The 47584-nt window shown below is 74.1% G+C and carries 39 protein-coding genes; 17 read left to right on the forward strand and 22 right to left on the reverse strand.

All coding sequences use genetic code 11. The annotated features are described in order from the left end of the window. Positions 1–159: 159 nt before the first annotated feature. On the forward strand, positions 160–1515 hold the full coding sequence (locus PV341_RS12455) for a hypothetical protein (RefSeq protein WP_500357751.1): 1356 nt from the start codon (positions 160–162) through the stop codon (positions 1513–1515). A 265-nt stretch (positions 1516–1780) separates the two neighbouring features. Here the strand turns inward: PV341_RS12455 and PV341_RS12460 are convergent, their stop codons facing one another. Then, positions 1781–3442: an IucA/IucC family protein gene (locus tag PV341_RS12460; protein ID WP_500328953.1), complete on the reverse strand. Its 1662-nt coding sequence runs from the start codon at positions 3440–3442 to the stop codon at positions 1781–1783. Positions 3443–3516: 74 nt separating this feature from the next. On the opposite strand from PV341_RS12460, the gene PV341_RS12465 reads away from it, so the two are divergent. Further along, positions 3517–5118, forward strand: a complete 1602-nt coding sequence (locus PV341_RS12465; RefSeq protein ID WP_500357753.1) for an IucA/IucC family protein — start codon at positions 3517–3519, stop codon at positions 5116–5118. On the opposite strand, the gene PV341_RS12470 is transcribed toward PV341_RS12465, so the two are convergent. From PV341_RS12470 to PV341_RS12485, 4 genes are all read right to left on the reverse strand, one after another. Beyond that, positions 5067–5837, reverse strand: coding sequence for a peptidoglycan-binding domain-containing protein (locus PV341_RS12470; RefSeq protein ID WP_500357754.1), 771 nt, complete (start codon positions 5835–5837; stop codon positions 5067–5069). The genes PV341_RS12465 and PV341_RS12470 overlap by 52 nt on opposite strands. Further along, a complete protein-coding gene (locus tag PV341_RS12475; RefSeq protein ID WP_500357755.1) occupies positions 5834–6787 on the reverse strand; it encodes a hypothetical protein in 954 nt (317 codons plus the stop codon). Before PV341_RS12475 ends, PV341_RS12470 begins: the two co-directional genes overlap by 4 nt. A 76-nt stretch (positions 6788–6863) precedes the next feature. Further along, positions 6864–8342, reverse strand: a complete 1479-nt coding sequence (locus PV341_RS12480; protein WP_500357756.1) for a dihydrolipoyl dehydrogenase family protein — start codon at positions 8340–8342, stop codon at positions 6864–6866. Positions 8343–8600: 258 nt separating this feature from the next. Then, complete coding sequence (locus tag PV341_RS12485) at positions 8601–11135, reverse strand: SpoIIE family protein phosphatase (protein ID WP_500328958.1); 2535 nt, start codon at positions 11133–11135, stop codon at positions 8601–8603. A 229-nt stretch (positions 11136–11364) separates the two neighbouring features. On the opposite strand from PV341_RS12485, the gene PV341_RS12490 reads away from it, so the two are divergent. Both PV341_RS12490 and PV341_RS12495 read left to right on the forward strand, forming a co-directional pair. After that, on the forward strand, positions 11365–11805 hold the full coding sequence (locus PV341_RS12490; RefSeq protein WP_499512309.1) for an OsmC family protein: 441 nt from the start codon (positions 11365–11367) through the stop codon (positions 11803–11805). 133 nt (positions 11806–11938) lie between these two features. Continuing rightward, positions 11939–12580: a TetR/AcrR family transcriptional regulator gene (locus PV341_RS12495; RefSeq protein ID WP_500328959.1), complete on the forward strand. Its 642-nt coding sequence runs from the start codon at positions 11939–11941 to the stop codon at positions 12578–12580. Between the two features lie 94 nt (positions 12581–12674). Here the strand turns inward: PV341_RS12495 and PV341_RS12500 are convergent, their stop codons facing one another. Beyond that, positions 12675–12983 carry a GNAT family N-acetyltransferase gene (locus PV341_RS12500; RefSeq protein ID WP_500328960.1) on the reverse strand — a complete coding sequence of 103 codons (309 nt, stop codon included), beginning with the start codon at positions 12981–12983 and terminating at the stop codon, positions 12675–12677. Continuing rightward, the gene (locus PV341_RS12505) at positions 12980–13249 is read right to left on the reverse strand and encodes a DUF2630 family protein (RefSeq protein WP_500328961.1); all 270 of its coding nucleotides are present in this window, start codon (positions 13247–13249) and stop codon (positions 12980–12982) included. Before PV341_RS12505 ends, PV341_RS12500 begins: the two co-directional genes overlap by 4 nt. A 186-nt stretch (positions 13250–13435) precedes the next feature. On the opposite strand from PV341_RS12505, the gene PV341_RS12510 reads away from it, so the two are divergent. From PV341_RS12510 to PV341_RS12520, 3 genes are all read left to right on the forward strand, one after another. Beyond that, on the forward strand, positions 13436–14959 hold the full coding sequence (locus tag PV341_RS12510; protein WP_500328962.1) for an MFS transporter: 1524 nt from the start codon (positions 13436–13438) through the stop codon (positions 14957–14959). A 274-nt stretch (positions 14960–15233) separates the two neighbouring features. Next, positions 15234–16430, forward strand: coding sequence for a MarP family serine protease (locus PV341_RS12515; RefSeq protein WP_500328963.1), 1197 nt, complete (start codon positions 15234–15236; stop codon positions 16428–16430). Between the two features lie 205 nt (positions 16431–16635). After that, positions 16636–17541 carry a DMT family transporter gene (locus PV341_RS12520; protein ID WP_500328964.1) on the forward strand — a complete coding sequence of 302 codons (906 nt, stop codon included), beginning with the start codon at positions 16636–16638 and terminating at the stop codon, positions 17539–17541. A gap of 67 nt (positions 17542–17608) precedes the next feature. On the opposite strand, the gene PV341_RS12525 is transcribed toward PV341_RS12520, so the two are convergent. From PV341_RS12525 to PV341_RS12540, 4 genes are all read right to left on the reverse strand, one after another. Next, complete coding sequence (locus tag PV341_RS12525; RefSeq protein ID WP_500328965.1) at positions 17609–18682, reverse strand: glycerophosphodiester phosphodiesterase family protein; 1074 nt, start codon at positions 18680–18682, stop codon at positions 17609–17611. Between the two features lie 139 nt (positions 18683–18821). Beyond that, entirely contained in the window at positions 18822–19472 is a 651-nt protein-coding gene (locus PV341_RS12530; protein ID WP_500328966.1) for an HAD family acid phosphatase, read from the reverse strand. 60 nt (positions 19473–19532) lie between these two features. Next, positions 19533–19727 (reverse strand): DUF397 domain-containing protein, encoded by a 195-nt coding sequence (locus tag PV341_RS12535; RefSeq protein ID WP_500328967.1) that lies wholly within the window; start codon positions 19725–19727, stop codon positions 19533–19535. Next, complete coding sequence (locus PV341_RS12540; RefSeq protein ID WP_500328968.1) at positions 19724–20536, reverse strand: helix-turn-helix domain-containing protein; 813 nt, start codon at positions 20534–20536, stop codon at positions 19724–19726. Before PV341_RS12540 ends, PV341_RS12535 begins: the two co-directional genes overlap by 4 nt. 179 nt (positions 20537–20715) lie before the next feature. On the opposite strand from PV341_RS12540, the gene PV341_RS12545 reads away from it, so the two are divergent. After that, positions 20716–20931: a DUF4287 domain-containing protein gene (locus PV341_RS12545; protein WP_499512298.1), complete on the forward strand. Its 216-nt coding sequence runs from the start codon at positions 20716–20718 to the stop codon at positions 20929–20931. Positions 20932–20939: 8 nt separating this feature from the next. Here the strand turns inward: PV341_RS12545 and PV341_RS12550 are convergent, their stop codons facing one another. The 3 genes from PV341_RS12550 to PV341_RS12560 all read right to left on the reverse strand — a co-directional run bounded on the left by PV341_RS12550 (position 20940) and on the right by PV341_RS12560 (position 24636). Beyond that, a complete protein-coding gene (locus PV341_RS12550) occupies positions 20940–21764 on the reverse strand; it encodes an arylamine N-acetyltransferase family protein (protein WP_500328969.1) in 825 nt (274 codons plus the stop codon). Between the two features lie 50 nt (positions 21765–21814). After that, positions 21815–23848 carry an MDR family MFS transporter gene (locus PV341_RS12555; RefSeq protein WP_500328970.1) on the reverse strand — a complete coding sequence of 678 codons (2034 nt, stop codon included), beginning with the start codon at positions 23846–23848 and terminating at the stop codon, positions 21815–21817. 71 nt (positions 23849–23919) lie between these two features. Next, complete coding sequence (locus PV341_RS12560) at positions 23920–24636, reverse strand: MerR family transcriptional regulator (protein WP_500328971.1); 717 nt, start codon at positions 24634–24636, stop codon at positions 23920–23922. A 139-nt stretch (positions 24637–24775) separates the two neighbouring features. On the opposite strand from PV341_RS12560, the gene PV341_RS12565 reads away from it, so the two are divergent. From PV341_RS12565 to PV341_RS12580, 4 genes are all read left to right on the forward strand, one after another. Then, positions 24776–26287 carry a flavin-containing monooxygenase gene (locus PV341_RS12565; protein WP_500328972.1) on the forward strand — a complete coding sequence of 504 codons (1512 nt, stop codon included), beginning with the start codon at positions 24776–24778 and terminating at the stop codon, positions 26285–26287. Further along, complete coding sequence (locus PV341_RS12570) at positions 26284–27216, forward strand: alpha/beta fold hydrolase (protein ID WP_500328973.1); 933 nt, start codon at positions 26284–26286, stop codon at positions 27214–27216. The genes PV341_RS12565 and PV341_RS12570 overlap by 4 nt, the downstream gene beginning before the upstream one ends. Further along, the gene (locus PV341_RS12575) at positions 27213–28106 is read left to right on the forward strand and encodes an SDR family oxidoreductase (protein WP_500328974.1); all 894 of its coding nucleotides are present in this window, start codon (positions 27213–27215) and stop codon (positions 28104–28106) included. Before PV341_RS12570 ends, PV341_RS12575 begins: the two co-directional genes overlap by 4 nt. Before the next feature lie 98 nt (positions 28107–28204). Then, entirely contained in the window at positions 28205–28465 is a 261-nt protein-coding gene (locus tag PV341_RS12580; RefSeq protein ID WP_500328975.1) for a hypothetical protein, read from the forward strand. An 81-nt stretch (positions 28466–28546) separates the two neighbouring features. On the opposite strand, the gene PV341_RS12585 is transcribed toward PV341_RS12580, so the two are convergent. The 3 genes from PV341_RS12585 to PV341_RS12595 form a co-directional block, all read right to left on the reverse strand. Beyond that, entirely contained in the window at positions 28547–31915 is a 3369-nt protein-coding gene (locus tag PV341_RS12585; RefSeq protein WP_500328976.1) for a S41 family peptidase, read from the reverse strand. Between the two features lie 50 nt (positions 31916–31965). Then, on the reverse strand, positions 31966–33165 hold the full coding sequence (locus PV341_RS12590) for a serine hydrolase domain-containing protein (RefSeq protein WP_500357759.1): 1200 nt from the start codon (positions 33163–33165) through the stop codon (positions 31966–31968). A 101-nt stretch (positions 33166–33266) separates the two neighbouring features. After that, entirely contained in the window at positions 33267–34922 is a 1656-nt protein-coding gene (locus PV341_RS12595) for an FAD-binding dehydrogenase (protein ID WP_499512289.1), read from the reverse strand. A gap of 109 nt (positions 34923–35031) precedes the next feature. On the opposite strand from PV341_RS12595, the gene PV341_RS12600 reads away from it, so the two are divergent. After that, positions 35032–35811 carry an SDR family NAD(P)-dependent oxidoreductase gene (locus tag PV341_RS12600; RefSeq protein WP_500357761.1) on the forward strand — a complete coding sequence of 260 codons (780 nt, stop codon included), beginning with the start codon at positions 35032–35034 and terminating at the stop codon, positions 35809–35811. A gap of 207 nt (positions 35812–36018) precedes the next feature. Here the strand turns inward: PV341_RS12600 and PV341_RS12605 are convergent, their stop codons facing one another. From PV341_RS12605 to PV341_RS12625, 5 genes are all read right to left on the reverse strand, one after another. Then, complete coding sequence (locus PV341_RS12605) at positions 36019–36861, reverse strand: EamA family transporter (RefSeq protein ID WP_500328979.1); 843 nt, start codon at positions 36859–36861, stop codon at positions 36019–36021. Continuing rightward, positions 36858–37343, reverse strand: coding sequence for a YbaK/EbsC family protein (locus PV341_RS12610; protein WP_500328980.1), 486 nt, complete (start codon positions 37341–37343; stop codon positions 36858–36860). Before PV341_RS12610 ends, PV341_RS12605 begins: the two co-directional genes overlap by 4 nt. Positions 37344–37397: 54 nt before the next feature. Then, positions 37398–39017 carry a penicillin-binding transpeptidase domain-containing protein gene (locus PV341_RS12615; RefSeq protein ID WP_500357762.1) on the reverse strand — a complete coding sequence of 540 codons (1620 nt, stop codon included), beginning with the start codon at positions 39015–39017 and terminating at the stop codon, positions 37398–37400. A 167-nt stretch (positions 39018–39184) separates the two neighbouring features. Continuing rightward, positions 39185–41605, reverse strand: a complete 2421-nt coding sequence (locus PV341_RS12620) for a SpoIIE family protein phosphatase (RefSeq protein WP_500357764.1) — start codon at positions 41603–41605, stop codon at positions 39185–39187. A 91-nt stretch (positions 41606–41696) separates the two neighbouring features. Further along, positions 41697–43427 carry a dolichyl-phosphate-mannose--protein mannosyltransferase gene (locus PV341_RS12625; protein ID WP_500328983.1) on the reverse strand — a complete coding sequence of 577 codons (1731 nt, stop codon included), beginning with the start codon at positions 43425–43427 and terminating at the stop codon, positions 41697–41699. A gap of 90 nt (positions 43428–43517) precedes the next feature. On the opposite strand from PV341_RS12625, the gene rsmI reads away from it, so the two are divergent. From rsmI to PV341_RS12645, 4 genes are all read left to right on the forward strand, one after another. After that, the gene (rsmI, locus tag PV341_RS12630) at positions 43518–44402 is read left to right on the forward strand and encodes a 16S rRNA (cytidine(1402)-2'-O)-methyltransferase (protein WP_499512282.1); all 885 of its coding nucleotides are present in this window, start codon (positions 43518–43520) and stop codon (positions 44400–44402) included. A 191-nt stretch (positions 44403–44593) separates the two neighbouring features. Further along, a complete protein-coding gene (locus tag PV341_RS12635) occupies positions 44594–44992 on the forward strand; it encodes a hypothetical protein (RefSeq protein WP_500328984.1) in 399 nt (132 codons plus the stop codon). 31 nt (positions 44993–45023) lie between these two features. After that, the gene (locus tag PV341_RS12640; RefSeq protein WP_500328985.1) at positions 45024–45929 is read left to right on the forward strand and encodes a TatD family hydrolase; all 906 of its coding nucleotides are present in this window, start codon (positions 45024–45026) and stop codon (positions 45927–45929) included. A gap of 231 nt (positions 45930–46160) precedes the next feature. Next, on the forward strand, positions 46161–47408 hold the full coding sequence (locus PV341_RS12645; protein ID WP_500357766.1) for a resuscitation-promoting factor: 1248 nt from the start codon (positions 46161–46163) through the stop codon (positions 47406–47408). Positions 47409–47584: the final 176 nt, after the last annotated feature.

The following is a 47584-nucleotide window of genomic DNA, read 5'->3' on the forward strand; positions in this document are numbered from 1 at the left end:
GGCGTGGCGTGTGACCGAGGTCATGGCAGGGCCGGGGGTGGATCCGTCACGGGGCGCCCGGGCCACGTGGGATGCTCGGGGCGGTTGTTACCCGTCGGTAAGTCGCGGGTCGCCCTCTCTGCCGTGCGTACCCCCCACCACACGCTCCGAGGACCCTCCATGCGCGCATCCGCCTCCAGGCACGTCCGCTTGGCCGCCGCCGCGGCCGTCTCCCTGCTGCTCGCCGGGTGCTCGGCCGCCGCCGCCCCCTCGGCCGCCACCTCCGCCCCGGCCGCACCGCCGTCCGCCACCGCGCGGGCCGCGGCCGGCGTCCAGGCCGCGCCGTCCCACGACCTCGCCGTCAAGGCGGCGCCCACGAACACCTCGACCGCCGTCGCCCGGGCAGGCGGCGACGGGCGCGCCCGGCGGGCGGCGCTCAAGGTCGCCTCGTACGACGACAGGACCCGGCGGGCCGTCATCTCCGCCGCCGAGACGCCGCGGACCGGCGACGTGATCGCCAGCGGTCCTGCCCCGGGCGCCCCCGACGGGCTGCTGGCCGAGGTCACCCGCGTCCTGGACGGCGACGGCACACGGACCCGGGTCGAGACGGCGCCCGCCACGATGAGCGCCCTGCTCGGCCGGGACAAGGCCGAGGGCACCGTGCCGGTCGACCCCGCGGAGGTCGACGTCGAGCCCCTGGTGGCGGACGTCGAGGTCTCCCGGGCCACGCCGGGCAGCCGTACGACAGGCCCGGGCGGTGCCCGGTTGCCCCTGGGCAGCCTGCGCCTGGACGTCGGCGCGGAGGGCGGGGTGCCCGCCGCGGGCCTGCGGGTGTCCGGTTACGTCGAGGTCGCGCCCGAGGTCGAGTTCTCCTACGACGGCGGTCCGGCGCTCTCGCCCGACGCCGCGTTCCTCGGCCTGTCGGGACGGTGGACCTCCGGCTGGGAGGTGCGCGGCCGGGCAGCCGTGCCGGCGGACGGCGGCCGGCCGCTGCGGGTGCCCTTCGCCAGGCTGCACGCGGACCCGGTCATCCAGGTCGGGCCGGTCCCGGTGGTCGTCAACCTCGACCTGACCTGCTACCTCCAGGTCGAGGCGGACGGCACGGTGAGCGTCGACGTACGGCAGGACCTCAAGGGCGGCTTCCGCCTCGGCGGCGACTACGAGCGGACCGCGGGCTGGCGGCCGGTCACCGCGGCCGACATGACGAGCACCCCGGTCCGCGCCGCGCTGACCGCCACCGGCCGGGTCAAGGCCACGGTCGGCGCCGAGGCGAGCGTCGGCCTGTACGGGGCCGTGGGGGTCACCGCCGACCTCGCGCCCTACCTGCGCGGTGAGGCCACGGCCGGCGCCGCGTCCCGGGGCAGCGCCGGTTCCGCGGCCCTGGCCTGGACGCTGTACGGCGGTGTGGACCTCACCGGGGCGCTGCAACTGCGCCTGGGCGTCTTCGGCACCCCGCTCATGGAGCAGCGCGTCCCGCTCGGCGCCCTGCACCGCGAATGGCTCCTGGACGACGGCTCCCTCCGGCCGAGGGCCTGACCCCGGCCCGATGCCCAGCTCCGGCCGCCGGATCGGGTGGTCAGCGCAGGGGGTTGGGCAGGCCCGTCCAGTGGTCTTCGTTGGTGGCCCGGGCGGGGCGCACCCGTGTGCTGGTCGCCACGTGCGCGTCCGTCCTGGCCTTCTGTCTGGTCGGCGGCCTCTCGTTGTGGCCGTTCCGGCACGGGGGAGCGGTGCGCTGCTCGTGCCGTTCGGCGGCGTCATCTGGTCGCCGGGCGCGAACGTCCCGGGCCGCCGGATCGGGTGGTCAGCGCAGGGGGTTGGGCAGGCCCGTCCAGTGGTCGCCGCTCGCGGAGGTCTCCAGCCGCATCAAGGTGAGCGCCTTGACGGGGAGTTCGGGGGCGGCGAGCAGGGCCGCGCGGTCGGTGCGGGTGTCCGCCGTGGCGGGAAGGGCGTCGAAGGCACGGGCGGCCTCGGTGCGCACCGCGGCCCACAGCCGTGCCTCGGTGGGGCGATGGGCCTCGCCGAGCGCGGAGACGAGGCTGCCGAACGTGGTGGCGACCAGGGAGCCGTAGAGCTTGGCGTGCAGGACCGCGGGGTCGTCGCTCAGGCCCCGGCCGAGCGGGGGCACGGTGATGCCGTGCCGGGCGAGGCGGGCCGGGCTGATCCGGACGTCGGCCAGGTCGCGGTAGACCAGCCGCAGCGGCCGGGCGTGCCGGTCGAGGACGACCAGGAGGTTCTGCCCGTGCGCCTCCAGGGCGACGCCCTGGGACAGCAGCCGCAGCATGGCCGGCAGTGCGAGCCGGGCGAAGGCGGTGAGCCAGGCGGTGCCGTCGTGCGGGGCGCTCGGTCCCGCGGCCGTGAGCAGTGAGCGGAGCAGGGGCGGCCCGCCGTCGGCGGGCCGCCCGGTGAGCGCGGCGACGGGCAGCACGCTCTCCCCGGCCGCCGGGTCGGCGAAACCGGACGGGGACTCCCGCAGCAGCGCCGCGAGGTCGGGGCTGGCCTCACCGCCGACGACGGCGGCGGCCGCCGCGAGGTTGCGGGTGACGCGCAGCGTGCCGCCGCCGAGCCGCAGGGTCAGCTCGTCCAGCAGCGCGGACAGCGGCTCGCTGTCGGTCACCGAGCGGGCCGAGATGTCGCGGACGGCCGAGGTCATCCGCATGCTCAGCGCCGTCTTCAGATGCGGCCCGCCGTCGAGCGGGGCGAGGGTGCGCACCGACATCAGCGGCCGGGTGGGGACCGCGGCCTCGGCGTACGGGCGCAGCCCCAGGGCGGGCAGGATGTGCCGGGTCTGCCAGGGGTGGACGGGCAGCAGGACCCGGTCGCCGTCGCGGAACCGGTCCGGCCAGGCGCCCGTGACCAGGGAGCGGGCGGCCGGGACGGCGACGAGGTCGAGGGCGACGACGGGCCGGTGCTCGGGCCCGTAGGCCAGTTGCTCGGCCACGGAGAAGCCGGGACGGCTGCGGCAGCACGGGTGGTAGGGATGGCCGTCGACGACGCCCTGCTCGAAGGAGGCGAGGGTCGGCGGCCGGCCGCCGTGCCCCGCCAGGCCCGCGGCGCCCGCCAGGGACAGGGCCAACGAGGCGACGCTGTCGTCGAGTTCGTCGCGCAGCAGGCCCGATCCCGGCAGCCCTAGGGCCTCCACCAGGGCGGCCGGGTGGTCGTGGGACCGGCCGTCCAGCAGCAGGGGCAGGGCGGGCTCGTCCGGCGACCCCAGGTCGTGCGGCAGCCGCCGCGGCCCGGTGAGCACCCGGCCGTCGAGGAACAGCACGCGGTCCGGGCCGCGCGAGGCGATGCCCGGCAGGGGTTCCAGGAGCAGGGCACGCCACAGACGGCCGAGGACGGCGGCGCGCGCACCGGGGAGCGCGGCGGTGTACGCGTCGTGCAGGTCGGGGCGGAGCGTCGCCAGCTCGGTCGCGAACGCCGTCTCCAGGGGGCGCCGCGTCGCAGCCGCCGAGTGCGGGTACATGATGGGTCCCTACCCTACGAGGAGGCGGCCGACCGTGCATCGACCAGGGCACCGACCAGCGGGAACGAGCCGTCGTGGGTGACGCCTGGGACCGCGCCGAGGCGCTCTCCGCGACGGCCCTGCTGAACTGCCTGCTGCGCGAGCTCGCCGAGGCCGCGGGCGAGGACGGGGGCCGTCCGGTCCACCGGCTGCCCGCGACCGGCCGGCTGCTGCGGGTGCGGGCCGGGCGCCATCCCGCCGGGCCCGAGCTGCGCGCCGGGGACGGCTGGCGGCCGCTCCCGCTGGAGGCGCTGGTCGACGTCGCCGCCGCGGAGCTCACCGCGCGCACCGGTGTCGCGGGCACCGGGCTGCCCGCCGAGATCGGCGACAGCCGCGACGTGCTCGCCGCCCTGCTGGAGGCCCGCGAGCACGCGCCGCCGCCCGCCGATCCGTACCTGCGCTCCGAGCAGGCCCTGGTGGCCGGCCACCGCCACCACCCCGCCCCCAAGACCCGCGGCGGCGGCCCGCCGGAGAGCTGGCTGCGGTACGCGCCGGAGGCGCACACGAGCTTCCCGCTCACGCTGCTCGCGGTCCGGGCGGACCTGCTGGCCGGTGAGGGCGACACCTCGGTGCTCGACCGGCTGTACCCGGACGTCCCCGAGGGCTACCGGGTCCTGCCCGCGCACCCCTGGCAGCTGGCCCTGCTGGGCGGCCTCCCCGCGTTCCGGGACGGACGTCTGCTGCGTCTGGGGCACACCGCCGTACCGGCCGTGCCGACGGCGTCCCTGCGGACGGTCTACCTGCCGGACGCCGACCTCTTCCTGAAGTTCAGCCTCGACGTGCGGATCACCAACGACATCCGCCGGCTGTGGCGGCACGACCTGCGCTGGCTCGGGCCGGTGGACGAGGTGCTGCGCGCGGTACCGGAGGCGGACGTCCTGTCCGACCGCGGCTACCGGACCGCCGACCTGGGCGGCCGGGACGCGTTCGAGGGGCTGGCCGTGCTCGTCCGGGACGGCTTCGGGGAGCACCTGCGCCCCGGGCTGACCCCGCTGCTCGCGGCGGCCGTCGCCGAGGGGTACGAGGGCAGCCCGCTCGCCGCGCCGGGCCTGACCGTGGACGGCGCGCTGGCCTGGTGGGAGGCGTACCTGCGGCAGGTCGTGCCACCGGTGCTGCACGCGTACCTCCGGCACGGTGCGGTGCTGGAGTGCCACCTGCAGAACGTGCTCGTCGCCGTGGACGCCGACGGCGTGCCCGGCCAGGCGCTCTTCCGCGACCACGAGGGGGTCAAGCTGGTCGAGGAGCGGCACCAGGAGCTGCTCGGCCGCCACGCACGTCCGGACGCGCCCGGGCCCGGCGTGGACGCCGCCCACGGCTGGGAACGGCTGGTCTACTGCCTCGTCACCAACAACCTGCTGGAGATCGCGGGCGCGGTCGCCGAACGCCACCCGGAGCTCACGCCGGTGCTGTGGGCGCGGGCCCGGGCGTTCCTCGTGGAGTGGGCGGCCGGTCAGGGGGACCCGGCGCCCGTGCGGGAGCTGCTCGCCGCCCCGTACATCCCCGCGAAGACCAACCTGCTGCTGCGCTGGACCGGCGCGGACGGCGCCGCCGCCCGCTACCTGCCGCTGCCGAACCCGCTGCGGCCTCAGGGCGCCGTGGTGACCGACTCCAGCGAACGGCGCGTGGCGGGGCCGTAGAACCCGGAGGTGTCGCCCGTGACGCCGTAGCCCATCTGGTACCGCTGGACGGCGTACTTGACGCCGCCGTCGTACTTGCCGTCGGCCGGACCGTCGTAGAGCTGGACCTGGGTGAGCCGCTGCTGCAGCGCCACGACCTCGGGGCCGCGCGAACCGGGCTTGAGCACCGCGCCGGAACCGGCGGTCGCGGTGCCGGTGGTGCCGCCCGGGGCGGCGGTCGCGGTGCCCGTGGCGGAGGCCCGTGGCAGGGTGCCGGACGCGGAACCGGAGCCGGAGGCGGACAGGGAGGCCTCGCCCGCGCCCGTGCGCGCCGACGGGACCGGGGCGCCGCGCGAGGGCTCCGCGGTGCCGTCGGAGTCCGGCAGGGTGGGCAGCGCGAGCCGCGGCGGCGAGGTGCTCGGATCGGGCAGCGCGCGGTCGGCCCCGCCCGGACCGGTGACAAGGTGCCCGAGCAGGGCCAGGACACCGACGCCGGCGACCGCCCCGGCCACGGTGACGACGGCCCGCAGGCGCCGCCGGGAGCGGGCCGCCCCGCCGCGCGCCCTGCGGTGCCCGCCCGCCGGGTGCGGTACCCGCGGCGGCTCCTGCGGGTCGCCGGGGCCACCGCCCGTGCCGTGCTGCGTGTCGGGGAACAGTTCGGCGTAGTCGGGCGCGGGCCCCTCGGGGCCCACGCCTATCAGCGGTCTGACGGTCGTCCCGCCCGGCCGGCCGTCGTTCATCTCTCCTCGCCCGCCTGGTCGGGCACGAGGCGTTCGAGGACGTCCTGGAACTCCTCGCCGACGGTGATCAGCAGCCCGTCGCCGTCCTTCCGGCTGAGCTGGGTCAGCACGCCGTCCCGCCACCAGTAGACGTACGGGCTGATGGGGCCCACCGCGTCCTCGTGGCCCGCCGCCGCGAAACCCGCCATGCCGTTGAGCGCCGGGATGACGCCGCTGTCACGGATGGCGTGGAAGGCCAGCTGGTGCCGGAACGGCATGGCCACCAGCGCCCCGTCGGCGGTCAGCGGCTCCCCGGTGACCCGTTCCACCAGCTCGTCCAGGACCAGCACCCGGGCGGCGGTGAAGAAGGAGTCCCCGACGAGGACGTCGAAGCGCACGTCGGCGTGCCGGACCACCTCGTGCCGTTCCACCGGCAGGTCGCGCAGGTTGAGCAGGGCGCGGCCGCGCAGCTCACGGGCGTCGCCGAGCGGGACCAGGGCGTGGTCGGCGAGCGTCATCACGCTCTCCGGGAGGTCCAGGGCGAGCACCTCCAGCAGCCCGGGCGCGGCGATCCGGGCGTAGCGGAAGGTCTCCGGGTCGATCGCCTCGGGGGTGACCAGACGCGGGTAGAGCCGTTCGCGGATCTCCTCGGCGGGCAGGGTCTCCAGCGGCGAGGGCCCGTCGAGGGTGCGCAGCACCGCACCGATGTGCTCCCGCGCCAGCAGCGGCCACACGCGCGGGCCGCGCCGGTCGTTGTGGCACAGCGCGGCGAGGTTGCCGAGCCCGAAGCGACGGCCGGAGTCGTCGGTCACCATGTCCGCGAAGACCGTGACCTCCAGCCCGAGTTCGGCGAACGACTCGCGCACGATCGCGCGGAAGCGCGCGCCCTCGTCCACCGAGAAGAAGGCGTACTCGGGGTCGCGGGGTGCGTCCCGCTGGTCACGCTTCGGCCCGCGCCGGAAAATCCCCACCTCAGCTGTCCCCTCGACCTGGACTCGACGAGCAGGGCGCGATCCTATCGGCAGGCGCCCGGGGCCGCCGTCTCCGTCAGCCTTCGCCGTCCGGCGCGTCCCGGTAGGTCTCCAGCAGCCGCAGCCACACCTCGCTCATCGTGGGGAAGGCCGGTACGGCGTGCCACAGCCGTTCCAGCGGCACCTCGCCGGCGACGGCGATGGTGGCGGAGTGCAGCAGTTCGCCGACCGACGGGCCGACGAAGGTGACGCCGACGAGGTGACTCCGGTCCAGGTCGACGACGGCACGCGCCTTGCCCTTGTACCCGTCGGCGTACAGCCCGGCTCCGGAGACGTTGCCGATGTCGTAGTCCACGACCTTGACGCGGCGGCCCTCCCGCTCGGCCTGCTCGGCGGTGATGCCGACGGCGGCGGCCTCGGGTTCGGTGAAGACGACCTGGGGGACGGCGACGTTGTCGGCGGTGGCCGCGTGCCGGCCCCAGGGGGCGGTGTCCAGGGGTTCCCCCATGGCGCGGGCGGCGATGGCGGCGCCGGCGATACGGCCCTGGTACTTGCCCTGGTGGGTGAGGAGGGCGCGGTGGTTGGTGTCGCCCGCGCAGTACAGCCAGCCGCCCTCGACGTCCTTGACCAGGCAGGTGTCGTCGACGTCCAGCCACGACCCGGGGGTCAGGCCGACCGTCTCCAGGCCCAGGGCGTCGGTGTGCGGGACGCGGCCGGTGGCGAACAGGACCTCGTCGGTGACGAGTTCCGACCCGTCCGAGAGCGCCAGGGTGATCGGCCCGGACTCCGACGCCCTCCGCAGTTCGGTGACCGACACGCCGGTGCGGATGTCCACCCCGGCGGCGCGCATCCCGTCCGCGACGAGCTCGCCCACGAACGGCTCCCAGCGGGGCAGCAGCCCGGAGCCGCGGACCAGCACGGTCACCTCGGAGCCGAGCGACCGCCAGGCGGTCGCCATCTCGACGCAGACGACGCCTCCGCCGACCACCACGAGCCGCCCCGGCACCTCGGGGGAACTGGTGGCGTCGCGGCTGGTCCACACGTGGTCGTCGGCGATGCCGGGCAGGTCGGGCAGTTGCGCGCGGGTACCGGTGCAGACCGCCACGGCGTGCCGGGCGACCAGGACGCGCGCGCCGCCGTCCGGGGTGTCGACCACGACCCGGCGCGGGCCGTCGAGCCGGCCGCGCCCCCGGACGAGGTCGATGCCGGCCGAGTCCAGCCAGCCCACCGCCCCGTCGTCCTTCCAGTTCCCCGTCCACCAGTCGCGCCGGGCCAGCACCGCGGCGGCGTCGAGCCGCCCGCCGGCCGCCTCTCGTGCCCCCGCGACCGCCCGCGCCGCGTCCAGGGCGGCCTGCGGGCGCAGCAGCGCCTTGCTGGGGATGCACGCCCAGTAGGAGCACTCGCCGCCGACCAGTTCCGCCTCGACCACCACGGTGGTCAGTCCGGCCTGCCTGGTGCGGTCGGCGAGGTTCTCCCCGGTGGGGCCCGCGCCGATGACGATGACGTCGTAGGTGTCCGTGCTCGCGTTCGTGCTGCTGTCTGCCGCCGTGGTCATGGTCCCACCGTAGGCAACACCGCGTCCGCGCACAGCCGGAACCAGCGTGTCCCGCCGCTTCACCCGTACGGCGAGGGGCGTCCCCGCCGTGGTGACCGGCCCCAGGGGCGGGACGGGCGGCGGCGCCGGGAGCGCGCTTCGTGGACATCGCCCGGGGCGCATGGGGAGCGGGATCCCGCGCGACTGGTGGGCCATCAGGGCGAGGCCGCAGGCGGCGCCCGAGGGTGCCGGCGTCCGCGGCCGCCGGTCGGGGCAGCTTCAGGCGGGCAGTTGCTGCTCCGTCCAGATGACCTTGCCCCGTTCGGTGTAGCGGGTGCCCCAGCGCCGGCAGAGCTGGGCGACGAGGAAGATCCCGCGGCCGCCCTCGTCGGTGGTGGCCGCGCGGCGGAGCCGGGGGGAGGTGCCGCTGGCGTCGGCGACCTCGAAGACCAGCGCCCGATCGCGCAGCAGCCTGGCCTGCACGGGGCCGGCGCCGTGGCGGATGGCGTTGGTGATCAGCTCGCTGGCGATCAGCTCGGTGGTGAAGCTGAGCTCGTCGAGGCCCCAGGCGCGCAGCCGGCGGGTGATCGCGGAGCGGAGCGCGGAGACGGCCGCGGGGTCGTCGGGGACGTCCCAGCAGGCGACCTGACGCTCGTCCAGGGACCGGGTGCGGGCGACGAGCAGGACGACGTCGTCGGCGGAGGGGGCGGGGCGCAGCGCGGCCTCGAGCGCCGCGCAGACCTCCTCCGGCGGGCAGCCCCGCGGGACGGCGGTGAGGGCGCGGCCGAGCCGGCGCATCCCGGTGTCCGGGTCGAGGTGGCGGCCCTCGATGAGGCCGTCGGTGTACAGGACGAGGCCGCTGCCCTCGGGGACCGCGAACTCGGCGGACTCGAAGGGGAGTCCGCCCAGGCCCAGGGGCGGCCCGGCGGGCAGGTCGGGGAAGCGCACCTCGCCGTCCGGGGCGAGCAGCGCGGGCGGCGGATGGCCGGCCCGGGCCAGCTGGCAGCGCCGTGCGACCGGGTCGTAGACCGCGTAGAGGCAGGTCGCGCCGGCGAGGCCGGGACCGGCGCCGCTCTCGTCGTCGAGGCGGACGACGAGGTCGTCCAGGCGGCCAAGCAGCTCGTCCGGGGGCAGGTCGAGGGCGGAGAAGTTGTGCACGGCGGTGCGCAGCCGGCCCATGGCGGCGGCGGCGTGGATCCCGTGCCCGACGACGTCACCGACGACCAGGGCCACCCGCGCGCCGGAGAGCGGGATGACGTCGAACCAGTCGCCGCCGACCCGGCCGCGCGCCGCGGGGAGGTAGCGGTGGGCGACGTCCACGGCGTGCTGCTCCGGTACGCCGTGGGGGAGCAGGCTGCGCTGGAGTTCGAGGGCGAGGTGGTGCTCGCGGGTGAAGAGCCGCGCGTTGTCGATGCAGACGGCGGCGCGGGCGGCGAGGTCGCGGGCGAGGGTGAGGTCGTCCTCGGCGAACGGTTCCGTCCGCGCGGCGCGTTGGAAGGTGGCGACGCCCAGCAGGGTGTCGCGGGCGCGCAGGGGGACGGCGAGGACGGCGCTCGGCTCGCCGTCGGGGCCCGGGGTGGTGTCGCGGACCGCGGAGCCGCCGTACAGCGCTCTGGCCTGGGGGCTGTCCGGGGCGAGGCGAATCGGTTCGCCCCTGGCGTACGGGCCGTGGCCGCGGGCCGCGCCGTCCGTCGCCACCCGGCGCAGCTCCGCCCCGGGGGCACCGGGGGCACCGGGGGCCGTGCCGTCCAGGACGGGGCAGTACAGGTCGACGGTCGCGTGGTCGGCGAACCGGGGCACGGCGGCCTCGACGATCTCGCGGGCGGTGCGGGCGACGTCGAGGGTGGTGCCGATCCGCAGGGCGGCGTCGCTGAGCAGTTCCAGGCGGCGGCGCGCGGCGACGGCCAGGCGGCCGACCCCCGGCTCGCCGACCAGCAGCGGGCGGCTCGCGGCCCCGCCCGGGGCGTTGCCGCGCGCGCCGGCGTCCCCGGGCACGCTGACCTCCACGACGGCGCCGCCCGCGAGGGGCCGGCACAGCAGATGGGCCGTGCGGCCGTGGGAGAGGGGGAGTTCGAGCGCCTCCCGCCGTCCGGCGGCGATCAGCCCGGCCGCGGTCTCGGCGAGCACCGACTCGTCCCCGTCGGTGAGCCCGGCCGGCGGGCCGACGCCGGGGATGTGCCCCACGCCGTCGAGCCGCAGGGGGGCGGCCGCGGCGCCGCGGTGCTCGGCGGTCAGGTAGCCCTGCAGCAGGGCGCGTTCGCGCTCCCCGCACTCCTCCAGGAGCCGCTGCTCGATGGCGAGGGCGCAGCCGCGGGCGAGTTCGGCCATGAGGGGGTGCGCGTCGCCGTACAGGCTGGTGAGGTCGAGCACGCCCTCCACCCGGCCGCTGAGGGGGTGGCGGACGGGCACGCCGAAGCAGGTGAAGCCGCGCAGGGCGGCGGAGAAGTGCTCCTCGCCGGAGACGCGGACGGGGTGCCGGGCGGCCAGGGCGGTGCCGATGCCGTTGGTCCCGGCGTCGAGTTCGTGGTAGCTGAAGCCCGGGGCGAGCCGGACCCGGTCAAGGGCGGGCAGCAGCGGCGGCTCGGCGGCCCGGCGGTCGATCACCAGCCCCCGGTCGTCGGTGAGCAGGACGGCGGTACGGGTGCCGGAGAGCGTGCCGGCGAGCCGGTCGAGGACCGGACCGGCGGCCCGGACCAGTGCCCCGGTGGGGTCGACGTCGTCGGTGTACGGGACCTCGAGCCGTTCGGGGTCGAGGCCGGCGGTCTGACAGCGCTCCCACGAAGCGAGGATGGGTACCCGCACGGATTCGACCACCAGGCTCACTCCTTGACGTCCGCGTCCCAGGTCCCGAACGTAGGGCGGCGGCACGGCGACAGGGGGCGGGTCGGTGAAATCCCTGCGTACAGCCACCCTTGTGGGTGACGGCCCGTTTGACAGGGGGCAACACGACCGTCACGGCGGGGGAGATCGCTTCGCGAAGCGGCGCGCGGTGGTGAAGACTTGGACCCGCCGCAGCCGTACGCCGTACTTGGGAGGATCCACCATGTCCACCACGCCGCACTCCACCACGCGGGTCGCGCACACCGTCTGGGACGGCAGTCTGACGGAGGGCAGCGGGGTCGTGACCCTCGACTCCTCCGGCATCGGGGAGTACCCGGTGACCTGGGTCGCCCGTTCCCAGGAGCCGGGCGGGAAGACCAGCCCCGAGGAGCTCATCGCCGCCGCCCACTCCAGCTGCTTCTCGATGGCCCTGTCGGCCGGCCTGGGCAAGGCGGGCACCCCGCCGACCCGGCTGCGCACGCAGGCCGACGTCACCTTCAAGCCGGGCACCGGGATCACCGGCATCCACCTGACCGTCGAGGGCGAGGTGCCCGGGATCGACGAGGCGGAGTTCGTCAAGGCGGCCGAGGATGCCAAGGCGAACTGCCCGGTGAGCAAGGCGCTCGCGGGCACGGAGATCACGCTCACGGCCTCGCTGGCCTGACGCCGCGCGGCGCCGGCGCGTGAGCCGGACCGTGTGCACCGCCCATCGAAACGTTTCGGTTTCGGTGGGCGGTGCCATATTGTCGTTGGGATACGAAACCGTTTCGCAGGGGACGAGAGACGGAGCACGGAACATGACGACCGACGCGAGCGCACCGGCGCGCCGCACCCGGCTGACGCCCGAGCGGGAGCAGGAGCTGTACGGCGCGGTGATCGACCTGCTGCGCGAGGTCGGGTACGACGCGCTGACGATGGACGCGGTCGCCACCCGCACCCGGTCCAGCAAGGCCACCCTCTACCGGCAGTGGAAGAGCAAGCCGGAGCTGGTCGTGACCGCGCTCAGGTGCACCAAGCCGGTGCACGTGGAGAACGTGGACACCGGTTCGCTCCCCGGCGACCTGCACGAGCTCGCCGACCGCATCGGCGACGGCTCGGACGTGGACACCCCGCTGATCCGGGGCCTGGCCCACGCCTCCGCCACCAACCCCGACCTCGCCGAGGCGATGCGCCAGCACCTGATCGAGCCCGAGCTCACCGGGGTGCGGCAGCTGCTGGGGCGGGCCGCCGACCGGGGGGAGATCGACGCGGCCGTCCCCGCGGCCGAGTTCATGCCGCACATGATGCTCGGCGCCGTGATCACCCGCCGCCTGCTGGAGGACGTGGAGGTCGACGCCGCCTTCATGCACCGCTACATCGACGCGGTGGTGCTGCCGGCGCTCGGCATCGGACCCGGTCGCGGCACGGCGCCTCGCTGCGTTGGCGAATCGTCCGAGTAGCCCACGACGAGGGCGCCTCTCCGCCGTGCGATGTACCGCACCAGACCCCGCGGGGCCCGCCCTCCGGGCGGCCGGCACTGCTTTGACGACAGGCCTAGTCGCTGACCGTGCTGCGCGGCCGGTACTCCAGGTCCTCGTACTCGGGGTGGTGCGCGATCCAGCCCGCGATGAACGGGCAGGCCGCCAGCACGCTCTGGCCGTGCTCCCGCGCCTCGTCCAGCGCGTGGCGGGCGAGCGCGGAACCCACGCCCCGGCCCTCGAACTCCGGGTCCACCTCGGTGTGCAGGAAGGCGATCATCTCGGGGGTGCGGATGTACGTGGCGAAGCCCGCCAGCCTGCCGCCGACGTGCGCCTCGTAGCGTCGCGCGCCGGGAGTGTCCGTCACCTGTGCGTCGCTCTTCACGACTGGTAGCCCTCCACGGTGTGCGAGGGGCGCACCTTCGCCTCGCCCGGGTCCCCGCCCGCCTCGGTCTTGGCGCGGCGCTGGCGGAGCAGGTCCCAGCACTGGTCGAGCTCGCGCTCCAGTTCGTCGAGCCGGGCCTGCTCGGTCCCGCTGTCCACCCGCCCCTCGCTGAGGAGCTCGCGCAGGGTCCGCTCGTCGGAGACCATCGCGCTGATCCGTTCCAGGATCGCCCTCTCGGGGCGATCTCCCGCGTGCTGCTCGGCCACGGCCGCACCTCCTCGGTCCTCGGCTCCCACTCTAGGCAGCCGGTTGCGCCCCTTCGATCGAAACACTTGCGTTTCGATAAGGCGGGCCCTAGTCTCGACGTGTACGAAACGGTTTCGTATCTCGTCGGGTTCCCGGCGTCCCGACCCCTCCCTGCCCTCCCCGTGACCGACTGGAGCGCGTCCCGCATGTCCCAGAGCACCGCCGAGCCGAAGGCCGGCACCGGCGCACCCCCCGTGGGGGCCGAGACGAAGGCGCCCGACGCCCCGGCGGCGCAGCGCTGGTGGGTCCTCGCCGTCATCGGCATCGCCCAGCTGATGGTCGTGCTCGACGCGACCATCGTGAACATCGCCCTCCCCTCCGCCCAGGCCGACCTGGGCTTCACCGACGGCAACCGGCAGTGGATCGTCACCGCCTACGCCCTCGCCTTCGGCAGCCTGCTGCTGCTCGGCGGCCGGATCGCGGACCTCTTCGGCCGCAAGACCGCCTTCCTCGTCGGCGTCGCGGGCTTCGCCGGGGCCTCCGCGCTCGGCGGCGCCGCCGGCAGCTTCGAGATGCTGGTGACCGCCCGGGCCCTGCAGGGAGCCTTCGGGGCGCTCCTCGCACCCGCCGCGCTCTCGCTGCTCACCACGACCTTCACCGACGCCAGGGAACGCGCCCGCGCCTTCGGCATCTACGGCGCCATCGCCGGCTCCGGGGCGGCCGTCGGCCTGCTGCTCGGCGGGGTGCTGACCGAGTACCTGAACTGGCGCTGGACCCTCTACGTCAACCTGGCCTTCGCGCTGGTCGCCTTCCTCGGCGGCGCGGCCCTGCTGCGGCGGGCGAGCCGCCGTCCCGGCGCGACGATCGACCTGCCCGGCACCGTGCTGGTCTCCGCGGGGCTGTTCGCCGTCGTCTTCGGCTTCTCCAACGCCGAGAGCCACGACTGGAGCTCGCCGCAGGTGTGGGGCTGCCTGGCCGCGGGCGCGCTGCTGCTGGCCGCCTTCGCCTGGTGGCAGACCCGGGCGCGGCACCCGCTGCTGCCGCTGCGCGTGCTGCTGGACCGCAACCGGGGCGCCTCCTTCGCCGCCTCGCTGGTCTCCAGCGCCGGCATGTTCGCGGTCTTCCTCTTCCTCACCTACTATCTGCGGCTCACCCTCGGCTACTCCTCGGTGCGGACGGGCCTGGCCTTCCTCCCACTGGTCGGCGCCCTGATGGTCGGCGCCCAGGTCGCCACCACCGTGCTGGTGCCCCGGGTGGGCCCGAAGCCCGTGGTGCCGGCCGGTTTCGGCCTCGCGGCGGCGGGCCTGGCCTGGCTGACCGGGCTCGGCCTGGACAGCGGCTACGCGGCCGACGTGCTGCCGCCGCTGCTGGTGATCGGCCTGGGCATGGGCCTGATCTTCCCGCCCGCGATGAACCTGGCCACCACCGGTGTCGGCGCCGAGGACGCGGGTGTCGCCTCCGCCGCCGTCAACGCCATGCAGCAGGTCGGCGGCTCGATCGGCACCGCGCTGCTGAACACCCTGGCCACCGGTGCCGCCACCGACTACGCCCTGGCCCACCGCACCGATCCGCTGGTGAAGGCGCAGGCCGCGCTGGAGGGCTACGCGACGGCCTACTGGTGGGCCGCGGCCTTCTTCGCGGCCGGCCTGGTGATCAGCTTCCTGCTCTACCGGCGTGGAATTCCTGCTCAGGACGGGAATGCTGAGGCCGCCCCGGTCGTCCACATGTAGGGGGAATGAGCTGCGGGGCCGCCCCTGAGCGGTGGGAAGGTCCCGCACGCGCCGACCCGTGGGGACGGGGTGCGGTGCGACGGAGGGCCCGGTGCCGGCGTCCGTGGTTGCACACGGAAGCCGTGCCGGGCCTTTCCCATGCGATTCCACGGTGATCCGGGGAGCCCGGGGCAGATGTGACGGAATCTGCGTGCGGTGCACCGCAAAAGGGAACCTATGGGCAGTTAATGTGCGTTTTCACTGGTCCACAGGGTTTCGTCGAAAGGCCCCTCGGTTGAACCTGCTCGACCTCCTGCTGCTGGTGCTGACCGTCGCCTACGCCGTCGCCGGCTTCCGGCGCGGACTGGTCGTGGGCTGCATCTCGCTCGCGGGCTTCCTCGGCGGTGCGGTGGTCGGCGTGTGGCTGCTGCCGTACGTGCTGCAGTACGTCGAGTCGGGCACGCCACGGGCGACGCTGGTCGCGCTGCTGACCGTCCTGGTGCCCGCGGCCGGCGGGCACGCCCTCGCCTCCGGGGTCGCCTGGAAGGTGCGGACGGGTCTGGACTGGGGCCCGCTGCGCTGGCTCGACGGGGTGGGCGGCGCGGTGGCGAACGCCGTGGCCGTGCTGCTGGTCGCCTGGGTGGCCGCGAGCGTGCTGGTGACGTCCTCCTCCAGCGTGCTGGCGCAGTCGATCCGCGGGTCCGAGGTGCTCGGCGCGGTCCAGGACACCATGCCCCGGCAGGCACCCACCTGGTTCAGCAGGGCGACCAGCGCACTGGCCGAGGCCGGGTTCCCGCAGGTGTTCAACCCCTTCGAGTCCGAGCCCGTCAACGGGGTGCCCGCGCCCTCCGGGGACAACGTCACCACCGCCGCGGCCGGCGCGGCCGCGCGCAGCACCGTCAAGATCGAGGGCGTCGCCTTCGTGGACGGCCGCCGTCAGGGCCAGGAGGGCACCGGTTTCGTCTTCGCCGACGAGCACGTCATGACCAACGCCCACGTGGTGGCCGGGGTGGACGAACCCGCGGTGCAGGTCGGCGGCCTCGGGCGGGCCTACCGGGCCACCGTGGTGCTCTTCGACCCCGGCAAGGACGTCGCCGTCCTGGACGTCCCTGGGCTGGACGCGCCCGCGCTGAGCTTCACCGGCGACGCCGTGAGCGGTGACGGCGCGGTCGTGGCGGGCTACCCGCAGGACGGCGGCCTCGACCTGCGCGCCGCGACGGTGGCCGGCCGCATCCGCGCCACCGGCCAGGACATCTACGGCGACGGAACGGTCACCCGCGACATCTACCAGGTCCGGTCCGTGGTGCGCCCCGGCAACTCCGGCGGCCCGCTGCTGGACACCTCCGGACGTGTCTACGGGGTGGTCTTCGCCCGCTCCACCGCCGACTCCACGACGGGCTACGTGCTGACCGCCGACGAGGTGCGCTCCGACGCGCTGCGCGGGGCGCGCGCCACGGAGCCGGTGGACACCGGCGACCGGGCCGCGCTGTGACGGCCGCGCTGTGACGGCCGCGCTGTGACGGCCGCGCGGTGACCGCCGGACCGCGGCGGGCCTCCGCATACGTTCGACGTTAGACTTTCCCTTTACGCGGAAAACCGGACGAACCCATCGAAGACATAGAAACCATCGAGCGTCGTCCGGCGCCGAGCCGGACGAGGACGACCGCGGCCGAGCACGCGGGAGTGGTGCCGTTGTCATGATCTCCATCCTCTTCGCCGTCCTCGCGGCCTGCAGCAACGCCTTCGGGACGGTCCTGCAGCGGCGCGCGGTGCTCACCGTCCCCGCCTCGAAGTCGCTGCGCCTGGGCCTGATGAAGGACCTGCTGCGCACCCCGGTCTGGCTCGCCGGCATCCTCGGCGTCATCCTCGCCGCGATCTTCCAGGCCCTGGCGCTGGGTACCGGTTCGCTCGCCGCGGTCCAGCCGGTGTTCATCCTGGAACTGCCGCTGGCCCTGGTGATCGGCGGCATGGTCTTCCACGTGGAGCTGTCCCACAAGGCGTGGGCCAGTGTGGCGTGCATCGCCGGGGGCCTGGCGCTGTTCCTCTTCTCGATGGCGCCCAGCGGTGGGCGGGACCAGGTGCCGGGCATCTGGTGGGTGCCGACGCTGCTGATCGTCGGCGGGCTCGGCGCCGTGCTGGTGCTCGCCGGGCTGCGGCGGCCCACCGGACTGATGCGCGCCGCCTGCCTCGGTGGGGCGGCGGCGGTCGGCAACGCCCTCACGGCCGCGCTGATCAAGTCGTCCATGGACGTCCTGGAGCACCAGGGGATCGCGGCCTGGCTGCTGTCCTGGCAGACCTACGCCTTCGCCGCGGCCGGCGGGTTCTCGTTGTTCCTGCTGGGGACCGCGATGCAGGGGGGACCGCTGATCGCCTCCCAGCCCGCCCTGACGCTCGGCGACGCCGTCGTCGGCTTCTGCCTGGGGGTCGCGCTCTACGGCGAGCAGCCGCGCACCGGCTTCTGGCTGCTGCCCGCGCTGGCGGGGTTCGCGGTCCTCAGTTACGGCGTCTTCGCGATGTCCCGCACCCAGTGCCTGTACAAGTGCGTCCACCCCGAGGAGGACCTGGCCAGCCCGGCCGGGGAACCCGCCGCCTCGACCATGTGAACCGCACGCGGACGCCCCCGGGACCGGCAGCCGGTCCCGGGGGCGTCCGCGTGCAGGGCGCCGCTCGTCAGTGGCGCGGGGCGGGGTACGCCTTGGGCAGGCGCATGCCGCGGTCGGCCATGATCTGCCGGACGTGGTTGGGGTAGTCGGTGATGATGCCGTCGATGCCCATGTCCATCAGGGCCTCGATGGTCGGGTTGTCGTCACAGGTCCACGGGATGACCTTCAGGCCGCGCTCGTGGGCGTCGTCCACCATCTTCCCGGTGACGTAGAACGTGAAGTTCGGGTCGGCGATGGTGCCGTTCTGCGGCATGCCGTAGACCGGGGAGAGCGCCTTGACGCCCGGTATGGCGGCGGCGGCCTTGACGAAGTCGCCGTCGTAGTCGTCGGCGTCGATGCCGCCGAGCCACGGGGAGGCGCCGGGCTTGCCGACCTGGAGGAAGTCGTAGTTGGTGAGCGCCACCAGCGGGTACTTCGGCGCGAGCTTGTGCATCTCGTTCAGGGCGCCCCAGTCGAAGGACTGGATGGTGACCTGCTTCTCGATGCCCGAGCGGTGGATCTCCTCGAAGACCCGGCGCACGAACAGCTCGCGCGGCGCGGTCTGCTCGGGGGCGCCGGCCTCCACCTTGGTCTCGATGTTGAGCTTGACCTTCTTGGCCTTGTAGCTCTTGACCAGGCCCAGGACGTCCTTGAGCTCCACCATGCGGTGGCCCTTGATCTGCTCCTGCTCGGGGAAGCCGGGCAGCTGCTGGTAGCCGCAGTCCATCGTCTTGATCTGGGCCAGCGTCAGGTCCTTGATGTACTTGCCGACGTACGGGTACATCGGGTCGCCCGCCGTCACGGGGCCGGTGTCCTTGCACTTCTGGGCGCTGATCTGGCGGTCGTGGTTGACGACGACCTTCTGGTCCTTGGTGACGTGGGTGTCCAGCTCCAGGGTGCTCACCCCGAGGCGCAGGGCCTTGCCGAAGCCCTCCAGGGACTCCTCGGTGGTCATGCCGATGCCACCGCGGTGGGCCTGCAGGTCGAAGGAGGCCTTGGGGGAGTGGCCGTGGCCGTCGTGGGCCGTGGCCGCCTGGGCGGCGGTGGGGACCACGAGCGCGGGTACGACGGCCAGGGCTGCGATTGCGTGCCGGAGGGACATTTACACCTCGTCTACATCGGACGAACAGGACCTGGTGACGCTAAGCCGCAGGTCGAGCGCGTACGAAGCCCGCGCATGAGGGCATGGTGAACGCCCGGGGAACGATCGTCCCCCGGGCGTGGCCCGGTCACGGACGGTGTCAGTCCAGGAGGCCGTCGTAGTCGGGGAGCTTGAAGGTGCGCTCGGCGTGGCCGCCCACCAGGTCGGTGGTGTTGTTGCCGATGTTCGCGACGATCGTGTATCCGCGCTTCTCGATGGCGGCGCGCTGCGCCGTCTTGTACGCGCTGACCTCGTCGAAGAGGTCCGGGATCGAACGGCCGTAGAGCCCGGCGACCGGGTAGCCCTCGCGGTCGAGGTTGTAGTGCGTGGCCGGGTAGATGAAGTCCGGCCGGGCGGTGACGAAGAAGACGTCCACGCCACGGGAGTCCGCGTACCGGGCGAGGTCACGCGTCGGCGCCACGGCCGGCGGGAACCACCAGTCGAAGTACGTCTCCAGCGCGGTGTTGTCGATGTCCAGCACGATCGCCAGCTTCTCGCCGGGCTTCCGGGCGGCCGTACGGTCCTGGACGTAGGTGTGCGCCTGGTCGATCACCGGGCGCACGTCCCGCAGCCAGGTCTCGTGGCCGACCGAGACGGCGGTGGCGGAGGCCGTGGTGGCCGCCGCCACCGCAACGCCGGTGGGCTCGGAGGCGTGCGCGTCGGCGGGGAGCGCGATGCCGGACACCCCGGCGGCGATGATCGCCGCGACGACGGCGCCGCGTCTCCAGGTGAGGGTTTTGAGGGTTGTCATGCACCGTACGTTCGCTGGTGCGGGTGAGCGGAAACTGGCGTTCGGATTACCGGTTGGTAACTATCCTTGGGGTTCGGACAATTGGCTGGCGAAGGCCACGAACGCGGTCCACGCGTCCGGCTCGAAGGCCAGAACCGGGCCGGACCTGTCCTTGGAGTCCCGTACGTGGACGGCAGCCGGGCCGACCGCAACTTCCACACATTCGCCGCCGTCGCTGCCGCTGTGACGGGACGTGAACCACACGAGAGCGCTCACAGTTCACCCGCAATCTGCTCGATCACCTTGGCAGAGTCCTCCGGCGTGAGGGCCTGCGCCCGGATCATGCCATAGCGCTGGTGGAGCAGACTGACCCTTTTCCGGTCATCCGTGAGCAGGCCCCCGACCTGACCTTCAGCGTAGGCGAGCAACTGGCGTTCGGGGTTCTCCAGGAAGGTGAAGGGACCGTCGAGTCCGGCGTGCGACTCGTAGCGGGCCGGCATGACCTGGATCTGGACGTTGCGCCGCCGCCCCACCTCGACGAGGTGCCGCAACTGTGCCCCCATCACGGCCCGTCCGCCCGTCGGGCGGCGCAGGAGCCACTCCTCCAGGACGAAGGAGAGCATGCACACGGGCCGGCGGGTGATCAGGGTCTGGCGGGCCAGCCGGTCCTCGGTCCAGCGCTCGACCTCGTCCTCCTCCAGGGCCGGACAGCGGGCCCCGAACACGGCACGGATGTAGGCCTCGGTCTGCAATAGGCCGTGAATGACGTGGGTGTTGTACGATCCCAGGCTCAGCGCCCGGGCCTCCTCGTCCGCGTACTCCCCGTACCCCACGGGCAGCTTCTCCCGGGACAGATGGGGTGCCACCGCCTTCAGCACCCCGGGTGAGCCCAGCAGTTGCTCGGCCCTGTCGATGAACGCCGTGCTGGCGATGCGCTCACCGCACTCGATCTTGACGGTCTGCGACTTCGAGTAGCCCGTGTGCGCCGCCACCGCGTCCAGGGTGAGCCCCTGGCCCTCGCGCAGCGCCTTGAGCAGGTCCCCGAAGATCCTCATGCTCACCGAGCGCTTGTCCTCGACCGTCACGCGGCCACCCCCGTCCGGCTCCCCTGGCGTCGTCCCGCAGCGCCACGCTAGGCACGCGGCGGGCGGCGGCACGCCGGGAACCGGCGGAATTCACCTGACGCGGGGAATCGAGGACCAGGTGTGACGCAGGCCACGCCACGGTGCCGATGGATTCACGGCGCCCGCGCGGTCCACCGGGCATGACAGAAAACGTGAAGGGCCCGGCGAGTTACTTCCCGTCGATCGAGAAGAAGTACGGCCGGCCGGTCGAGGAGTGGAAGGAGCTCATCCGCTCCTCCCCGCTGACCCGCCACATGGAGCTCGTCGGCTGGCTGAAGGCCGAGCACGGACTCGGGCACGGACACGCCAACGCCCTGGTGGCGCACACGCTCGCCGAGGGGAAGGACGCGTCGTAGCCGCCGGGTCACTCCGGCAGCCGCGTCCCCTCCGGGAGCCGTACGGCGAAGTCGTCCGCCAGGACCCGCAGCACCTCGTCCGCGTCCGCCAGTTCCCGTTCCTTGCGGGTGCCGTCGGCCGTCGTCTCCGTCAGGCGGCGTCCGGTCAGGGACAGGTGCGCGTCGCCGGTGGTGCGCTGGGCGTAGACGCCGCGGGAGAAGGGGGAGCGCGGGTTGGTCGCCACGTGCCAGTTGATGACCTCGTAGTCGGGGGCCTGGAAGGGTTCCACCGTGAAGGCGTACTGGTCCTCCCAGCCGTCGTCAGCGGCGCCGGGCGGGTACGCCTGGAGCTTCCACAGTTCCAGCGGCCCGTCGTGCGGCGCGTGGACCAGCCGGTGGCGGCGCGGCGCGTCGTGCAGCTCCACGTCCGCCACCAGCGGCAACGGCTCCAGCAGGGCGCCGATGCTCCCGAAGCCGACGTCGCTCACGTACGGCACCGGCTCGCCGGGCACCTCGGCGAGCATGAGCATGTGCGTACGGGGGCGGACGTCCCCCGGCTTCGCCCCCACCAGCACGCGCGCGGTGAGCAGCGTGACTCGGAACCCGAGGGCGGTGAGCGCCGCGGCGAACAGGGTGTTGTGCTCGTAGCAGTAGCCCCCGCGCCGGCCGTGGACGAGCTTTGCCTCCAGATCGGGCAGCGCGAGCGAGGGCGCCCGGCCCAGGACGGGGTCGAGGTTCTCGAACGGGATGCCCAGCATGTGGGCGCGGTGCACGGACCGCAGCACCTCCGCCGTGGGGCGGCGTTCCCCGGCCCAGCCGATGCGGGCGAGATAGGCGTCGAGATCGAGCGTCATACGACCACCCTACGGATGCGGGGCGATTCCTTCGCCCCACGGACCGGCCCCTACACGGGTGCGGGGTGGCGGTCGTCCTCGCTCTCCTCCAGGAGTTTGCGGGCGAGGCTGTCGACGGCGCGGTCCATCAGGGCACGGTCGGCGGGGTCGGCGATCGTCCAGTCGTCGAGCCGGGAGTCCAGCCAGCGGCGCCAGGCCGCGGCGAGGAGGTCGAGCTGGGCGCGGCCGGCCGCGGTGAGGGTGAGGGTGTCGCCGTCCACGCGGGCCCAGCCGCCGCGGGCCACCTTGGCGAAGGCGGGTTCGAGGACCTCGCCGGGCATGTGGTGGGCGCGGGCGACGGCGTCCAGTGAGGCGCCGCCCTGGAAGCGGTCGCGCCAGTGGATCTGCCCGAGCGCCCAGGCCTCGCCCGGGGTGAGCGGGGAACCGGAGTCGGCCAGGATGCGGAGGGCGACGGCGGGCTCCGCGGCGTGTTCGCGGCGCATGACGCCCGCGACCGCCCGCTCCAGTTGGACGACGGCGTCGGGGGAGTCGGGGGCGGAGAAGCCCTCGCCCATGTCCGAGGCGCCGGCGCGGGCGCTGTCGCGCAGCGGCACCTCCTTGAGGAACCAGGCGATGACGAAACCGGCCAGGGCCACCGGGGCGACCCACAGGAAGACGTGCTGGATCGTGTCGGCGTAGGCGTCGACGATCGGGGCGGCCCGGTCGGGCGGGAGCGCCCGCAGGGCCTGCGGGTCCTGCGCCGCGGCGGCCGGGACGCCGGGCACCTCGGCGAGGGCGGCGGACAGGGCGGGGCCGAGCCGGTTGCCGTACAGGGTGCCGAAGACGGCGGTGCCGAAGGCGCTGCCGAGGGTGCGGAAGAAGGTCACCCCGGAGGTGGCGGTGCCCAGTTCCGCGTACGCGACGGTGTTCTGGACGGCGATCGTCAGGACCTGCATGGCCAGGCCGATGCCGAGGCCGAAGACGAGCATGTACAGGGACTCCAGCCACGGCCCGGTCGCCCGGTCCATGGTGGACATCAGGTACAGGCCGAGCGCCATGACGGCGGTGCCCGCGATGGGGAAGGCCTTGTAGCGCCCGGTGCGGCCGATGACGGTGCCGGAGGCCATGGACGTGCCGAGCAGTCCGGCGACGAGCGGGAGGGTGCGGACCCCGGACTCGGTGGCGGAGACCCCGTCGACGAACTGGAGGTAGGTCGGCAGGTAGGTGAGCGCGCCCAGCAGCGCGAAGCCGACGATGAAGCTGAGCAGCGAGCACACGACGAAGACCGGGTTGCGGAACAGGTGCATGGGGAGCATCGGCTCCCTCGCGCGCAGCTCGACCAGGACGAACGCGGTCAGCAGCACGGCCGAGGAGACGAACAGCCCGACCACGACGGCGGAGTCCCAGGCGTACTGGCTGCCGCCCCACTCCAGGGCGAGCACCAGTCCCGAGGCGCCCAGGGCGACCAGCGCGATGCCCGCGTAGTCGACGACGGGGCGGACGGCGGCCCGGACGACGGGGACGGTACGGGCGGCCATCACGACCATCACGATCGCGACGGGGACGTTGACGTAGAAGCACCAGCGCCAGGTGGCGTGGTCGGTGAACAGACCGCCCAGCGTCGGGCCGACGACCGTCGTGACCCCGAAGACCGCGCCCAGCGCGCCCTGGTACTTGCCGCGCTCGCGCAGCGGGATGACGTCGGCGATCAGGGCCATCGCCGTGACCATGAGTCCGCCGCCGCCGATCCCCTGGACGGCGCGGGCGACGATCAGCATGAGCATGCTGGTGGCGGCGCCCGCGAAGACCGAGCCGGCGACGAAGACGACCGCGCTGACCTGGAAGACGACCTTGCGGCCGAACAGGTCGCCGAACTTGCCGACCAGCACGGTGGAGACGGTCTCCGCCAGCAGGTAGGCCGTGACCACCCAGGCCATGTGCCCGGCACCGCCGAGGTCCGCGACGATCGTCGGGAGCGCGGTGGAGACGATCGTCTGGTCCAGGGCCGCCAGCAGCAGGCCGAGCACGATCGTCACGAAGACGACGTTGGTCTGGCGGCGGCTCAGGGCGGGCGGCCGGCCGGCGGTGGGGACGGTGACGGCCATGGCTCCACCCTCGCGCGGGCCCGCCGGTGCCGCCCGGCCACACGCCCGTACGGGCTATGCGCGGGCGTCCGCTACCGCTTGAGCTCCTCGCGCAGCCTGCGGTCGATCGCCAGGGCGAGCTCCGCCTCGACGACGGCCTGCACCAGGGGGCGCAGCCGGGCGATCGCCTCGCTCAGCCGGGTGGTGTCGCCGGACTGCAGGTCGGCCTCCGCGTCCGGCAGGACGTAGGTGCGGGCCAGCTCGACGAAGAGCTCGGCGAGCAGGTCCATGCGGCCCCGCATGGCGCGGCCCGCGGCGAGCACCTCGGCGAGCGGGACGCCCTCCCGGACCAGTGCGGCCGAGGCCTCCAGCAGCCGGCGGCTGACGTGGACGACGTCGTCGCCGTCCACGGCGAGGTAGCCGATGTCCAGGGCGGTGGCCAGGTTCTCCGCGGTGGCCTGGTCGCCGTAGTGGTCGGCGAGGCCCTCCGGGGTGAGCCGCAGCGGCTCCTCCTCCGACCAGCGGGTGGGCAGTCCCGGGTCCAGGCCGAGCAGTTCGCCGACGTCGCGGCGGCCGCTCTCCCAGGCGTCCATCAGCTCGGCGATGCCGCCGAGGGTGTGGCCCCGCTCCAGCAGGGCCGTGATGGTCCGCAGCCGGGCCAGGTGGTGGTCGTTGTACCAGGTGATGCGGCCCTCGCGGCGCGGCGCCGGGAGCAGCTTGCGCTCCCGGTAGAAGCGGACGGTACGCACCGGGACCCCGGCCGCTTCGGCCAACTCGTCCATCCGGTACTCGCGCTCGTGCGTCGCCACGCCGATCAGCCTATGCGGTGCGCGCGTCACGTCGCGCCGCCCGCCCTCTACCGCTGGTAACGCCTTCTGGTCTACGCTCCGAACCGCGCCAGTGAACACTGGCGCGATTCGGCAAGGGGCGGCACCGAGAGGCGGCGGTATGGCCGGACACAGCGAACACGTGCGGGTTGCGGTGATCGGATCGGGGTTCGGCGGACTCGGCGCCGCCGTACGGCTGCGACGCGAGGGGATCACCGACTTCGTCGTCCTGGAGCGCCGGGACTCCGTCGGCGGGACGTGGCGGGACAACAGCTACCCGGGGTGCGCCTGCGACGTGCCCTCGCACCTGTACTCGTTCTCCTTCGCGCCGAACCCGCAGTGGCCGCGCACCTTCTCCGGCCAGCCGCACATCCGGGCCTACCTGGAACGGGTCGCGGACACCTTCGGCCTCCGCCCGCACCTGCGCCTCGGCACGGAGGTCACCGAGGCCCGCTGGGAGGCCGGCGCCCGGCACTGGCGCATCACCACCTCCCGCGGCGAACTCACCGCCGACGTCGTGGTCTCGGCCACCGGGCCGCTGTCCGACCCCAAGCTGCCGGACGTCCCCGGTCTCGACGCCTTCCCGGGGAAGGTCTTCCACTCCTCGCAGTGGGACCACGACTTCGACCTCAAGGGCAAGCGGGTCGCCATGGTCGGCACCGGGGCCTCGGCCATCCAGATCGTGCCCGCGATCCAGCCCGAGGTGGAGCGCCTGACCGTGGTGCAGCGGACGCCCCCGTGGGTGATGCCGCGCATGGACCGCGGGATCAGCCGGGCCGAGCAGTGGCTGCACGGCAAGGTGCCGGCCACCGCCAGGGCGCGGCGCGGACTGCTCTGGCTGATCCGCGAGTTCCAGGTCGGCGCGTTCACCAAGCGCCCGGCGATGATGCGCGGCGCCCAGGCCATGGCGGCCGCGCACCTGCGCAAGGCCGTCAAGGACCCGGCGCTGCGGGCCAAGCTGACCCCCGACTACCGGATCGGCTGCAAGCGCATCCTGCTGTCCAACGACTACTACCCGGCGCTCGCGCGGCCCAACACCGAGGTCGTCGCCTCCGCGCTGAAGGAGGTGCGCGGCTCGACCCTCGTCATGGCCGACGGCACCGAGCGCGAGGCCGACGTCATCGTGTTCGGCACCGGCTTCCACGTCACCGACATGCCCATCGGCGATCGGGTGTTCGGCGCCGACGGCCGCTCGCTGACCGAGCACTGGAAGGACGGCATGGCCGCGCTGCGCGGCTGCACCGTCGACGGGTTCCCCAACCTGCTGTTCGTCATCGGACCCAACACGGGTCTCGGGAACAGCTCGATGATCCTGATGATCGAGTCCTCGCTGAACTACGTCGCCGCGTACCTGCGCGCCCTGGACACCACCGGCGCCGCCGCGCTCGACGCCCGCCCGGAGGCCGTGCGGTCCTGGAACGAGGAACTGCAGCGCCGCATGGCGCGCACGGTCTGGAACACCGGGGGCTGCGTCAGCTGGTACCTGGACGACCAGGGCCGCAACACCACCGTCTGGCCCGGGACGACCGCGGAGTTCCGGCGCGCCACGCGCCGGCTGGAACTGCAGGAGTACGAGACCGTGCCCGCCGGTGCCCCCGGGGAGCACCCGGAGCGCGTGGAGGTTGCCTCGTGACCGCGTCCGTCTTCGACCTCCCGGCCGCCCGTCGCACGCACTCCGTGCGGTCCGCGGACGGCACCTCGATCCACGTGGAGGAGTACGGCCCCGAGGCCGGCACCGCGCCCACCGTGGTGCTGATCCACGGCTGGACGTGCAGGACCCTCTTCTGGGCCCCGCTCATCCACGAACTCGCCGGGGAGTACCGGGTCGTGGCGTACGACCAGCGCGGCCACGGAGCCAGCGGGACCCCGCGCCGCGGCGGCTACGGCACCGGCGCGCTCGCCGACGACCTCACCGCGGTCCTGGAGTCCGTCGTCGAGGGCGACGAGAAGGTGGTGCTGGTCGGCCACTCCATGGGCGGGATGACCGCGATGGCGGCCGGCGACCGCGCCGCCGTGCAGACCCGCACGGCCGCGGTACTGCTGGCCAGCACCGGCAGCGGGCGGCTGCTCGCCGAGGCGGCGGTGCTGCCCCCGCGGGTGCGCAGCAAGCGGGTGCGCGACGCCTTTCACCGCTTCCTGCTGGTCAGTTCGGCGCCGCTCGGCCCGCAGTCCGCGGTGACCCGGGCCGCGCTCAAGTACGGGATCCTGGGAGCGGCGTCGAGCAAGGAGCTGGTGGCCGCCACCGCCCGCATCGTGCACGCCTGCGGGCGCCGGCAGCGCGCGGCGTGGGGCCGGGTGCTGGCCGGGCTCGACCTGGACGCGGGCGTCTCCGCGCTGCGCGCGCCCACCGCCGTGCTCGTGGGCGGCGCCGACAAGCTCACCCCGCCCGCGCACGCGCACGGCATGGCCGCCCGGCTCTCCCGGTTCGCCGGGCTCACCGAACTGCCGGGCCTCGGCCACATGACGCCGCTGGAGGCACCGGCCGCGGTGGCGGGCGTCGTACGCACCCTCGTCGAGGACCACCTGCGGCCCGGGGCCCAGGTCAAGGAGGAGACGGCATGAGCAGGTCGCTGAACGGGCAGGTCGCGGTGGTGACCGGCGCCGCCCGTGGGGTGGGGGCGCTGCTGGCCCGCAAACTCGCCGCGCGCGGCGCCCGGTTGGCGCTGGTGGGGCTGGAGCCGGACGAACTGAAGCGCGTCGCAGCGGAGATCGGCCCCGACACCGGGTACTGGACGGCCGACGTCACCGACCGGGAGGCCATGGCCCGCGTGGCCGGGGAGGTCGTGGAGCGCTACGGCCGCGTCGACGTCGTGGTCGCCAACGCCGGTGTGGCGACCGGCGGTCCGTTCCTGGACGTGGACCCCGCCGACTTCGAACGCGTCATCCAGGTCAACCTGCTCGGCAGCGTGGTCACCGCCCGCGCGTTCCTGCCCGCCCTGCTCGCCTCGCGCGGCTACCTGCTGCAGATCGCCTCGCTCGCCGCGATCACCCCGGCGCCGCTGATGACCGCGTACTGCGCGAGCAAGGCGGGGGTCGAGTCCTTCGCGCACTGCCTGCGCGCCGAAGTCGGCGTCAAGGGCGTCAAGGTCGGTGTGGGGTACCTGAGCTGGACCGACACCGACATGGTGCGCGGCGCCGACGAGGACGACGTGATGCGCGAGGCCCGCGCACGGCTGCCCTGGCCGGCCAACCGCACCTACCCGCTGGAGCCGGCGGTCGAGCGCATCGCGGACGGGATCGCCCGCCGCTCGCCGCACGTCTACGCCCAGTGGTGGCTGCGTGGAATGCAGTCCGTGCGCGGGTACTTGCCGGGCCTGATCGGGGGTGCCCTGGGGCGGCGCGAAATGCGCCGCCTGGAGCCGAGGATCGCCGCCGCGGGCGGCATCCGGCACGGACTCGTCGGCCGCGGCGGCGCCGCGGACGAGCGGGCCCGGTCGGAAAGGCCCGTCTGACCAGCGCCGTTCACGGAACGCGTTCGTCCGAAGTGCGTACTGTGTCCGGCCGTGTCAGCCTGGTCGAGGCCCATTCCATACATCACGAAGGAGTGATCATGGGCAAGAACGACCCCACGCGAAACAAGGCCGGGCAGCAGAACCGCCCGCAGGCTCAGCCCCAGTCCCAGGAGCGCATCGGCCAGACCCGCGAGCGCGCTCAGGGCCCGGCAGGCGAGCCGATGCGCCAGCAGGGCAAGCAGCAGCACCGCGAGCCCGGCCACGGCCAGCCGGCCAGGACGTCCCCGCAGTCGATGCCCAAGGGCGACCGCCAGCGCTCGCTGGAGGAGATCGACGAGCGGCAGGACCGGGACAGCTGACCCGCGTGGTCCAGGCGTGAGCGTGGAGGGGCGCGCCCGTTCAGGGCGCGCCCCTTCCGTCGCCCCTGACGGGGGAGGGACTCAAGGACGCGGGGGGAGCGGGGGCCGACGCCGGTCCGGGCGGTCGGACAGATCGGGCGGTGTGGAGGCCGGGTGCTTCTCCAGCAGGTCAAGTGCCGTCTGCACGGCGACCTCCAGGTCGGTGCGGCGGCCCTCCGCCCAGTCCAGCGGGGTGCGGATGACCGGGATGTCCGGTTCCACGCCGTAGTTCTCCACCGACCAGCCGTAGGCCTCGAACCAGGCGGCGTTCATCGGCACCGTGATCACCGTGCCGTCGCCCAGCCGGTGCCGGCCGGTCATGCCGACCACGCCGCCCCAGGTGCGGTGACCCACCACCGGGCCGATGCCCAGCAGCCGGAACGTGGCGGTGATCATGTCGCCGTCAGAGGCCGTCGCCTCGTCCGCCAGCGCGACGATCGGCCCGCGCGGGGCGTTGCCCGCGTAACTCACCGGCTGCGCGTGCCGGGTGTGGTCCCAGCCGAGGATCTTGCGGGTCAGGCTCTCCACCACCAGGTCGCTGATGTTGCCGCCCGCGTTGCCGCGCACGTCGACGATGAGCGCCGGATGGACGATCTCGATGCGCAGGTCGCGGTTGAACTGCGCCCAGCCCGAGCCCCCCAGGTCGGGGATGTGCAGGTAGCCGCACCTGCCCTCGCTCAACGCCCGGACGACCGCGCGTCGTTTGGCCACCCAGTCCTGGTAGCGCAGCGGCCGTTCGTCCACCAGCGGCACGACCGCGACCCGGCGCGGATGCCCGCCGTCGGGCGGGGTGAAGGTCAGCTCCACCGTGGTGCCGCCCGCGGCCGACAGCAGCGGACCGGGTCCGGCGACCGGGTCGACGGCACGGCCGTCGACGTGGGTGAGCGTCGCGCCCTCCAGGACGCCGGTGCCGGCCAGCGGCGAACGGGCCCTGGAGTCCGAGGACTCGCCGGGCAGGATGCGCGCGAGCACCCACCGGCCGTCCTTGGTGTGGACGAAGTTGATCCCGAGCAGCCCGATCGGCCGCTGGTAGTGCGGCGGCCCCTCGCTGCGGCGGGCGGGCGCCACGTACGCGTGCGAGGTGCCCAGTTCGCCCAGGACCTCGCGCTGGAGGTCGGCGAACTCGTCCGGGGTGGCGACCCGTTCGACCAGCGGACGGTACTGGTCGAGGATCGCCGGCCAGTCGATGCCGCACATGTCCGGCGCCCAGAAGTAGTCGCGGATGATCCGCCCGGCCTCGTCGAACGCCTGCCGCCACTCGGCGGGCGGGTTCGCCTCGTGCAGGATCCGGCGCATGTCGATGTACACGGTGGAGTCCAGGTCGCCCGGCTCGTACGCCGGGACCACGGTCAGGTCCCCCTCGTCGAAGACCACCAGCTGCGTGCCGTCGCCGCTGACCCGGTACCAGTCCATGTGCCGCACCAGCTCGACCCGCTTGGACTTGGCCAGGCCGAAGTACTCCAGGGTGGGGCGCGCGGAGGGGTCGGTCGGATTGACGAAGGTCTCGCCGAGCGCGCCGGAGATCGGCCAGCGCAGCCAGGTCAGCCCGCCCCGCACCGCCTCCAGCGAGCTGTACTTGGAGGCGGGCACCGGGAAGGGCGTCACCCGCATCGGCAGCCCGGCCGCCTCCACGGCCAGCGGCCCCTCGGCGAAGCCGGTCGGGTCCAGCCCGCCCCCCGGCGGGCGGCCCTCCACCGGCAGCGCGAAGGGCGAGGGCGTCGCCGAGTGCAGCGGCACCAGGTGCGGGCGGCAGCCCAGTGGGAAGGACAGGTCGCCGGTGTGCACGTCGTACACCGGGTCGAAGCCGCGCCAGGACAGGAAGGCCAGGTAGCGGCCGTCGCGGGTGAAGACCGGCTGCTCGTCCTCGAAACGGCCGTTGGTGACGTCGATGAGGGTGTGCTTGCCGGTCTCCGGGTCCGGGCTGAGCCGGGCGATCCGGATCTTCCGCAGCGAACGGCCGATGACCGGGTGGGACCAGGCGATCCAGTTGGAGTCCGGGGAGAAGGCCAGGTCACGGACGGGGCCGTTGGTGGAGCGGACGAGCTCGGCCACGACGCCCGACTCCGCGTCGACCATGAGCAGCCGCCCGTCGTGGGAGGCGACGGCGAGGATCTGGCCGTCGGGCGAGGGCACCAGTTCGTGGACGCGGCCGAGCAGCCCGCACGCCAGCCGCGTGCCGCCGCTGCGGCACGGGGGCCGTGGCAGCGTCTGCCCCTCGGCGGACGCCGGGTCCTGCGCCGGTTCCTCCTCCGCCTCCTCCACGGACCGCAACGCCTGCGCGACGGCGTCGTCGGCGTCGGCGATGTCGGCCGCGGCCAGCGCCGCGGGGCGGCCCGGCAGCGCGGCGATCTCGATGGCGTCCTCGCCCTCGGCGTCGGTGACGAAGGCGATCCGACCGGTGTCGCCCAGCATGACCGGCAGCCGGACCCGCGACCCGGGCACGTCGGAGATGGTGCGCGCGGGCCCGTCGCGGTGGGTGAGCCAGTACAGGCTGCCGCGCACGCACACCGCGCTGGCGCGGCCGGTGCGGTCCACGGCCAGCCCGTCCAGGTACGCCGAGGCCGGGACCTGGTACGGGCGCCGGCCGGCGCGCGGGCCGCCGAGGTCGACCGCGACGCGGTGCGGCACCGACCCCGGGCCGAGGTCGTCGACCAGCCACACCTCACCCGCGCACTGGTAGACCACGCGCGTGCCGTCGGTCGCGGCGCTGCGGGCGTAGAAGTCGGCGTGGTCGGTGTGCCGCCGCAGGTCCGTGCCGTCCGGCAGGCAGGAGTACAGGTTGCCGACGCCCTCGTGGTCGGAGAGGAAGGCGATGCGCCCCGCCACGAACATCGGCGACTCCAGGTGGCCGTCGACCTCCGGCACCAGCCGCCGGCACTGCAGCCACAGCCGCCCCGTCGCCCCGCCCCGGTACCGCTTCCACGAGGCCGGTTCGTGCGGCGCGGTCGCCGTCAGCAGCAGCGTCCGGTGCTCGCCCTCGGCGCTGTCGTCCACGGCGATGTCCGACACCGGGCCCCAGGGCAGACGGCTGCCCGGGCCGCCCTCGTCGGGGATCGCGTAGGCCCACGTGTAGTGCGAGAACGGCTCGCCGTGCGACGAGACCGCCAGGATCCGGCCGTCCGGCGTCCAGGAGCGCACGCGCGTGTCAGTGCTGCCCCAGTAGGTCAGCCGGCGGGCCGGGCCGCCCTCGACCGGCGCGACGTACACCTCGGGGTCGAGGGAACGCCAGCTGTTGAAGGCGATCACGGAGCCGTCGGGCGAGAAGCGCGGATGCCCGACCCGGATCCGGTCGGCCGTCACCCGCCACGCGCGCCCCTCGTCCAGGGGCGCGACCCAGATGTCGTCCTCGGCGACGAAACAGAGCCGCTCGCCGTGAACATGCGGAAACCGGAGGTATGCGGCGTCGCTCACTCATCCATCGTTCGCGGCTCCCGGAGCCCGGGCAACTTTTCCGGTCCGCGTCAGCGCAGGCACTCCCGCACCGCGCGGACCAGTGCCTGGGCGCGGGGATCGGCGGTGACGTTCTTCTGCATGCCGTTGGTGACGTATCCGAAGGCCACGCCCTCGCCGGGGTCCGCGAAGCCCAGCGACCCGCCCCGGCCGGGGTGGCCGAAGGAGCCGGGGGACAGGAGCGGGGCCGCCGGGCCGTGCAGCATGAAGCCCAGGCCGAAGCGGGTGTTCACCACCAGCACGCGGTCCGGGCCCTCCGACTCCGGGGTGCGTGCCGAGGTGAGGGTCGCCGGGGCGAAGAGCCGCGCCCCCGGGCCCTCGACCTCCCCGATCAGCGCGGCGTAGAAGCGGGCCAGCGAGCGCGCGGTGGCGATCCCGCCGGAGGCCGGCAGCTGCGCCGCGTGGTACCCGGGGTCGTTCTCGTCCGGTAGCGGGTCGATCGCGCCGAACGCGCGCCGGGTCAGCGACGACGGGTCCTCGTACGCCTCGGTCACGTTCCGCTTGGGTCGCGCCCGCAGCCCGGCCGCGGCCGGCGGCGGCGGGGTCTCCACGGAGGCGATCCGCCCGACGCGGCGCTCCTCGCCCGCGGGCAGCCCGACCCACAGGTCGAGGCCGAGCGGGCGGGCGATCTCCTCCGCCACGTAGCGCCCTATGGACCGGCCGCCGCTCGCCCGTTGCACCAGCTCGCCGATCAGCCAGCTGTAGGTCTGCGCGTGGTAGCCGTGGTCCGTCCCCGGTGCCCAGAACGGGGCCTGGGCCGCGAGCGCCCGCGGTCCGCTGCTGCCGTCTTGCGCCTGGCCCGGGCTGAGCGGGGTGTCCAGCGCCGGCACGCCGGCCCGGTGCGCCAGGGCGTCGCGGAACGTGACCCGCTCCTTGCCGGCGGTCTTGAACTCGGGCCAGTACGTGCCGACGGGCGCGTCCAGGTCCAGCTGGCCCCGCTGGTGCAGCAGGAGCAGGCACGCCGCGGCCACGCCCTTGGTCGCCGAGCGCACCACCTGCGCGGTGTCCTGCGCCCAGGGCGCGTCCCCGTCCCCGTCCCCGTCGGCGGAGCCCGCCCACAGGTCCACGACCTTGCGGCCGTCCCGGTACAGCGCCACGGCCGCGCCGCGCTCGCCCCGCTCCTCGAAGTTCCGGACGAAGGCCTCCCGGACCGGCTCGAAGCCTTCCGTCACTGCTCCGTGGACGTCCACCACAGCCCGTGCTCCCACCATGCGCCGCCGTTGTTGCTCCTCCCATGGTGCCTCCCGCCCGCGACCGGTCAGGACCGGGGTCGGCACGGCGCGGCAGCGCCAGGGGGTGTCCCGGGAAGCGGTCAGGCGGTGGCCTTCGCCGCGGCACGGCCCGCCGTACGGCCGGAGAAGATGCAGCCGCCGAGGAAGGTCCCCTCCAGCGAGCGGTAGCCGTGCACCCCGCCGCCGCCGAAGCCGGCCGCCTCACCCGCCGAGTACAGCCCGGGCAGCGGCTCGCCGTCGGCGCGCAGCACCCGCGCGTCCAGGTCGGTCGCCATCCCGCCGAGCGACTTGCGGGTCAGGATGTTCAGCCGTACGGCGATCAGCGGGCCCGCCTTCGGGTCCAGCAGCCGGTGCGGCGCCGCGGTGCGGATCAGCTTGTCGCCGATGTAGTTGCGGGCCCCGCGGATCGCGGTGACCTGCAGGTCCTTGGTGAAGGTGTTGGTGATCTCGCGGTCGCGGGCCTCGATCTCGCGGCGCAGCGCGGTCTCGTCGATCAGGTCGTCCTTGGTGATCGCGTTCATGCCGCGCACCAGCGCCGCCAGGTCGTCCTCGACGACGAAGTCGACGCCGTGCTCCTTGAACGCCTCGACCGGGCCCGGCGCCCCCGGCAGCGCGCGCTTGAGCACGTCGCGCACGCTCTTTCCGGTCAGGTCCGGGTTCTGCTCGGAGCCCGACAGCGCGAACTCCTTCTCGATGATCTTCTGGGTGAGGACGAACCACGTGTACTCGTGGCCGGAGCGCATGATGTGCTCCAGCGTCCCCAGCGTGTCGAAGCCCGGGAAGAGCGGCACCGGCAGGCGCTTGCCGGTCGCGTCCAGCCACAGGGAGGACGGCCCCGGCAGGATGCGGATGCCGTGCCTGGCCCAGATCGGGTTCCAGTTCTCGATGCCCTCGGTGTAGTGCCACATCCGGTCGCCGTTGATCAGGTGCGCCCCGGCCGCCTCGGCGATCCCCAGCATCAGGCCGTCCACGTGCGCCGGAACGCCCGACAGCAGCTTGCGCGGCGGCGTGCCCAGGCGCTCCGGCCAGGCCTTGCGCACCAGGTCGTGGTTGCCGCCGATGCCGCCCGAGGTGACGACCACCGCCTGCGCCCTGAGCTGGAACTCCGCGCGGATCTCCCGCGAACTCGCCTGGCCGCGCTCGGCGTCGCTGTCCACCAGGACCTCGCCCGCCACGCCGTCCACCGCGTCGCCCGTCGTCGTCAGCGCCGTCACGCGGTGCCGGAAACGCAGCTCGACCAGCCCCTTGGCGACCGCCTCCCGCACCCGGCGGACGAACGGCGCCACGACGCCCGGCCCGGTGCCCCAGGTGATGTGGAAGCGGGGCACCGAATTGCCGTGCCCGGTGGCGAGGTAGCCCCCGCGTTCCGCCCAGCCCACCACCGGGAAGAACCGTATCCCCTGCGCGTGCAGCCAGGACCGCTTCTCGCCGGCGGCGAAGTCCACGTACGCCTCGGCCCACTTGCGCGGCCAGTGGTCCTCGGCACGGTCGAATCCGGCGGTCCCCATCCAGTCCTGCAGGGCGAGTTCGCGGCTGTCCTTGATCCGCATCCGGCGCTGCTCGGGGGAGTCGACGAGGAACAGCCCGCCGAAGGACCAGAACGCCTGGCCGCCGAGGTTGCTCTCCGGCTCCTGGTCGAGCAGGAGGACCTTGCGGCCCGCGTCGGCCAGCTCGGCCGTCGCGACCAGACCGGCCAGCCCCGCTCCGACGACGATGACGTCCGCGTCCAGCGCCATGGTGTGCCTTTCCGCTCCCCTTTGGTGTGCAGGCACGTTACGCTACGCGCGAGTAAGGAGGCGAGAGGGCAGCGCCTTTCAACATCGCTCGCCGGCGGGGGATGACGCCATGCGCAGGTTCGAGGGACACGTCGCCGTCGTCACCGGAGGCGCCCAGGGCATCGGCGCGGCGACCGCCCGGCGCCTGATGTCCGAGGGCGCGGACGTCCTGCTGGCCGACCTGGACGCGGAGCGTGCCGCCGCGACGGCGGAGGCCCTCGGCAAGGAGACCGGCGGCCGGGCCGCGGCGGTGGCGTGCGACGTCGTCGACCAGGCCGCGGTGGACGCCGCCATGACGTACGCCGCCGAGCGCTTCGGGCGGCTCGACGTGCTCGTCAACAACGCCTACGCCTGCCACGTGGACCCGCCGCGGTTCGAGGACCTGCCCGACGTGGAGTGGTACGAGGACCTGGAGGTCACCCTCACCGGGGCCATGCGCTGCGCCCGCGCGGCGCTTCCGCTGCTGGCGCAGGCGGGCGGGCGCGGGGCGATCGTCAGCATCGGCTCCGTCAACGGGCACATGAACTTCGGCAACCACGCCTACAGCGCCGCCAAGGCGGGCCTCGCCTCGCTGACCCGCACGCTGGCCGTGCACGCCGCCCCGCGCGGCGTCCGGGTCAACCTCGTCGCCCCCGGCACGGTGCGGACGCCCGCGTGGGCGGGGCGCGAGGAGGCCCTCGACCGCCTCACCGGGGTCTACCCCCTCGGGCGGGTCGGCGAGCCCGAGGACATCGCGGCGGCCGTCGCGTTCCTCGCCTCCCGGGACGCGTCCTGGATCACGGGCCTCACGCTCCCCGTCGACGGGGGCATCCTCGTCAACGGATCCGCCTTCCGCGCGGCGCTGGACTGACGCCCGGGCCCGGTGTCTGTCTGCGGCTCGTTTGCGGCGGGCGGTTTCCCCGCCCGCCCTCCCGATTGCCCGGCGCGGCACCGGCCCCACACGTACGCGGCGAGGCGGTCGCTGACCGCGCCGGGCAATCCTGCGGGAGGGCGGGGGATGCCCGCCGCAGGCGCAACGCACCCGCACACAACCACCGGGCCGCAGACGAACGCGTCGTCACACGTGAAGCATGAGCCCGATCCCGGCCACGACCACGAGCGCCGCGACGATGCGCGGGCGCCCCAGCCGCTCCTTGAAGAAGACCGCCCCGATGACCGCCCCCGCGATGATGGAGGTCTCCCGGAGGGCCGCGATCGGCGCGAGGGCGCCCCGCGTCTGGGCCCACAGGACGAGGCCGTACGCGGACATGGACAGCGCCCCGCCGAGCAGTCCGCGGGCCGCGACCGGGCGCAGTTGCGCGGGGAGCGCGGCGCGGCGCACCGCGAGGGCGCAGCACACGAGCAGGACGCCCTGGATGAGCAGGAGCCAGGCGACGTAGCCCAGGGCGGTGCCGGACGCGCGGACGCCGACCCCGTCGACCACGGTGTACGCCGCGATGGTCAGCCCGGTGCCCACGGCCGCGCCCACCGCCGGCCAGTCCTTGCTGCGGCCGCGCATGCCCCACAGGGCGGCCCCGCCGAGCCCGGCGGAGGCGACGAGGACGCCCGCGGTCTGCAGGGCGTCCGGCACCTCGCCCACGAAGACCGCCGCCAGCAGCGTCACGACCATGGGGGCGACACCGCGCGCGATGGGGTAGACCTGCCCGAAGTCCCCCAGCGTGAAGGACTTCATCAGCAGGTACATGTACGCCATGTGGATCCCCACCGAGACGATCAGGTAGGGCCAGGCGTCCCCCGCGGGCAGCGGGGCGAACCCGGCGGTCGCCGCGCCGCAGATCGCTCCGCCGCCCCCGACGAGGGTGAACGCGACGAGCCGGTCCTTGATGCCGTGGGCGATGGCGTTCCACGCCGCGTGGGTGACCGCCGCGAGCAGGACGGCCGCCGCTATCAGGGGCGTCACGCGGTGCGTTCGCGGACGTCGGCGAGGGTCGCCCCGGCGTGCCCGACCAGTTCGGCCGGGGCCATGGGGAAGACGGTGTGCGGGGTGCCGGCGGCCGCCCACACGGTGCCGTGCGCCAGCAGCCCCCGGTCGGCGAGGACGGTGGTGCGGGTCCGGTGCCCGAAGGGGGGTACGCCGCCGATGGCGTACCCCGTGGTCTCGCGCACCAGGTCCGCGTCGGCCCGGCGTACTTCGTTCGCGCCGAGTTCGGCGCGGACCCGCTCCACGTCGACCCGGGACGCGCCGTCCATCAGCACCAGCACCGGGACCCCGTCCGCCGCGAAGATCAGGGACTTGACGATCTGGCCGAGCTCGCAGCCGATCGCCGCGGCGGCCTGCGCCGCGGTGCGGGTCGCGTCCGGGAAGGCGCGCACGGGTACCTGGAGCCCCAGCGCGGTGAGTGCCTCCGCGAACCGGGGATGGGCTGCAGCTGATGTCGACATGGCCAGCACGCTAGCCCTCGGCGGGGCCGGGGTGCCAAGCCATTTGCGGGCGGGTCACGAGGCGGCCTTCAGCACCGAGGCCACGATCGGCCCGGCGGAGTCGCCGCCGTGCCCGCCCTCCAGGACCATCCCGGCGGCGGCGACGTCACCGCGGTAGGCGAGGAACCACCCGTTGGGCTGTTCCTGGCCGCCGACCTCCGCGGAGCCGGTCTTGGCGCCGACGTCGCCGTAGACCCCGCGCATCGCGCCGGCGGCGGTGCCGCTCGACGCGGTCAGCCGCATCATCGACTTGAGGTTGCTCCGCACGCCGGACGGGAGGGCGCTGCCCGCCTTCGCGAGCGGACCCTCGATCAGGTCGGCGGCCACCAGCCGGGGCTGGCGGAACACCCCGTTCTGCACGGTGGCGGCGACGGAGGCCATGTTGAGCGGGCTCATCTGTATCTGGCCCTGGCCGATCATCTCCTCCGTCATCTCGTCGCCCGGGCCGCCGGGGACGCGGCCGTCCCAGGCCGGGACGCCGACGTTCCAGGTGCGGCCGAAGCCGTAGTAGCGCTGGGCGACCGAGGGGACCGAGGACTCGTCGAGGTGGCCGGCGAGCTTGATGAAGCCGGTGTTGCAGGAGATCGCGAAGTCCCGCTGGAAGGTGGCCGACGGGTCGGAGGAGCTCTCCACGTTGTGGAACATCTTGCCGTTGTCGAAGTTCGCGGTCGCCGGGCACGGCGCCGGGGTGCCCGGGGACACGCCCTTCTCCAGCAGGGCGGTCGCGGTGACGACCTTGAAGGTGGAGCCGGGGGCGACCTGCGCGTTGAAGGCGTTGTTGTTGTCGCTCGCCGGGTTGTTGGCGAAGGCGAGGATCTCGCCCGTGCCTGTCCTGACCGCGGCGACCGAGGACTGGCTGCTGCGCTTGACCGCCTGCTCGGCGGCCTTCTGCAGCGTCGCGTCCAAGGTGGTGGGGAGCTTCGCGGCCGTGCCCTTGGTGATCACGTGCAGCGTCTGCCCGGGGCCGTCGGCGCCGTTCACCCAGGTCTCGATGCCCGGCTTGCCTCCGGAGAGCTTGGCCCCGTAGCGCTCGCGCAACTGCGGCAGCACCGAGGCCAGGGACGGGTAGTCGTCGGCGTCCAGTTCCTTGCCGTTGCGGTCGACGACGACCACCGGCGGCGAGGAGGCCTCACCGGTCTCCAGCGACTGACCCTCCGTCAGTTTGGGGTGAAGCACCGCGGGTTCCCAGTCCACCATGGGGCGATGGGTGGTCTCGCCGCGGAACACGGTGAGGGCCGAGGAGTACGTCCACGTGGAGGACTTGCCCTGGTAGGAGAGCGAGGCCACGACCTTGAACGGCACCACGGCCCCCTGGGCCGTGCCCGGCGTCAGCCGTACGCGGGCGACGTGCGCCTGCTTCCGGTACGCGGACAGGTCCCCGGACGCCGCCGCCGCGTCGTTGGTGAGGGCCCCCGCCGCGGTGGTGTCCCCCTTGGCCCACGCGGCCAGGAAGTCCGCGGCGGTCTTCTTCACCTCCGCCGCGGTCGGCGGACCGGTCTCCACCGGGGCTGCCTCCGTGGCGAAACCGCCGCCCCCGGCCAGCCCGTTGTAGATGTTGTACGCCCCGTACCCCGCGGTCCCCACCAGTCCCGCGGTCAGCGTGGCGACGATCCCCAGCTTCACACCTCGGCGCATGGCACCGACCCTCCCCGTGGTCCCCCTGAACGTGTTCAAAAATGAGGCAATGCAAGCGCACTCTACGGGACGGAGAGGGGCCTGAGGCTGTCGACCGGGTCACAGCTTCGGCACGCGCTTCCCATCGATCGGGAAAGTCCGCCGGTCGGGGCCATCGTGCGGCGGGCTCAGCGTTCCGGCCCGGGCGGCAGCCGTTCCTCGTCGGTGAGGGCCAGTTCCGCCCAGACGATCTTGCCTTCGGAGGTCCTGCGGACACCCCACCGCGTGCACAGCTCCGCGACGATCAGCATGCCCCGGCCGCCCTCGTCGGTGGGGTCGGGCCGGCGCGGCAGCGGCGGGCCCGGACCGGCGTCGAAGACCTCGCAGGCCAGCTTCATGTGCCGGATGAGCCGCAGCCGTACGGGTCCCGCCCCGTGCAGGACGGCGTTGGCCAGCAACTCCCCGACGATCTGCTCGGCGGCCGCCCGCAGGCGGTCCAGCCCCCAGGCGGACAGCTGCCGGGCCGCCTCGGCCCGCACCCGTCCGACCGCGGCCGGATCGGCGGGCATCTCCACGCGGAACACCCGCTCGGGGCTCAGCCGGCAGGTCTTGGCGAGCAGCAGGGCGACGTCGTCGTCCTGCCCGCTCTTGGGCAGCAGGTCGACCACCGCGGCGGACAGGTCCTCCAGCGACGTGCCCGGCGGCCGGCTGAGCGCGGTCCGCAGGCGCTCCAGGCCCTCGTCGATGTCACCGTCCCGGGTCTCCACGAGCCCGTCGGTGTACAGGGCGATCACGCTCCCCGCGGGCAGTTCCAGGTCGACCGACGGGAAGGACCGCAGTCCCACGCCCAGCGGCGCGCCCGCGGGGATCTCCGGGAAGCCCGCGGTGCCGTCCGGGGTGATGATCACCGGCGGCGGATGCCCGGCCCGGGCGATGGTCAGGCGCTCGTCGGTGGGGTCGTAGACCGCGTACAGGCAGGTGGCGCCGAGGATGCCGGCGGCGGGCGAGGGCTCGTCGGAGTCCTCGAAACCCAGCCGGACGACGAGGTCGTCCAGCGCGGACAGCAGCCGGTCGGGGGGCAGGTCCAGGCCGGCGAGGGTGCTCACCGCCGTGCGGATCCGCCCCATGGCCGCGGCGGCGTTGAGCCCGTGCCCCACCACGTCCCCGACGACCAGGGCCACCCGGGCGCCGGACAGCCGGATCACGTCGAACCAGTCGCCGCCCACGCCGTCCTGCGTGTCCGCCGGGAGGTAGCGCCAGATCGTCTCCAGGGAGAACCCGGCGCTCGGGTTGCGGGGGAGCAGGCTGCGCTGCAGCGTCAGGGCCATCGTGTGCTCGCGCGTGTAGCGGCGGGCGTTGTCCAGGCTGAGGGCGGCCCGGCTGACCAGCTCCTCCGCGAGCGTCCGGTCGTTCTCGTCGAACGGCGTGGGGTTCTCGCTGCGGACGAGCACGGCGACACCGAGGATCTCGTCCCGCGCGACGACCGGGAGGATCAGCAGGCTGTGCATCCCGAGGTCGAGGACCCGCTCCAGTCGCCGCGGGTCCTCCTCCAGCCACGTGCCGGGCTCGGTGTCCAGCTCCGCCTCCATGTACGTCCGGCCGGAGCTCAGCACCTCGATGAACGGCGAGTGCGGGGGGACGAAGACGGGGCTGCCGCGTGCGTAGAGCGACTCCCGGAAGTCGTGGTGGACCGAGGCGATCCCCGCCCGGTGGAAGACGGGGACGTTGCCGTCCTCCAGCGGGCCGAGCCGGGTGAGCGGGGCGTCACCGAGCCGCACCGATTCCGCGAGGTCGATCGTCGCGTAGTCGGCGAGCAGCGGCACCAGCAGGTCGGCGAGGTCCTGCGCGGTCTGCAGGACGTCCAGGTTGGTCCCGATGCTGGTCGCCGCGCGGCCGAGCACGGTCATGCGGTCCCTGGCCCGCCGGCTCTCGGTGACGTCCACGTTGACCGAGCAGACGCCGGCCCGGCCGTGGCGGACGTCCTCGATCCGGAAGACGGAGAGCGCGTACGCGCGGTGCCGCAGCCGGTCCAGCTGGCTCAGCTCCCGGTCGATCACCGGGACGCCGCTCTCCAGGACCTCGCGCAGCAGGGCCTCGACCTGCTCGGTGTTCGAGTAGAGCGGTGACTCGTCCAGGTGCCGGCCCAGGCGCTCCTCCCGGGAGAGGCCGAACGCCTCGGCCAGGGCGTCGTTCAGCCACGCGGTGCGCAGGTCGCTGTCCCAGATCGCCATCGGGAAGGGGCACAGCTCCGCGGCCGACTCCAGCACGGACGGAGGGACCCCGGCCGTCGAGACCAACCAGTCCGTCATGCCCGAGGCCCCCGGCAACCCGGTCACCCGCAGGTCCACGTCCAGCGGCCCGCCGTTGCGGTGCCGCAGCGCGACCGGGCCGGCCCACTCCCACGTGAACCCCCGCGGCCCGCCCTCCGGGCCGTCCAGCAGCATCGACGCCGGCCTGCCCAGGACGTCCGCCGCCGCGTAGCCCAGCAGCCTCTGCGCGACCTCGGTCCAGCGGACGAGGACCCCCTCCGCGTCGACCACCGCCAGAGCCGCGCCGACGCTGTCGAGCGCCGACGCCTGACCGGGCACGTTGCGATCGGGGGCGGACATACGTGACATTCCCTCGGGGTTCACGCTAGGTCCGTGGTCGTCCCCCTGCAAACGGTCACCGAGCAGGTCAGCGGCCCCGCGGCCGGGCGGGTCAGATCCAGGTGTCCAGCCACATCCGGTCGCGCCAGGCGTCCATGGGGATCGTCTGCCCGGTGTAGAGCGGGAAGAAGTAGATGAAGTTCCAGACGATCAGCAGCACCAGCGTGCCCGCGCCGACCGCGCCCCACATGCGGCGGCGTTCGCTCGCGCCGGGGGGTCCGAGGATCGCTCCGAGCATCATCGCGACCGCGAGGCAGAGGAAGGGCACGAAGACGACCGCGTAGAAGAGGAAGATCGTCCGGTCCTGGTAGAGGAACCACGGGAGGTACCCGGCCGCGATGCCGCAGGCGATCGCGCCGGCGCGCCAGTCGCGGCGGAAGATCCAGCGGTACAGGACGTACAGCAGGGCGAAGCACCCGGCCCACCACAGCAGCGGGGTGCCGATCGCGAGCACCTCGCGGGCGCAGCCGCCGGCCGCGGTGCAGCCGTCCTCGCCGAGCTTGGGGGACTCGTAGAAGTACGACACCGGGCGGCCCAGGACCAGCCAGCTCCACGGGTTGGACTGGTAGGTGTGCGGGGAGTGCAGGTTGACGTGGAAGTCGTACACCTGCGACTCGTAGTGCCACAGGCTGCGCAGCGCCGCCCAGGACCGGGAGGGGAAGCCGCCATCGCCCTTGGCCCAGTCACGGTCGTAGCCCTTGTCGGTGGTGAACCAGCCGAGCCAGGACAGCAGGTAGGTGACGACGGCGACGCCGACCATGGACAGGCCCGCCCACAGCCCGTCCAGCCAGAACGCCGTCAGCCGGGGGTAGCGGGCACCCGCCACGCGGCGGGCGCCGGCGTCCCACAGCACGGTGAGGACGCCGAACAGCGCCAGCACGTACAGGCCGTTCCACTTGGTGCCGATGGCCAGGCCCAGGCAGATCCCGGCCGCGATCCGCCACGGGCGGACGCCCAGCCACGTGAAGGAGGCGACGCGGTCGTCCGGGCGGCCCTCGGGGAGGGCGGCGGCGAGCCGGGCCCGTGCGCGGTCCCGGTCGATCAGCAGGCAGCCGAAGGCGGCCAGCACGAAGAACATGACGACGAGGTCGAGCAGGGCGACGCGGCTCATGACGAAGTGCAGGCCGTCGACCGCCATCAGGCCGCCCGCGAGGCAGCCCAGCGCGGTCGAGCGGAACAGCCGGCGGCCGATCCGGCAGAGCATCAGCACCGACAGCGTCCCGAGCACCGCCATCGCGAAGCGCCAGCCGAAGGGGTTCAGCCCGAAGATCCACTCACCGGAGGCGATCACCCACTTGCCGACCGGCGGGTGCACCACGTACGAGGGGGCGTCGGAGAGCGGGATGGAGGGCGGGGTGGCGAGGATCAGGTCGTTGGCCTTGTCCGGCCAGCTGCCCTCGTAGCCGTACTGCAGGAGCGACCAGGCGTCCTTCGCGTAGTACGTCTCGTCGAATATCACCGCGTGCGGGCTGCCCAGGTTCCAGAACCGCAGCAGGCCCGCGAAGAACGCCACGAGCAGCGGCCCGCCCCAGCCCGTCCAGCGGGCCAGCCGGCGCGCCGTCGCCGGGCCCACGCCGAGCGCCGCCCACGCCCGTGTCCCCGGCTCGGGGAACGGCGGGACCAGGCGCTCGCGCACGTCGGGGCGCGGGCGGTCCACGTAGCCGAAGCGGCGCAGCTGCCGCTGCCAGGGGCTCTGCTCCTCCGCGGCCTTGGGGGCGTCCTCGACCCGGTGCGCATGCGTCGCGGTGTCACTCGTCACCGGGCCATCGTAGGGAAGCCGCATGTGTATGTGCTGAGGACCGGGCCAACCGGGCGTACGCCGCCGTGCCGCGGCGGGCCCGGCCGGGTGTGCGGCGGATGGGAGACTGGGGCGGTGACTAGCTCCGCAGGACCGGCCGCAGGCGTACTCGTGCTCGCAGGGACCCCCATCGGTGACGTCGCCGACGCGCCGCCCCGGCTCTCCGCGGAGCTGGCCGGGGCCGACGTGATCGCCGCCGAGGACACCCGGCGGCTGCGCCGGCTCACCCAGTCCCTGGGCGTGACCACCACCGCGCGGGTCGTGTCCTACTTCGAGGGCAACGAGACGGCCCGCACCCCGGAGCTGGTCACGGCGCTGGAGGAGGGCGCCCGGGTGCTGCTCGTCACCGACGCCGGGATGCCCTCGGTCTCCGACCCCGGCTACCGGCTGGTCGCGGCGGCCGTCGAGCGCGACATCCGGGTGACGGCCGTCCCCGGACCGTCCGCCGTGCTGACCGCGCTCGCCCTCAGCGGGCTGCCCGTGGACCGCTTCTGCTTCGAGGGCTTCCCGCCCCGCAAGGCCGGCGAGCGGCGGGCCCGGCTGGGCGAGGCCGCGGGGGAGCGGCGCACCCTGGTGTACTTCGAGGCCCCGCACCGCCTCGCCGACACCCTCGCGGCGATGGCCGAGGCCTTCGGCGCCGGGCGCCGGGCCGCCGTCTGCCGGGAGCTGACCAAGACCTACGAGGAGGTCCGGCGCGGTCCCCTGGAGGAACTGGCGGCCTGGGCCGCCGAGGGGGTGCGCGGGGAGATCACGATCGTCGTCGAGGGCGCCCCGGAGACCGGGCCGCAGGAACTGGACGCCGCCGAGCTGGTGCGCCGGGTCCGGGTCCGTGAGGAGGCGGGGGAGCGGCGCAAGGAGGCGATCGCGGCCGTGGCGACGGAGGCGGGGCTGCCCAAGCGGGAGGTCTTCGACGCCGTGGTGTCCGCGAAGCACGCCGCGAACCAGCCCACAACCGGCTAAACGCGGCGCGGTGCAAAGTCCTATCGTAGGAGAGGGAAAAACCTGGGCCGCCTGCTCGGCCCCGTGTCACATACTCCCCAAAACTGGCTCAAGAAAGGGCACCCCCGCTATCGCCGGCGCCTTCCCGGGCGTTCGCTGATGGAGGGAAGTCCCGCTCCGGACGCCTCGTCCGGAGGGCAACAGGAGCTGCCATGAGCGAGACCATCGGAACCGATGGCACGGTTCGTGAGGCGTACGCCTTCGTCTGCATCAGCTGCGGACGGGGATGGGAGCAGGCGTACGAGATCGAGCACCACGTCGACGCACAGGGTCACGAGGTCGTCTGGTACATGGCGGACGGCAAGCGGGTACCGTCCCCGCTGACCCGGCCGACGTGCGTGGAGTGCGAGAGCCACAAGGTCCGCATCATGCGGGCCGGACAGGTCTCCGATGTCGCCGGGTCCTGGTCGGCCACCGCGGCCGCCGGCCCGCTGCCCGCGGCCTCCGACATGCGCCGGGTGCCGGCCTCGCCCGCCGTGGAGGACGCCGAGCGCCGCGCACGGCACTGGTCGCCCCGCAACCTGCTGCACCGCAGGAGGGACGCCCGGTAGCCGCCTCGGCCCCCCGCCTAGGATCTGGGGCATGCCCGAGCAGAACCAGAGCCAGAGCCGGCGCCCGAAGAAGGACGCGTCCGCCGCCCCTCCCCTCCCCGAACCACTCGCGGTCCCGGTGGCGGACTCGCACACCCACCTCGACATGCAGGAGGGCAGCGTCGAGGAGGCGCTGGCGAAGGCGGCGTCCGTCGGCGTGACGACCGTGGTCCAGGTCGGCTGCGACGTCGACGGCTCCCACTGGGCGGCGCGCACCGCCGGGGCGTACGACCAGGTGTGGGCGGCGGTCGCCCTGCACCCCAACGAGGCCCCCCGGATCGTCCACGGGGACCCCGACGGCTGGAGCCGGCAGGGGGCGCGGCAGGCGGGCGGGCTGTCCGCGCTGGACGCCGCCCTCGCGCAGATCGACGCCCTCGCCGCGCTGCCCCAGGTGCGCGGCGTCGGCGAGACCGGGCTGGACTACTTCCGCACCGGGCCCGACGGGGTCGAGGCCCAGCAGTACTCCTTCCGCCGCCACATCGACATCGCCAAGCGGCACGGCAAGGCCCTGGTCATCCACGACCGCGAGGCCCACGCCGACGTGCTGCGCATCCTCGACGAGGAGGGCGCGCCCGGCACCGTCGTCTTCCACTGCTACTCCGGCGACGCGGAGATGGCCAAGCTCTGCGCCGACAAGGGCTACTACATGTCCTTCGCCGGCAACGTCACCTACAAGTCCGCCCAGGACCTGCGCGACGCGGTCGCCGTCGCCCCCGCCGAGCTCCTCCTGGTCGAGACCGACGCGCCCTTCCTCACCCCCGTACCGCACCGCGGCCGCCCCAACGCCCCGTACCTGATCCCGGTCACGGTGCGGGCCATGGCCGCCGCCCGGGGCGCCGCGGAGGACGAGCTCGCCGCGGCCATCGGGGCCAACACGGCCCGGGCCTTCGGCTACTGACGCCGCGTCGCGCGGTTCGCGCGGTCGGCGTAACTCCGGATGTCCGATTCCGGACGCCCGGTGGCCGCGCCGGCGGCCGCCGGGGGCGGCGCAGGGCGCGCTGACCACGGTCACGAAGGGTGTCGCGGCCCCCTCGTCCGGCGACACGGCGTGACCGTTCGGCTTGGGAGAGTGACGAATCCTCCGCTATGGTCCCGGTTCGGTCCGATCGGACCGGGCCGGAGGTACGCCGTGAGCAACATGAGCAAGGCGGGCACGACGCAGGCCGGAACACGGTCCTACGCGGACGGCCCCTACCGCAGGACACCGGGCACGGCCCCCGTCGACGAGGACGTCGAGCCGCGCCCCGGACGTGCGGCCGCCCGGCGCAGGCGCGCCGCACGGCGCCCGGACGCGCTGAGCAGGCTGCTGCCCCAGGCCCTGGTCGTCGCCTGTCTGGCGGGCGGCAGCACCGCCTACCTCGCCGGCGGCAAGGCCGTGCAGCTCAGCGTGGACGGCCGGCCGCGCACCCTGCACACCTTCGCCGGGAGCGTGGAGGAACTGCTGCAGCGCCAGGGCATCGACGTCGGCGACCACGACATCGTCGCCCCCGACCCCGACGCGGCGCTGCAGGACGGCGACACCGTCGCCGTCCGCTACGGCCGCCCGATCGCGCTGACCCTCGACGGCCGGCCCCGGCGGATCTGGACCACGGCCGGCACCGTGGACGGCGCCCTGCGTCAGCTGGGCGTGCGCGCGGACGGCGCGTACCTGTCCGCCTCCCGCGGCGAGGCGATCGGGCGGCACGGGCTGGAGCTGGACGTCCGCACGGAACGCCAGGTGACCTTCCTCGTCGACGGCCACGAACGGCCGGTCCGCACCAACGCCGCCACCGTCGGCGAGGCGCTGCGTGACGCCGGCATCGCCTTGCACGGCCTCGACACCACCTCCGCCGACCCCGACAGCTTCCCGCGCGAGGGCCAGACGATCTCCGTCCGGCGCATCCGGGGCCACGACGAGGTCCACGAGGAGCCGGTGCCCTTCCCCGTCGAGCGGACGCAGGACCCCTCGCTGTTCGAGGGCACCACCGCCGTCGACACCCGGGGCAGGAACGGGCTGCGCCGCGTCACGTACGCGTACCGCACGGTCGACGGGGTCCGGCGCAAGCCGCGGCGCATCGCCGAGGAGGTGCTGCGCGAGCCCGTGCGGCAGGTCGTGCGCGTCGGCACCAAGCCGCTCCCCGACAGCGTCCAGGGCGCCGACCACCTCAACTGGAAGGCCCTCGGCCGGTGCGAGGCGGGCGGCCGCCCGAACGCGGTGGACGCCTCCGGCACCTACGGCGGCCTCTACCAGTTCGACCAGCGCACCTGGCGCAACCTGGGCGGCCACGGCCGCCCCCAGGACGCCTCCGCCAAGGAGCAGACGTACCGCGCCAAGCGCCTGTACATCCAGCGCGGTGCCAGCCCCTGGCCGGTGTGCGGCCGCAAGCTCTACTCCTAGGCCGTGTCGTCAGGTGTCCTCCCCCAACCTTCGGCCGGGGGTGCCCCCACCCCGCGCCGCTCCCCCCCAGCCGGCGCTGGGAGGTGCCCCAGGCACGGCACTCCCCCAGCCTTCGGCCCGGGGGAGTCGTCGAATCGTCCGAGTAGCCCACTACGAGGACGACTCTCCGCCTTGCG

This window comes from Streptomyces sp. PA03-1a, from assembly GCF_033792805.1.
In the GTDB taxonomy this organism is placed as follows: domain Bacteria; phylum Actinomycetota; class Actinomycetes; order Streptomycetales; family Streptomycetaceae; genus Actinacidiphila.

What these genes read in the sequence shown, in the direction of transcription:
- PV341_RS12455 (WP_500357751.1), top strand. Translation starts at nt 160, where the DNA reads ATGCGCGCATCCGCCTCCAGGCACGTCCGCTTGGCCGCCGCCGCGGCC.
- PV341_RS12460 (WP_500328953.1), bottom strand. Translation starts at nt 3,442, where the DNA reads ATGTACCCGCACTCGGCGGCTGCGACGCGGCGCCCCCTGGAGACGGCG.
- PV341_RS12470 (WP_500357754.1), bottom strand. Translation starts at nt 5,837, where the DNA reads ATGAACGACGGCCGGCCGGGCGGGACGACCGTCAGACCGCTGATAGGC.
- PV341_RS12480 (WP_500357756.1), bottom strand. Translation starts at nt 8,342, where the DNA reads ATGACCACGGCGGCAGACAGCAGCACGAACGCGAGCACGGACACCTAC.
- PV341_RS12490 (WP_499512309.1), top strand. Translation starts at nt 11,365, where the DNA reads ATGTCCACCACGCCGCACTCCACCACGCGGGTCGCGCACACCGTCTGG.
- PV341_RS12495 (WP_500328959.1), top strand. Translation starts at nt 11,939, where the DNA reads ATGACGACCGACGCGAGCGCACCGGCGCGCCGCACCCGGCTGACGCCC.
- PV341_RS12510 (WP_500328962.1), top strand. Translation starts at nt 13,436, where the DNA reads ATGTCCCAGAGCACCGCCGAGCCGAAGGCCGGCACCGGCGCACCCCCC.
- PV341_RS12520 (WP_500328964.1), top strand. Translation starts at nt 16,636, where the DNA reads ATGATCTCCATCCTCTTCGCCGTCCTCGCGGCCTGCAGCAACGCCTTC.
- PV341_RS12525 (WP_500328965.1), bottom strand. Translation starts at nt 18,682, where the DNA reads ATGTCCCTCCGGCACGCAATCGCAGCCCTGGCCGTCGTACCCGCGCTC.
- PV341_RS12530 (WP_500328966.1), bottom strand. Translation starts at nt 19,472, where the DNA reads ATGACAACCCTCAAAACCCTCACCTGGAGACGCGGCGCCGTCGTCGCG.
- PV341_RS12545 (WP_499512298.1), top strand. Translation starts at nt 20,716, where the DNA reads ATGACAGAAAACGTGAAGGGCCCGGCGAGTTACTTCCCGTCGATCGAG.
- PV341_RS12550 (WP_500328969.1), bottom strand. Translation starts at nt 21,764, where the DNA reads ATGACGCTCGATCTCGACGCCTATCTCGCCCGCATCGGCTGGGCCGGG.
- PV341_RS12555 (WP_500328970.1), bottom strand. Translation starts at nt 23,848, where the DNA reads ATGGCCGTCACCGTCCCCACCGCCGGCCGGCCGCCCGCCCTGAGCCGC.
- PV341_RS12565 (WP_500328972.1), top strand. Translation starts at nt 24,776, where the DNA reads ATGGCCGGACACAGCGAACACGTGCGGGTTGCGGTGATCGGATCGGGG.
- PV341_RS12575 (WP_500328974.1), top strand. Translation starts at nt 27,213, where the DNA reads ATGAGCAGGTCGCTGAACGGGCAGGTCGCGGTGGTGACCGGCGCCGCC.
- PV341_RS12580 (WP_500328975.1), top strand. Translation starts at nt 28,205, where the DNA reads ATGGGCAAGAACGACCCCACGCGAAACAAGGCCGGGCAGCAGAACCGC.
- PV341_RS12590 (WP_500357759.1), bottom strand. Translation starts at nt 33,165, where the DNA reads ATGGTGGGAGCACGGGCTGTGGTGGACGTCCACGGAGCAGTGACGGAA.
- PV341_RS12595 (WP_499512289.1), bottom strand. Translation starts at nt 34,922, where the DNA reads ATGGCGCTGGACGCGGACGTCATCGTCGTCGGAGCGGGGCTGGCCGGT.
- PV341_RS12600 (WP_500357761.1), top strand. Translation starts at nt 35,032, where the DNA reads ATGCGCAGGTTCGAGGGACACGTCGCCGTCGTCACCGGAGGCGCCCAG.
- PV341_RS12610 (WP_500328980.1), bottom strand. Translation starts at nt 37,343, where the DNA reads ATGTCGACATCAGCTGCAGCCCATCCCCGGTTCGCGGAGGCACTCACC.
- PV341_RS12615 (WP_500357762.1), bottom strand. Translation starts at nt 39,017, where the DNA reads ATGCGCCGAGGTGTGAAGCTGGGGATCGTCGCCACGCTGACCGCGGGA.
- PV341_RS12620 (WP_500357764.1), bottom strand. Translation starts at nt 41,605, where the DNA reads ATGTCCGCCCCCGATCGCAACGTGCCCGGTCAGGCGTCGGCGCTCGAC.
- PV341_RS12625 (WP_500328983.1), bottom strand. Translation starts at nt 43,427, where the DNA reads ATGCGGCTTCCCTACGATGGCCCGGTGACGAGTGACACCGCGACGCAT.
- PV341_RS12635 (WP_500328984.1), top strand. Translation starts at nt 44,594, where the DNA reads ATGAGCGAGACCATCGGAACCGATGGCACGGTTCGTGAGGCGTACGCC.
- PV341_RS12640 (WP_500328985.1), top strand. Translation starts at nt 45,024, where the DNA reads ATGCCCGAGCAGAACCAGAGCCAGAGCCGGCGCCCGAAGAAGGACGCG.